Annotated in this window: 56 protein-coding genes, 2 tRNA genes and 1 pseudogene (1 of these 59 only partly in view); 41 read left to right on the top strand and 18 right to left on the bottom strand. The window is 65.4% G+C overall.

Translation table 11 applies throughout. The features are described 5' to 3' along the window. On the top strand, positions 1-1,178 hold the 3' portion of the coding sequence (locus ACZI8W_RS21750) for an aspartate kinase (protein WP_463370586.1). It extends 88 nt beyond the left edge of the window; 1,178 of the gene's 1,266 nt are visible here — the last part of the coding sequence; its start codon lies beyond the left edge, outside the window; its stop codon occupies positions 1,176-1,178. Between the two features lie 2 nt (positions 1,179-1,180). Next, a complete protein-coding gene (locus tag ACZI8W_RS21745; RefSeq protein WP_463370585.1) occupies positions 1,181-2,212 on the top strand; it encodes an aspartate-semialdehyde dehydrogenase in 1,032 nt (343 codons plus the stop codon). A gap of 86 nt (positions 2,213-2,298) precedes the next feature. Here the strand turns inward: ACZI8W_RS21745 and ACZI8W_RS21740 are convergent, their stop codons facing one another. Continuing rightward, positions 2,299-2,778, bottom strand: coding sequence for a MaoC family dehydratase (locus tag ACZI8W_RS21740; RefSeq protein ID WP_463370584.1), 480 nt, complete (start codon positions 2,776-2,778; stop codon positions 2,299-2,301). A 171-nt stretch (positions 2,779-2,949) separates the two neighbouring features. On the opposite strand from ACZI8W_RS21740, the gene ACZI8W_RS21735 reads away from it, so the two are divergent. From ACZI8W_RS21735 to ACZI8W_RS21720, 4 genes and pseudogenes are all read left to right on the top strand, one after another. Further along, positions 2,950-3,528: a TetR/AcrR family transcriptional regulator gene (locus ACZI8W_RS21735; RefSeq protein ID WP_463370583.1), complete on the top strand. Its 579-nt coding sequence runs from the start codon at positions 2,950-2,952 to the stop codon at positions 3,526-3,528. Positions 3,529-3,542: 14 nt separating this feature from the next. After that, positions 3,543-5,042 (top strand): flavin-containing monooxygenase, encoded by a 1,500-nt coding sequence (locus ACZI8W_RS21730; protein WP_463370582.1) that lies wholly within the window; start codon positions 3,543-3,545, stop codon positions 5,040-5,042. Positions 5,043-5,129: 87 nt separating this feature from the next. Beyond that, complete coding sequence (locus tag ACZI8W_RS21725) at positions 5,130-5,765, top strand: hypothetical protein (RefSeq protein ID WP_463370663.1); 636 nt, start codon at positions 5,130-5,132, stop codon at positions 5,763-5,765. A gap of 446 nt (positions 5,766-6,211) precedes the next feature. Then, a pseudogene (locus ACZI8W_RS21720) lies at positions 6,212-6,463 on the top strand (pentapeptide repeat-containing protein); the annotation flags it as partial. Here ACZI8W_RS21720 and ACZI8W_RS21715 read toward each other — a convergent pair. Then, positions 6,441-7,229 (bottom strand): DUF5602 domain-containing protein, encoded by a 789-nt coding sequence (locus ACZI8W_RS21715; RefSeq protein ID WP_463370581.1) that lies wholly within the window; start codon positions 7,227-7,229, stop codon positions 6,441-6,443. The pseudogene ACZI8W_RS21720 and the gene ACZI8W_RS21715 sit on opposite strands and share 23 nt — an antisense overlap. A gap of 300 nt (positions 7,230-7,529) precedes the next feature. On the opposite strand from ACZI8W_RS21715, the gene ACZI8W_RS21710 reads away from it, so the two are divergent. Then, positions 7,530-8,987, top strand: a complete 1,458-nt coding sequence (locus tag ACZI8W_RS21710) for a catalase (protein ID WP_463370580.1) — start codon at positions 7,530-7,532, stop codon at positions 8,985-8,987. Positions 8,988-9,107: 120 nt separating this feature from the next. Here ACZI8W_RS21710 and ACZI8W_RS21705 read toward each other — a convergent pair whose 3' ends face one another. Then, entirely contained in the window at positions 9,108-9,683 is a 576-nt protein-coding gene (locus ACZI8W_RS21705; protein ID WP_463370579.1) for a TetR/AcrR family transcriptional regulator, read from the bottom strand. Between the two features lie 96 nt (positions 9,684-9,779). Here ACZI8W_RS21705 and ACZI8W_RS21700 point away from each other — a divergent pair, with 96 nt between their 5' ends. The 6 genes from ACZI8W_RS21700 (at position 9,780) to ACZI8W_RS21675 (ending at position 15,835) form a co-directional block, all read left to right on the top strand. Continuing rightward, entirely contained in the window at positions 9,780-10,235 is a 456-nt protein-coding gene (locus ACZI8W_RS21700; protein ID WP_463370578.1) for a hypothetical protein, read from the top strand. Between the two features lie 171 nt (positions 10,236-10,406). Next, positions 10,407-10,835: a Fur family transcriptional regulator gene (locus ACZI8W_RS21695; protein ID WP_463370577.1), complete on the top strand. Its 429-nt coding sequence runs from the start codon at positions 10,407-10,409 to the stop codon at positions 10,833-10,835. Between the two features lie 101 nt (positions 10,836-10,936). Further along, positions 10,937-12,397, top strand: a complete 1,461-nt coding sequence (locus tag ACZI8W_RS21690) for a catalase (RefSeq protein WP_463370576.1) — start codon at positions 10,937-10,939, stop codon at positions 12,395-12,397. 309 nt (positions 12,398-12,706) lie between these two features. Then, positions 12,707-13,180 (top strand): Dps family protein, encoded by a 474-nt coding sequence (locus tag ACZI8W_RS21685; RefSeq protein ID WP_463370575.1) that lies wholly within the window; start codon positions 12,707-12,709, stop codon positions 13,178-13,180. Between the two features lie 184 nt (positions 13,181-13,364). After that, positions 13,365-14,174: a metal-dependent hydrolase gene (locus tag ACZI8W_RS21680; protein ID WP_463370662.1), complete on the top strand. Its 810-nt coding sequence runs from the start codon at positions 13,365-13,367 to the stop codon at positions 14,172-14,174. Positions 14,175-14,404: 230 nt separating this feature from the next. Then, a complete protein-coding gene (locus ACZI8W_RS21675; RefSeq protein ID WP_463370574.1) occupies positions 14,405-15,835 on the top strand; it encodes an alkaline phosphatase PhoX in 1,431 nt (476 codons plus the stop codon). Positions 15,836-15,898: 63 nt separating this feature from the next. Here ACZI8W_RS21675 and ACZI8W_RS21670 read toward each other — a convergent pair whose 3' ends face one another. The 3 genes from ACZI8W_RS21670 to ACZI8W_RS21660 form a co-directional block, all read right to left on the bottom strand. Beyond that, positions 15,899-16,354 carry a tellurite resistance TerB family protein gene (locus ACZI8W_RS21670; RefSeq protein WP_463370573.1) on the bottom strand — a complete coding sequence of 152 codons (456 nt, stop codon included), beginning with the start codon at positions 16,352-16,354 and terminating at the stop codon, positions 15,899-15,901. Positions 16,355-16,438: 84 nt separating this feature from the next. Beyond that, a complete protein-coding gene (locus tag ACZI8W_RS21665) occupies positions 16,439-17,560 on the bottom strand; it encodes a CaiB/BaiF CoA transferase family protein (protein ID WP_463370572.1) in 1,122 nt (373 codons plus the stop codon). Continuing rightward, positions 17,557-18,744, bottom strand: coding sequence for an acyl-CoA dehydrogenase family protein (locus tag ACZI8W_RS21660; protein ID WP_463370571.1), 1,188 nt, complete (start codon positions 18,742-18,744; stop codon positions 17,557-17,559). The genes ACZI8W_RS21665 and ACZI8W_RS21660 overlap by 4 nt, the downstream gene beginning before the upstream one ends. Positions 18,745-18,907: 163 nt before the next feature. Between ACZI8W_RS21660 and ACZI8W_RS21655 the strand changes: the two genes are divergently transcribed. The 5 genes from ACZI8W_RS21655 to ACZI8W_RS21635 all read left to right on the top strand — a co-directional run bounded on the left by ACZI8W_RS21655 (position 18,908) and on the right by ACZI8W_RS21635 (position 23,839). Beyond that, on the top strand, positions 18,908-19,915 hold the full coding sequence (locus tag ACZI8W_RS21655; RefSeq protein ID WP_463370570.1) for a LacI family DNA-binding transcriptional regulator: 1,008 nt from the start codon (positions 18,908-18,910) through the stop codon (positions 19,913-19,915). A 150-nt stretch (positions 19,916-20,065) separates the two neighbouring features. Beyond that, the gene (locus ACZI8W_RS21650; protein WP_463370661.1) at positions 20,066-20,440 is read left to right on the top strand and encodes a helix-turn-helix transcriptional regulator; all 375 of its coding nucleotides are present in this window, start codon (positions 20,066-20,068) and stop codon (positions 20,438-20,440) included. Between the two features lie 10 nt (positions 20,441-20,450). After that, complete coding sequence (locus ACZI8W_RS21645) at positions 20,451-20,861, top strand: VOC family protein (RefSeq protein ID WP_463370569.1); 411 nt, start codon at positions 20,451-20,453, stop codon at positions 20,859-20,861. 35 nt (positions 20,862-20,896) lie between these two features. Then, positions 20,897-21,370 carry a nitroreductase family deazaflavin-dependent oxidoreductase gene (locus ACZI8W_RS21640; protein ID WP_463370568.1) on the top strand — a complete coding sequence of 158 codons (474 nt, stop codon included), beginning with the start codon at positions 20,897-20,899 and terminating at the stop codon, positions 21,368-21,370. A 78-nt stretch (positions 21,371-21,448) separates the two neighbouring features. Next, positions 21,449-23,839 (top strand): ATP-binding cassette domain-containing protein, encoded by a 2,391-nt coding sequence (locus tag ACZI8W_RS21635; RefSeq protein ID WP_463370567.1) that lies wholly within the window; start codon positions 21,449-21,451, stop codon positions 23,837-23,839. 79 nt (positions 23,840-23,918) lie between these two features. Here the strand turns inward: ACZI8W_RS21635 and ACZI8W_RS21630 are convergent. After that, positions 23,919-23,992, bottom strand: a tRNA-Pro gene (locus ACZI8W_RS21630). Positions 23,993-24,089: 97 nt separating this feature from the next. Continuing rightward, the gene (locus ACZI8W_RS21625; RefSeq protein WP_463370566.1) at positions 24,090-25,043 is read right to left on the bottom strand and encodes a metallophosphoesterase; all 954 of its coding nucleotides are present in this window, start codon (positions 25,041-25,043) and stop codon (positions 24,090-24,092) included. A gap of 67 nt (positions 25,044-25,110) precedes the next feature. Here ACZI8W_RS21625 and ACZI8W_RS21620 point away from each other — a divergent pair, with 67 nt between their 5' ends. Next, on the top strand, positions 25,111-25,587 hold the full coding sequence (locus ACZI8W_RS21620; RefSeq protein WP_463370565.1) for a GatB/YqeY domain-containing protein: 477 nt from the start codon (positions 25,111-25,113) through the stop codon (positions 25,585-25,587). A 3-nt stretch (positions 25,588-25,590) separates the two neighbouring features. Here ACZI8W_RS21620 and ACZI8W_RS21615 read toward each other — a convergent pair whose 3' ends face one another. Next, on the bottom strand, positions 25,591-28,029 hold the full coding sequence (locus tag ACZI8W_RS21615; protein WP_463370660.1) for a penicillin-binding protein: 2,439 nt from the start codon (positions 28,027-28,029) through the stop codon (positions 25,591-25,593). 277 nt (positions 28,030-28,306) lie between these two features. Here ACZI8W_RS21615 and ACZI8W_RS21610 point away from each other — a divergent pair, with 277 nt between their 5' ends. Then, positions 28,307-28,630, top strand: a complete 324-nt coding sequence (locus ACZI8W_RS21610) for a WhiB family transcriptional regulator (RefSeq protein WP_054713697.1) — start codon at positions 28,307-28,309, stop codon at positions 28,628-28,630. Positions 28,631-28,728: 98 nt separating this feature from the next. On the opposite strand, the gene ACZI8W_RS21605 is transcribed toward ACZI8W_RS21610, so the two are convergent. Both ACZI8W_RS21605 and ACZI8W_RS21600 read right to left on the bottom strand, forming a co-directional pair. After that, positions 28,729-29,868 (bottom strand): ATPase BagB, encoded by a 1,140-nt coding sequence (locus tag ACZI8W_RS21605; RefSeq protein ID WP_463370564.1) that lies wholly within the window; start codon positions 29,866-29,868, stop codon positions 28,729-28,731. Continuing rightward, positions 29,865-30,878, bottom strand: a complete 1,014-nt coding sequence (locus ACZI8W_RS21600) for an ATPase BagA (protein WP_463370563.1) — start codon at positions 30,876-30,878, stop codon at positions 29,865-29,867. The genes ACZI8W_RS21605 and ACZI8W_RS21600 overlap by 4 nt, the downstream gene beginning before the upstream one ends. 53 nt (positions 30,879-30,931) lie before the next feature. On the opposite strand from ACZI8W_RS21600, the gene ACZI8W_RS21595 reads away from it, so the two are divergent. Genes ACZI8W_RS21595 through ACZI8W_RS21585 form a run of 3 tightly spaced genes read left to right on the top strand, consistent with a single transcriptional unit; the run spans position 30,932 to position 32,347 of the window. Next, positions 30,932-31,096, top strand: coding sequence for a Sp36 family protein (locus ACZI8W_RS21595; protein WP_463370562.1), 165 nt, complete (start codon positions 30,932-30,934; stop codon positions 31,094-31,096). A 4-nt stretch (positions 31,097-31,100) separates the two neighbouring features. Next, complete coding sequence (locus ACZI8W_RS21590; RefSeq protein ID WP_463370561.1) at positions 31,101-31,562, top strand: RidA family protein; 462 nt, start codon at positions 31,101-31,103, stop codon at positions 31,560-31,562. A gap of 2 nt (positions 31,563-31,564) precedes the next feature. Beyond that, on the top strand, positions 31,565-32,347 hold the full coding sequence (locus ACZI8W_RS21585) for an MBL fold metallo-hydrolase (RefSeq protein ID WP_463370560.1): 783 nt from the start codon (positions 31,565-31,567) through the stop codon (positions 32,345-32,347). Between the two features lie 82 nt (positions 32,348-32,429). Here the strand turns inward: ACZI8W_RS21585 and ACZI8W_RS21580 are convergent, their stop codons facing one another. After that, positions 32,430-33,104, bottom strand: a complete 675-nt coding sequence (locus tag ACZI8W_RS21580; RefSeq protein WP_132474876.1) for a Crp/Fnr family transcriptional regulator — start codon at positions 33,102-33,104, stop codon at positions 32,430-32,432. 196 nt (positions 33,105-33,300) lie between these two features. Continuing rightward, on the bottom strand, positions 33,301-33,570 hold the full coding sequence (locus tag ACZI8W_RS21575) for a hypothetical protein (protein ID WP_463370559.1): 270 nt from the start codon (positions 33,568-33,570) through the stop codon (positions 33,301-33,303). Between the two features lie 207 nt (positions 33,571-33,777). On the opposite strand from ACZI8W_RS21575, the gene nth reads away from it, so the two are divergent. From nth to ACZI8W_RS21555, 4 genes are read left to right on the top strand one after another with little or no spacing between them, the layout of a single operon-like run. Continuing rightward, positions 33,778-34,458: an endonuclease III gene (gene nth, locus ACZI8W_RS21570; protein WP_463370659.1), complete on the top strand. Its 681-nt coding sequence runs from the start codon at positions 33,778-33,780 to the stop codon at positions 34,456-34,458. A 5-nt stretch (positions 34,459-34,463) separates the two neighbouring features. Beyond that, on the top strand, positions 34,464-35,141 hold the full coding sequence (locus tag ACZI8W_RS21565) for a TlpA family protein disulfide reductase (RefSeq protein ID WP_463370558.1): 678 nt from the start codon (positions 34,464-34,466) through the stop codon (positions 35,139-35,141). Then, positions 35,138-35,836 carry an NUDIX hydrolase gene (locus ACZI8W_RS21560; protein WP_463370557.1) on the top strand — a complete coding sequence of 233 codons (699 nt, stop codon included), beginning with the start codon at positions 35,138-35,140 and terminating at the stop codon, positions 35,834-35,836. Before ACZI8W_RS21565 ends, ACZI8W_RS21560 begins: the two co-directional genes overlap by 4 nt. After that, on the top strand, positions 35,833-37,023 hold the full coding sequence (locus tag ACZI8W_RS21555) for a MarP family serine protease (protein ID WP_463370556.1): 1,191 nt from the start codon (positions 35,833-35,835) through the stop codon (positions 37,021-37,023). Before ACZI8W_RS21560 ends, ACZI8W_RS21555 begins: the two co-directional genes overlap by 4 nt. Positions 37,024-37,028: 5 nt before the next feature. On the opposite strand, the gene ACZI8W_RS21550 is transcribed toward ACZI8W_RS21555, so the two are convergent. The 3 genes from ACZI8W_RS21550 to acs form a co-directional block, all read right to left on the bottom strand. Then, the gene (locus ACZI8W_RS21550; protein ID WP_463370658.1) at positions 37,029-37,961 is read right to left on the bottom strand and encodes an alpha/beta fold hydrolase; all 933 of its coding nucleotides are present in this window, start codon (positions 37,959-37,961) and stop codon (positions 37,029-37,031) included. Between the two features lie 22 nt (positions 37,962-37,983). After that, a complete protein-coding gene (locus tag ACZI8W_RS21545; protein WP_463370555.1) occupies positions 37,984-38,487 on the bottom strand; it encodes a phage holin family protein in 504 nt (167 codons plus the stop codon). 198 nt (positions 38,488-38,685) lie between these two features. Beyond that, positions 38,686-40,617 carry an acetate--CoA ligase gene (gene acs, locus ACZI8W_RS21540; protein WP_463370554.1) on the bottom strand — a complete coding sequence of 644 codons (1,932 nt, stop codon included), beginning with the start codon at positions 40,615-40,617 and terminating at the stop codon, positions 38,686-38,688. A gap of 217 nt (positions 40,618-40,834) precedes the next feature. Here acs and ACZI8W_RS21535 point away from each other — a divergent pair, with 217 nt between their 5' ends. Next, positions 40,835-41,584 (top strand): Fic family protein, encoded by a 750-nt coding sequence (locus ACZI8W_RS21535; protein ID WP_463370553.1) that lies wholly within the window; start codon positions 40,835-40,837, stop codon positions 41,582-41,584. Positions 41,585-42,040: 456 nt separating this feature from the next. Here the strand turns inward: ACZI8W_RS21535 and ACZI8W_RS21530 are convergent, their stop codons facing one another. Beyond that, positions 42,041-42,898, bottom strand: a complete 858-nt coding sequence (locus ACZI8W_RS21530) for an HAD family hydrolase (RefSeq protein ID WP_463370657.1) — start codon at positions 42,896-42,898, stop codon at positions 42,041-42,043. A gap of 295 nt (positions 42,899-43,193) precedes the next feature. On the opposite strand from ACZI8W_RS21530, the gene ssd reads away from it, so the two are divergent. The 7 genes from ssd to ACZI8W_RS21495 all read left to right on the top strand — a co-directional run bounded on the left by ssd (position 43,194) and on the right by ACZI8W_RS21495 (position 47,828). Continuing rightward, on the top strand, positions 43,194-44,258 hold the full coding sequence (gene ssd / locus ACZI8W_RS21525) for a septum site-determining protein Ssd (protein WP_463370552.1): 1,065 nt from the start codon (positions 43,194-43,196) through the stop codon (positions 44,256-44,258). Further along, positions 44,255-45,427 carry a TadA family conjugal transfer-associated ATPase gene (locus ACZI8W_RS21520; protein WP_463370551.1) on the top strand — a complete coding sequence of 391 codons (1,173 nt, stop codon included), beginning with the start codon at positions 44,255-44,257 and terminating at the stop codon, positions 45,425-45,427. Before ssd ends, ACZI8W_RS21520 begins: the two co-directional genes overlap by 4 nt. Continuing rightward, positions 45,424-46,224, top strand: coding sequence for a type II secretion system F family protein (locus ACZI8W_RS21515; RefSeq protein WP_463370550.1), 801 nt, complete (start codon positions 45,424-45,426; stop codon positions 46,222-46,224). Before ACZI8W_RS21520 ends, ACZI8W_RS21515 begins: the two co-directional genes overlap by 4 nt. Beyond that, the gene (locus ACZI8W_RS21510) at positions 46,221-46,802 is read left to right on the top strand and encodes a type II secretion system F family protein (protein WP_463370549.1); all 582 of its coding nucleotides are present in this window, start codon (positions 46,221-46,223) and stop codon (positions 46,800-46,802) included. Before ACZI8W_RS21515 ends, ACZI8W_RS21510 begins: the two co-directional genes overlap by 4 nt. A gap of 95 nt (positions 46,803-46,897) precedes the next feature. Beyond that, positions 46,898-47,056: a DUF4244 domain-containing protein gene (locus ACZI8W_RS21505; protein ID WP_463370656.1), complete on the top strand. Its 159-nt coding sequence runs from the start codon at positions 46,898-46,900 to the stop codon at positions 47,054-47,056. 68 nt (positions 47,057-47,124) lie between these two features. Beyond that, on the top strand, positions 47,125-47,439 hold the full coding sequence (locus ACZI8W_RS21500; protein ID WP_463370655.1) for a TadE family type IV pilus minor pilin: 315 nt from the start codon (positions 47,125-47,127) through the stop codon (positions 47,437-47,439). After that, on the top strand, positions 47,436-47,828 hold the full coding sequence (locus ACZI8W_RS21495; protein ID WP_463370548.1) for an Rv3654c family TadE-like protein: 393 nt from the start codon (positions 47,436-47,438) through the stop codon (positions 47,826-47,828). The genes ACZI8W_RS21500 and ACZI8W_RS21495 overlap by 4 nt, the downstream gene beginning before the upstream one ends. On the opposite strand, the gene ACZI8W_RS21490 is transcribed toward ACZI8W_RS21495, so the two are convergent. After that, positions 47,807-50,173 (bottom strand): DEAD/DEAH box helicase, encoded by a 2,367-nt coding sequence (locus ACZI8W_RS21490; RefSeq protein ID WP_463370547.1) that lies wholly within the window; start codon positions 50,171-50,173, stop codon positions 47,807-47,809. The genes ACZI8W_RS21495 and ACZI8W_RS21490 overlap by 22 nt on opposite strands. A gap of 353 nt (positions 50,174-50,526) precedes the next feature. On the opposite strand from ACZI8W_RS21490, the gene ACZI8W_RS21485 reads away from it, so the two are divergent. From ACZI8W_RS21485 to ACZI8W_RS21460, 6 genes are all read left to right on the top strand, one after another. Next, on the top strand, positions 50,527-50,730 hold the full coding sequence (locus ACZI8W_RS21485) for a cold-shock protein (protein ID WP_005248460.1): 204 nt from the start codon (positions 50,527-50,529) through the stop codon (positions 50,728-50,730). A 132-nt stretch (positions 50,731-50,862) separates the two neighbouring features. Then, positions 50,863-51,471 (top strand): hypothetical protein, encoded by a 609-nt coding sequence (locus ACZI8W_RS21480; protein WP_463370546.1) that lies wholly within the window; start codon positions 50,863-50,865, stop codon positions 51,469-51,471. 115 nt (positions 51,472-51,586) lie between these two features. Continuing rightward, entirely contained in the window at positions 51,587-54,550 is a 2,964-nt protein-coding gene (gene topA / locus ACZI8W_RS21475; protein ID WP_463370545.1) for a type I DNA topoisomerase, read from the top strand. A 46-nt stretch (positions 54,551-54,596) separates the two neighbouring features. Beyond that, entirely contained in the window at positions 54,597-55,784 is a 1,188-nt protein-coding gene (locus ACZI8W_RS21470; RefSeq protein ID WP_463370544.1) for a DNA polymerase III subunit delta', read from the top strand. 62 nt (positions 55,785-55,846) lie between these two features. Beyond that, positions 55,847-55,919 (top strand) — tRNA-Thr (locus tag ACZI8W_RS21465). 272 nt (positions 55,920-56,191) lie between these two features. Further along, positions 56,192-56,389 carry a hypothetical protein gene (locus tag ACZI8W_RS21460; RefSeq protein ID WP_463370543.1) on the top strand — a complete coding sequence of 66 codons (198 nt, stop codon included), beginning with the start codon at positions 56,192-56,194 and terminating at the stop codon, positions 56,387-56,389. Positions 56,390-56,526: the final 137 nt, after the last annotated feature.

Raw genomic sequence — 56,526 nt, 5'->3', positions numbered from 1 at the left:
AGAAGGCGGGCAACGATGTCGTCGTGGTCGTCTCGGCGATGGGCGACACGACCGATGAACTCCTCGACCTGGCTCAACAGGTCTGCCCGGCTCCGCCGGCGCGCGAAATGGACATGCTCCTCACCTCGGGTGAGCGCATCTCCAACTCCCTCGTCGCCATGGCGATCCATTCGCTCGGTGCCGAAGCCCGGTCGTTCACCGGCTCTCAGGCGGGCGTCATCACCACCGCCAGTCACGGTAAGGCGAAGATCATCGACGTGACGCCCGGTCGAGTGCGTACCGCGCTCGACGAAGGCAGCATTGTGCTCGTCGCCGGCTTCCAGGGCGTCAGCCAGGACAGCAAGGACATCACGACGCTCGGTCGTGGTGGGTCCGACACCACCGCTGTCGCGCTTGCCGCAGCACTGAACGCGGACGTCTGTGAGATCTACACCGACGTCGACGGCGTGTTCAGCGCCGACCCGCGCATCGTCAAGGATGCGCAGCGACTCGACAAGGTCTCCTTCGAGGAGATGCTCGAACTTGCAGCATGTGGGGCCAAGGTCCTGATGCTGCGCTGCGTCGAGTACGCCCGCCGCTACAACGTGCCCGTGCACGTTCGTTCGTCGTACACCACCAAGCCCGGTACCCTCGTGACCGGATCGATGGAGGACATCCCCGTGGAAGAAGCCCTGATCACCGGCGTTGCACACGATCGCAGCGAATCGAAGATCACTGTTGTCGGACTTCCCGACACGCCCGGCTACGCCGCGAAGGTGTTCCGCGCTGTCGCCGACGCCGAAATCAACATCGACATGGTGCTGCAGAACATCTCGAAGGTGGAGACCGGCAAGACCGACATCACCTTCACGCTGCCGACCTCCGACGGCCCGCGCGCCGTCGAACTGCTCAGCAAGCGGCAGGAAGAGATCGGCTTCACCCAGGTGCTGTTCGACGACCACATCGGCAAGGTGTCGCTCGTCGGTGCGGGCATGAAGAGTCACCCCGGCGTCACCGCCAAGTTCTGCGAGGCGTTGGCGGACGCCGGTATCAACATCGACCTCATCTCGACCTCCGAGATCCGCATCTCGGTGCTGGTCGACGACAACGAACTCGACGACGCGGTGCGTGTGCTCCACGCCGCGTTCGAGCTCGGCGGCGCGGAAGAAGCCGTCGTGCATGCAGGGACGGGACGGTAATCATGACCACAATCGCTGTAGTCGGCGCGACCGGACAGGTCGGCATCGTCATGCGCACCCTGCTCGAGGAGCGCAACTTCCCGGCCGACAAGGTGCGGTTCTTCGCATCCGCCCGCTCGGCCGGCAAGAAGCTGCCGTTCCGCGGTGAGGAGATCGTGGTCGAGGACGCGGCTGCGACCTCCGACGAGGATTTGAAGGGCATCGACATCGCCCTGTTCTCGGCAGGCGGCACCCTGTCGCGTGAGCAGGCACCGCGGTTCGCCGCGGCCGGAGCCACCGTCGTCGACAACTCGTCTGCCTGGCGCAAGGACCCCGAGGTTCCGCTCGTGGTGAGTGAGGTCAACCCTGAGGAGGCGAAGAACCCGCCGAAGGGCATCATCGCCAACCCGAACTGCACGACCATGGCGGCGATGCCCGTCCTCAAGGCCCTACACGACGAAGCGGGCCTGCAGCGTCTGGTGATCTCGAGCTACCAGGCCGTGTCGGGAAGCGGCATTGCCGGCGTCGAGGAACTCCTCGGTCAGGCACGCGCCGTCATCGGCGACGCCGAGAAGCTCGTGCACGACGGCAGTGCCGTCGATTTTCCGGCGCCCGACAAGTATGTCGCGCCGATCGCATTCAACGTTCTCCCGATGGCCGGAGCGATCGTCGACGACGGTACCGGTGAGACCGACGAGGATCAGAAGTTGCGCAACGAGTCGCGCAAGATTCTCGGGCTCCCCGACCTGCTCGTGTCGGGTACGTGCGTTCGCGTCCCGGTCATCACGGGGCATTCGCTGTCGATCAACGCTGAATTCGAGCGTCCGCTCTCACCCGCACGCGCGCAGGAAGTTCTTGCGTCGGCTCCGGGCGTCAAGCTGGTCGACGTACCGACGCCGCTCGCGGCTGCCGGCGACGATGTGTCGCTGGTGGGTCGCATCCGCCAGGATCCCGGTGCTCCCGAAGGTCGTGGCCTCGCACTGTTCGTCTCGGGCGACAACCTCCGTAAGGGTGCTGCGCTCAACACTATTCAGATCGCAGAGCTCCTGGTGTAGCACTTCCCTGTCTTCTCGAGCGAATGGCTCCTTCGATCGATCTACTCGATCGAAGGAGCCATTCGCTCATTCGGGGTGGGGGCCTGCTACTCGAACATGCGATAGATCGCCTCGACGACCACTGCGGGCCGTTCGCTGTTCTCGAGTTCGATCACGCCCTCGATGACGATCTGGACGCCGCCCTCGGGTAGTTCGTCGAGCGATTTGAGGGTTGCGTCGAGTCGTACTCGGCTACCGGCGGGCACCGGGTTGGTCAATCGAACTTTGCCGAGTCCGTAGTTGAGGGCCAGCGTCACGCTGTCGACTTTCAGTACCTCGTACCACATCGGGATGATCAGCGAGAGCGTCAGATATCCGTGTGCGATCGGCCCGCCGAACGGGCTTTCCCTCGCCGCGCGTTCGGGGTCGATGTGAATCCACTGATGGTCGTCGGTGGCGTCGGCGAAAGTATCGATCCGATCCTGCCCGATGGTGATCCAGGAGCTGAGGCCGAGAGGCTTGCCGACGTGACCGGCAAGTTCGGCGAGGGTGGACACGTGGGTGCCGGTGATTTCGGTCGACGTCATACGGACTTCCTTACTGCTCGGTATTGCACTGTGCACGTATGTGATTCTTCTCTGCAGGCGTTGCTTTGGTTTCGGGTTGGGTATCGAATCGGTCTCGACACCCTGCGGTACCGTAGGTTTAAGATCAAAGCAGTCTGGACTGTTTGTTGTTTTACCGTTACGCTCGGTCGCGTGATCCACGACACTGCTACGACGGGTTCACGAACCCAAGCGCAACGCACCGCGGAGACTCGCGCGAAGTTGCTCGACGCGACGATCGACTCCCTCGTCGAATCGGGCTATTCGAGCACCAGCACCCAGCGCATCGCCAAGCGGGCAGGGGTGTCGCGCGGGGCGCAGCTCCACCACTTCCCGACCAAGGATGCCCTGGTGGTCGCGGCTGTGGAGCATCTCGTCGACAAGCGACTCGTCGAAATCCTCGAAGCGGAACCGGATCCCGAACTCGGGATCGAGACGCTGATGGACGCGTTCTCCGGGCCGCTGTTCGACGCCGCGCTCGAATTGTGGGTCGCGGCGCGTACCGATCCGGCGTTGCACGCCGCGATGATCCCACTCGAGCGCAAGGTGTCCGATGCGCTGCGCGTGGGGATGCTGGAGATCATGGGCGATCGGCTGAGTCCCGAGGCGATCGATCTCAGCATCGAACTGGCTCGAGGACTTGCGGTGTCGGCACTGATGCGCACTCCTGAATCCGATCGTGCGTTTCGGGAGTGGCTGCTCCCCACGTGGAAGGCTCTGGTGATGCCGTGAGACCTGAGGGCGCAGTGAGTCGGACGGCTCTCCCCGAACATGTACGTACCCTCATCGTCGGCGCGGGGTTCGGCGGAATCGGCATGGCTGCCACCCTCCTGCGCGACGATCCCGGAGCCGACGTGCTCGTCGTCGAACGCGGCGATGACGTCGGTGGAACCTGGCGGGAGAACACGTACCCCGGTGCTGCGTGCGATGTTCCGAGTGCGCTGTACTCCTTCTCCTTCGCTCCGGAATCCGAGTGGGCGAGGGCACACGGTACCCGGGCGGAGATCTACGCATACCTGCAAACGGTTGCCCGCCAGCAGGGGGTCACCGAACGGACGGTGTTCGGGTGCGAACTGCGCGACGCGCAGTGGGACGGAGAGCGCGCGCGATGGGTGGTGTCGACCTCGCGCGGCAACCTCACTGCCGACGTGCTCGTTGCCGCGACAGGTGCGCTGTCTACACCCACTCTGCCTAAGGTTGCTGGTCTGGAAGTGTTCAGCGGCACCATGTTTCACTCCGCAGAGTGGGACCACAACCATGATCTGACGGGCGCGCGGGTCGCGGTGATCGGTACTGGCGCATCGGCAATCCAGTTCGTTCCCGAGATCGTCGGCAAGGTCGAACGCCTCGCGCTGTTCCAGCGCACCGCTTCGTGGGTGATGCCCAAGCGCGATCATGGAATCGCTTCACCTGTGCGATCGCTGTACCGCCGATTCCCCGCGATCCAGAGAGCCGTTCGCGGTGCTGTGTACGGCCAGAAGGAAATGTACGTCGTCGGCATGACGAAACCGTTCGCGCGGAAGTACGCGTTGCCGCTGTTCGAGAAGCGTGCCCGTTCGTTCCTGCGCAAGCAGGTGTCCGACCCGGAGCTGCGGAACCGCCTCACGCCGGACTTCGCCATCACCTGCAAGCGAATTCTGTTGTCCAACGATTGGTTCCCGGCAATCACCCGAAGCAATGTCGAGCTCGTGTCGTCGGCGCTGACGTCGGTGACCGAGAACGGAGTCGTCGACGCCGACGGCAATGAATATCCCGTCGACACGATCATCTTCGGAACCGGATTCGCGCCGTCCGAGCCTCCCGTCGCACAACATGTCCGAGGGGAGCACGGACGGACTCTCACGGAAGTATGGAACGGAAGCCCTTCGGCGCACCTGGGAATCAGCGTCAATGGGTTCCCGAACCTGTTCCTCATGTACGGCCCGAACACCAATCTCGGACACAGCTCCATCGTGTACATGCTCGAGTCCCAGGCGGCGTACATCGCCGCCGTCCTGCGGGTCATGCGTGCCCGTCGTCTGGATGCGGTGGAGGTCAGAGCCGACGCACAGCGTCGCTTCGCCGAGGAACTCGACCCTATGCTGGCCGGTACGGTCTGGAACACCGGTGGCTGCAGCAGTTGGTACCTCGACAGGACCGGCCGGAACTCGGTGATGTGGCCGACCTTCACCTGGCATTACCGCAATCGGACCAAGCAGTTCGATGCAGAGAACTACGACCTGCGGGCCGCGAACACGGGAGCATGAGGATGGCCTACTTCGGCGTGCTGGTAATGGCCGGAGCCGGTGTCGGAGGCAACAGTTCACGATCCGACGTGAGGAGGCCCGACGATGCTGTGGAGCGTGCCTGAAAGCGACGACGACCGTATCGACCGGCCGGTGTCGCCACCACCACCGTGGCCGGCGAACGTGCGCGCCACCCTGTGGTGGCACCGTAGCACTCCCGGTGCTCGTGAATACGGGCCCGACGGACCGATCGTGCCCATGACGCTCGCGATGATGGTCGACTACCTGGATTCTCCGGTGGGCCCGTATCGCGAGATCCTGGCGAGCCCGGTGTTGCGCCGGGGGCTGATCCCCGCGATGGCGGTGCCGTTCATCGCCGTCGATTCCGAACCGTCGGTACACGGTGGCCGTGAGCACTGGAGATTGCCGAAGGTGCTCGCCGACTTCGGCGGAGACGTCCTGGGCGAGTTCACCGCAACCGGCGAGGGGTGGAAGGTCCGGACCTTGGCATTCCCGCGGGGGCCGCAACTGCCCATCGTCGGGGGTCTGACGTTCGCGCAGCCGGGCGTGAGCGGAGAACTTCATAGGGCTTCTGCGCGTCTTCGTGGTCGCTTCCGGTATGCACGGGTGACGGTGGATGCCGACGGCCCGACGCTGAGCCGCTGGCTGCGGTCGGGAACCCATCACGGAATCGTCATCACGTCCGGTTCGATGGCGACCGGGCCGGCCCGCATCGCGCGGTAGCGCCGGAGGTGCCGATGCCGAAGATCGGCGTGAGGCCTGATGGTGAACACTGCGATGGTGAACACTGGGAGCATGAACGACCCAGCCTTCGACACAACATCCGACACGATCGTGGGGTTGTGAACTGCTCGACATTCTGTGAATAGATGTGAACAAACATGATCGAATCTATTCCACAAGACGCGTGACACCAGCCGAGTGGGCCGTACCCGGGACATGCACCCGCAGACCCCCTACCGAGGGTTCCCTCAGGACCCGGATGCCGGTGCCTGCTCACCGAGGTCGGGTCCGGCGTGGACGGGACACCTCGCGCAGGGCACGCCCGAGACTGTGTCGAACCCCTCTGCGAGCATGATCACCGTGACATACCGCGACCGCCGGGCCCGGCTCGGAGCCGGGTGGGCAGTGGCGCCGTCAAGAATGCGTGGGCTGCACATTCCACGATATTGCGGGAGGCGAACCTGGTCGAGGCCGATCTGCGTGAAGCGCTGCTCGTCGGCGCCGACCTCAGCGGTGTGCGTGCCGGCGGGTTGCAGCTCGACGGGGCGGACCTGACCGGCGCCCGAATCGACGCGATGCTGTGGGTCTCCGCGAGCCTACGGGGCGCGAAGATCGAGTTCGGGCAGGCGTTGGCGTACGCGGGCGCAGGGACTCGAGGTCGCGCGGGGCTGAGGCCTACGACTGTTCCCTCGGTGTGAGCCCGCCGAGTTCGACGACGTATTCCTGCGCGGCCTCGTCCCAGGTGACAGAGTAGGTCGTGGGGTAGGCACCCGACTGCTGGTAGGCGGCGGGTTGGGGTAGGCCTTCGTGCAGATCCGGCTTCGACGTGAGCCACTCGCGGGTCATCATCGGCTCGATGAACACGACCTGCCCGTCCCACGTCCCGTGCAGCACGGTTTCGGTGAAGTGGTGATCGTGTTCGCCGGTGTCGAGCCAGTGCAGCCCCATGCCCGGAACCGTTCCCAGAAGTGGATCGTCGCCGGCTGCGTAACCGTCCGGTAGATACCGGGGGTCGGGGAGTCGGGTGGACGCTTCGATGTAGCCCGGCTTCAGCGGATCGATCGAGGCTCTGGCTGCCGCGTCGATCAGATAGAAGTGCACGTCGATATGGGGGATGTCGAAACCGTGCTCCGGGTTGTGACCGTGCGAATTCCAGTTCAGGGACACGTGATCGAAAATCGTCGTCGCGGCCTGCTCAGGTAGCGACAGGACGTACTCCTGCGTGGTCGGCAACATCCCGATCGGAAGCTCGTCGAGAGCGGCGGCGTCGAGGCGGACACCGACCGCGGTCGGTGTCCGGTCGTCGTCGAACGCGACATAGGTATGTGCGCTGCCGGCCCCGATCGACACCTCGTCGGCGCTGACGACCCCCGACATTCCGCCTGCGTGCGCGGCGTGGGAGGTGGCCACGAGTAGCGCGCATGCCGCAGTGACGAGCAAGGGCGAGCGTGTTCGAATGGCCATGGTTCCCCTGCGATGCATGCGGCTGGTGATTCGGATGGTATTCCCCTGACGGCCGGTCCCGTGCCGGGTACGTTGAATCGTGATGTTCCGGTTCTGCCCGCCGGTACATCGGGACTTTGTGCCTCGTTTTCTTGACCTATTCAAGAAAAGGTGATGAAGTGTGACTGGCAACACAGCGCGAGCCCACGTTGTGGAACGCTAGCGACCCGCCGCTCCGCAGCCCGGAGTGGTAGAGCGACAACTGGATACGAACTTCGACTCAACGCACGCACACCCGCGCATGCCTACGGAGGGACGATAATGACCCAGGACAAGTTGACGACCGGCGCAGGCGCCCCCGTCCCCGACAATCAGAACGTCATCACGGCCGGACCACGGGGCCCCCAGCTCCTCCAGGACGTCTGGTTCCTCGAGAAGCTTGCACACTTCGACCGCGAGGTCATCCCGGAACGCCGAATGCACGCGAAGGGGTCTGGTGCGTACGGGACGTTCACCGTCACCAACGACATCTCGCAGTACACGACCGCCAAGATCTTCTCCGAGGTCGGCAAGAAGACCGAACTGTTCGCCCGGTTCTCCACCGTCGCCGGCGAGCGTGGCGCAGCCGACGCCGAACGCGACATCCGCGGCTTCGCGGTCAAGTTCTACACCGAGGACGGCAACTGGGATCTCGTCGGCAACAACACGCCGGTCTTCTTCTTCCGCGACCCATTGAAGTTTCCCGACCTCAACCACGCCGTCAAGCGCGACCCACGCACGAATCTCCGTAGCCCCAACAACAACTGGGACTTCTGGACGAATCTTCCGGAGTCGCTGCATCAGGTCACCATCGTGATGAGCGACCGCGGTATTCCCGCTTCGTACCGGCACATGCACGGTTTCGGATCGCACACCTTCAGCTTCATCAACGCCGAAGGTGAGCGCTTCTGGGTGAAGTTCCACCACCGTGTCCAGCAGGGCATCGAGAACCTCACGGACGCCGAGGCTGCCGAACTCGTCGGTACCGACCGGGAGAGTCACCAGCGAGATCTCTTCGACGCGATCGAGGCCGGCGACTTCCCGAAGTGGAAGTTGTGCGTGCAGATCATGCCGGAGGCCGACGCCGCGAAGGTGCCCTACCATCCATTCGACCTGACGAAAGTGTGGCCGAAGGGCGACTACCCGCTCATCGAGGTCGGCGAGTGGGAGCTCAACCGCAACCCGGACAACTACTTCGCCGAGGTCGAGCAGGCCGCGTTCAACCCCGCACACGTGGTCCCGGGTATCAGTTTCTCTCCCGACAAAATGCTCCAAGGACGTCTGTTCTCCTACGGTGACGCACAACGGTATCGTTTGGGGGTCAACCACTTCCAGATTCCCGTCAATGCTCCGAGGAACGGTGTCAACAGCTTCCATCGCGATGGCGGGATGCGGGTCGACGGCAACCACGGTGGCAAGCTGCACTACGAACCGAACAGTTACGGTCAGTGGCAGGAACAGGCGGAGTACCGCAATCCACCGCAGTCGGTCGGCGATGTCGCCGATGCGTGGAACTTCCGTGAAGACGACGACAACTATTTTGCGCAGCCACGTGCGTTGTTCAACAACATGAGCGATGAGCAGAAGCAGGCCCTGTTCGACAACACGGCGCGCGCGATCGACGGTGCCGAGGAGATCGTGGTACAGCGGCATATCGACAACTGCACCCAGTGCGACCCCGCTTACGGCGAGGGGGTCGCGAAAGCAATCGCGGCACTCAAGGGGGAACGACCTAGCTAGATCCGGCTCACTTGTCGGGGTCGTCCGCTCAGGCGGGCGGCCCCGCTGTCGTCTGTGCGCCACCCGTGCTCAGGGTGGCGAGGATGCTGTCTCCCCTGGTCCAATGGTGGTTCCTTCCGGTCAGAGGCGGCGCAGAGCCCCGAGTGCGTCGTCTAGGAGATCGGCAATGGCGGGGCCGTTGGGATTGCGGTACCACTGCTCGACGGCTGAGAAGTAGCCGAAGATCAATGCTGACGACATGATGTGGGCCTCGGCGGGTGTGAATCCGCCGGATGCGGTGAGGATCGGAGCGAGCCGTTCAGCAGCATCGGCCAAAGTTTCGTAGGACGCCTTGCGGACGGATGGTTCGTCGAAGAAATAGCGGATGCGACGCAGAGCCAGGCCCCCGTCGGGGTCCCGTCGGTCTGAAGACGGCTCGAATCGCGCGACCACAGTTCGCACGGTGCCGACGAGGTCGTGCGGGTCGATAAGGGTGTTGAGTTCGGCTTCGCTCAAGGCGTCGAAGTCATCGGCCAGGACGATGCCCTCCTTGGTGCCGAAGTACCGGTAGACCGAGGACGGCGAGACTTCGGCCGCGTCGGCGATCTGTTCGACACTGACCTGGTGAAAGCCGTACTCGTCGAAGAGGTCGAGGGCGGTTCGTTGGATCTGGCGCATTGCTGCTCGTCGTTTGCGCTCTCTCAGTCCTGCTGCCACCTGCCCACCATACTGCAAGTCACTAGCAGTTGACTCATGGTCTCACTTTTTCTAGAGTTGCTATCAATTGGAAGTAACTCTCAGATTGGAGTGTGCATGCGCAAGGAACGCACGGCGTCGAGGCGGCTTGCGCTGTCGATCTGTTTGGGGCTGGGGCTGGCTGCCACGGTGATGACCCTGATCTGGATGGCCGTGGATCAGGTGACGAGTGACGGTGTTGCATCGCGTGTCCGCGAGGTTTACACGCCGTATGGTGAGGTTCCCGATCCGATCGTTCCCTGGGTCTTCCTGTACGGCGTCTTCGGGCTCGGGGTGGTGGGCTGGGGAAGTGCTCTCGCCGCGACGTGGCGCGGCGTGAGGTGGGCACGATCGTGGTCCACGGCCTGCTTCCTCGTGGGGAGTGCGCTGTTGATCTTCGCGGCCGTGGTCTCCGAGTATGACACGCCCATTCTGCCGCTGTCGTGGCGCATTGTGAGCATCGCTCTGGCTGCATTCGGCGCCATCACTCTGGCGATCGCCTGGCTTCCCGTCATCGATCGGATCGAGGAATGAACATTCCCTGATCGTCACCGGGTCCAGTGTCGGTAATGCTCGTGCCATCGCGAAGGTGGTCGCAGGAGGGGCGCCGAAGCCCGCCGACCTCCCGTCGCGTCGAATCGGTGGGTGACGGTCGCCACTACCTCTTTTCTTGACTAATTCCAGAAAAGCAGCATACTTGGGGTCATGCAGCACACGAATGAGCCACACTTCGACCCCAAGGAACAGCTTCGTTCCGTGGGGCTCCGGGTGACGGCCCCGCGTGTTGCGGTACTCGATATGGTTGCCCGGAACCCGCATTCGGATGCCGACGAGGTCGCTGCCGTTGTGCGAGCCGAACTCGGCAAGGTATCGACCCAGGCCGTGTACGACGTACTCAGGGCCTGCGTCGGTGCCGGGCTCCTCCGTCGAATCGAACCGGCAGGATCCCCCGCGCGGTTCGAGACCCGCACCGGAGACAACCACCACCACCTGGTCTGCCGTAAGTGCGGCACTGTCGTCGACGTCGACTGCGCCGTCGGTGCTGCACCCTGCCTTACCCCGTCGGATGCCGGAGGTTTCGTCGTCGACGAAGCCGAGGTGACCTTCTGGGGCCTGTGCCAGTCCTGCCGCTGAACCCAGTCGCAATCCGATCGATACACGGGTAGTCGCTCCGGCGACCCCGTGTCGACGTGTCGTACCCGGTCTCACGGGAACCGCCCATACGGAGGTCATGCATGACGAACACCCGATTCACCACCAACAATGCCGGCAACCCCATCGCCAGTGACGACACCTCGCTGACCGCGGGTGCGCAGGGGCCGCTCCTGCTGCACGACCATTACCTCATCGAAAAACTTGCACACTTCAATCGGGAGCGTGTCCCGGAGCGGGTGGTCCACGCCAAGGGCGGTGGAGCCTTCGGCGAACTTCACGTGACCGAAGACGTGAGTGCCTACACGAAGGCAAAGCTGTTTCAGCCGGGTGTGAGAAGTGAATCGCTGGTTCGCTTTTCGACTGTCGCGGGCGAGCAGGGGAGTCCTGACACATGGCGTGACCCGCGCGGGTTCGCTGTCCGGTTCTACACCGAAGACGGCAATTACGACCTCGTCGGCAACAACACGCCCGTCTTCTTCATCAAGGATCCGATCAAGTTTCCCGACTTCATCCACTCGCAGAAGCGTCTGCCGGGATCCGGCCTACGCGACCACACGATGCAGTGGGATTTCTGGACGCTGCGTCCCGAAACCGCACATCAGGTGACCTGGTTGATGGGCGACCGCGGCATTCCTCGTACCTGGCGGCACATGGACGGCTTCGGCTCGCACACCTATCAATGGATCAACGCCGAGGGTGAACGATTCTGGGTCAAGTACCACTTCAAGACCGATCAGGGCATCGAAACCCTTACTGCTGCGGAGGCCGACGTACTCGCCGGTACCGATCCCGACCACCACCGGGCCGACCTGTACCGGGCGATCGAGCGAGGCGAATTCCCCAGCTGGACGCTGTACGTGCAGGTGATGCCCGTCGCGGAGGCCGAGGGCTATCGCGTCAACCCGTTCGACCTCACCAAGGTCTGGTCGCAGAAGGACTACCCGCTGATCAAGGTGGGTACCTGGACCTTGAATCGCAACCCGCGGAACTTCTTCGCCGAGATCGAACAGGCTGCGTTCGCGCCGTCCAACATCGTGCCGGGCATCGGATTCTCACCCGACAAGATGTTGCTCGGTCGGGTGTTCTCCTACGCGGACGCACACCGCTACCGCGTCGGCGCCAACCACGCGCAGCTGCCGGTCAATGCCCCGAAGGGCACGGTCGAGTCGTACTCGCAGGACGGCAGCATGGTGTACTCGTTCAACGACCCGTCGATGCCGGTCTACGCACCGAACAGCTTCGGTGGACCACATGCGGACCCCGAGCGCGCGGGCGACGACGGACTGTGGACATTCGGTACCGAGGCGGTGCGTGCCGCATACGTCCGGCATGAGGAGGACGACGACTTCGGTCAGGCAGGCACCCTGGTCCGTGAAGTGATGGACGACGCCACGCGGGAGATTCTGGTCGGCAACATCGTCGGTCACGTCCTCGGCGGTACGTCAGAGGCGTTGTACGAGCGCATCTTCGAATACTGGCGCAACGTCGACACCGATCTGGGAAAGAGGGTCGAAGAAGGCGTGCGGTCCGCGGCCGAGTGACGTCGCGGGTACACGCCCCGAGGTCAGATCAGGCCCCACAGATAGATCGCAGCGGCCAATGCCCAGACGATCAGTGACTGTGCGTCCATGGTGTGAACCTCCCTTGTCGGTCGATGATGAACCGTACAACCATCATCCCTCGCGGCAGGCCCCGGGTCACGACCGTGTGCGCCGTCGACGCGATCCTGTGACGTGACCCAACTTCGCTCTGGTGTGGATTCGACCACACGATGGTTCGATCCGGAAGCATTCGGGCATGAATACTGTTGAACTCGAAAGATATCCAAGATTGAGAGAGGAGTGCGAAAGATGAACAGCCCCATCAGCAGCACGTTGTCGGAGAAGAATCAGAAGGTTGCCGCAGACGCCTTGCAGAACGTGCTCGTCGATGTGATCGATCTCAGCCTGATCGGCAAGCAGGCGCACTGGAATGTCGTCGGGTCCCAGTTCCGTAGTATCCATCTCGACCTCGACGAACTCGTCGCCACTGCGCGGGAGTTCACCGACCAGGTCGCCGAGCGGCTGACCGCTGTCGGCGTCAGCCCGGACGGCCGGGTGGCGACGGTGGCCCGCGACAGCGGAACCAAGGGCTTCGGTGAGGGCTGGAACAAGGACACCGAGGTGGTTGCCTCGATCGTCGGCAATCTCGCCGCGGTCATCACGCGGCTGCGCGAGGGTATCGAGATCACCGGCGATGCTGATCCGGTGACGCAGGATCTGCTGATCGGTCAGGCAGCTCGCCTCGAGCAGCTTCACTGGATGTGGCAGGCTCAGCTCGCCTGATCCTCGCCTGATCAAGGCCGACACCCGGAAGGCCGCTCACCGTAACGGTGAGCGGCCTTCCGTCGGTTCGGGCAGCCCGGAGTGATCCGTGTGACTGATGTGTCGGCTGTGGTTGCTAAGTTGGGTGTCTGACCTTCTCCGAATCCGGGTGGGTGGCGACCTCAATCGAAAGGTGTTGTCCGACATGGTGATGGGCCCTACCCATGCGGTATCCGGAGCGCTCGTGGGCCTCTTGGTCGCCGACGTGCTGCCGCGGGAGTGGGGAGGGCCGACGTCGACACCGGAGATTCTCGCCTTCGCGGGGGTGTGTGCGGGATCGGCCCTGCTGCCTGATCTCGATACCGCCCAATCGACCGTCGCGCGGTCGTTCGGCCCGGTGAGTCAGACCTTCGCGCGCGGTGTCGGTGCGGTTTCGGCGGCGTACTACAACGCCACACGCGGACGTAAGGACCGGAAGCGCACCGGTGGCCACCGCACCATGACACACACTGCCTTGTTCGCGGCGCTGTTGGGAACGGGGGTGTCGTTGCTGGTAGCGCAGTTCGGACGCAACGCGATCATCGGTGTCCTGTTCATTACCCTCGGTCTCGCGTTACGCGGATTGTTCGGCACCTGGGCCAAGAAGTACGGGTGGTTCATCGTCACCGTTGTCACTGGGATCCTCTCGGTACTGATGTGGACCGCGTTCCCCGGGGACGTGGGCTCGACCGGCCTGGGGGTCGCTGTCGCTCTCGGGTGCGTGACCCACTGCATCGGCGACGCCATCACCAAGGAGGGGATCCCGTTCCTTGCGCCCTTTGTGCCGTGGCAAGGAAAGCGGTGGTGGGAATTCAAATTGCCCCGAGCAATCGCGATACGTGCGGGTGGTCCGTTCGAGGTCGTGTTTCTCGGGCCGGCGATGACTCTGGCGGCGTTCGGGTTCGCCCTCTGGTCCATCGACGGGGTCCCGGACTACGTCTTCGGGGTACTCGAGGCCTCCGGCCTGTCATTCTGAGTGCCGAATCCCTGACACGGATTCCTCGCCAGACCGACCGGACGCCGGACGGCGGACGGCAGACTCACCCGAGGCCCGCACCGCTCCTCCCGGTCGGCGAATGCCACGTGCTCTGCACCGTGAATTCGGCCGCAGTTCATCGGAATGACGCAGAACCTCCATCGACGCGGGTAACGCGATCCCTACCGTCCCGTGGGTAACATATTCGACCCTTGTGGAGGTATCGGAAAATGAGTTCCGCAGTCAATGGTTCCGCGCTGAATCGCCGAGGTTTCCTCGGTCGCACCGCACTCGCGGGTGTCGGCATCGCGTTTGCTGGAAGTCTCGACGCTCTCGTGCGACCGGGCATCGCGGCAGCGGCCCCCGGAGCGATCGGATACGGACCGCTCATTCCCGATCCCAACGGGCTGCTGGCGCTTCCGATCGGCTTCTCGTACACCGTGCTCGCGAAGTCGGGGGAAACACTGCTCGACGACGGCAACCCGATCCCGAGCAGTCCCGACGCGCTCGGTGTGTTCGCCCGGGGCAATGGTGCCACGGTCGTGTCGAACCACGAGGTCGGCGACGACGCGGACAAGGAGCCCTTCGCCGTCCCCGTTGTCGACGGCCTGACCTACGACCCGGGCGCACGCGGCGGTACCACCACGATCCTCATAGGATCGAACGGTCGGAGCGAAAGCCAGTACGTCAGCCTCGCCGGCACGGTCGACAATTGCGCGGGCGGCATCACCCCGTGGGGTACGTGGCTGACCTGCGAAGAGACCGACGACCGCGCCGGCGACAACGGGCTCACCCTCGACCACGGCTACGTGTTCGAGGTCGACCCCGCGAGCCAGGAGGCGAATTTCGCCACCAGCCCGGTGCCGTTGAAATTCCTCGGCCGATTCGAACACGAAGCTGTCGCTGTAGATCCCGGCACGAGCGCGATCTACCTCACCGAGGATGCCGACGAGCCCAACGGACTGTTCTTCCGGTGGGTACCGCCACAGGGCTTCGTCGGCAGGCACGGCGCCTTGCGTGAACTGGCGCAGTCCGACGGAGGGGACACCGCCGGCGGTCTCCAGGCACTGCGCTGTTTCCAGGACGGTGCCTTCGTGGCCGACCTGTCGCAGGCCACTGAGCCGGGAACGCGATACGCCGTGCAGTGGGTCGATGTCCCCGACCGGAACGCGAACGACGAACCCATTCGTGATCAGTTCGGGGACGGCGAGGTCACGCGGAGCCGCAAGCTCGAAGGTGCGTGGTGGGGTCACGGCGGCGCGTACTTCGTAGCGAGCTACGCCCGTTTCGATGACGGAAGTGTGGCAGAGCACGACGGGCAGGTGTGGTTCTACGACCCCGCATCCGAGACCGTCGAGCTGAAGGTCTTGTTCGGCGTCAATCCGGATCCATCGGTCGACAACGGCAACTACGACGGACCCGACAACATCACCGTGTCACCGCACGGCGGGCTCGTGCTTGCCGAGGACGGTGACGGAATCAGTCACCTCATCGGCGTCACGCCCAGCGGTGCACCGTACTCGCTGGCGCGAAACGAGCTGAACGACAGTGAGTTCTGCGGCCCCGCCTTCAGTGCTGATGGTCGGACGCTGTTCGTCAACATCCAGACGCCGGGACTGACTCTCGCCATCACCGGTCCCTGGATCCGTCCGATCGGGTAGGAGGCGACGGAGGGGAGCTGTGCACTCGACACGAGTGCGCAGCTCCCCTCGGTTGTGTCGAACTCAGAGGTCGAACTCTGCCGGGTTGATCCCGACCGCATGTGCGGCGCCACGCACCGCGGCCTTTTCATCGTCGTCGAAGTGGCCGTCGGCGCCACCGATGATGATGCCGATCTGAATGACCGCGCGGGCCTGATCCTGCTTCGACTTCAACTTCGCGATCGTGGCGGTGGCTTCGACCTTGCCGAAGTCGTAATCGGACTCGAGCTTGCTGCAATACCAATCGAACTTCTCGCGGAGCTCGTCCTTCGGGAACACCGACAGAAGGTCGTTGCTCATGATCAGCGCCGCGGTCTTCTGCCGTTCGGCCGGGTCGATGCTGCCATCGGCGGCGGCGATCAGCGCGCACATCGCCATACTGGCGTTCGCAAACTCCTTGTTCTTGAATTGATCCGTCTTGGTCTTGAGCTGCGCGCTCAGCTCGGTGGTCTTGGCCTTGAGTTGATCCCAGAACGCCATGGTGGCCCTTCGTGTCGGTGCGTGTTGCACCGTCCACTTTGCCATCGGATGTGAACAGTGTGTTTTGTGAGGTCTACCGCATTCCTACCGTTCGCCCAGCCGGGGCGGCGCAGACCGGTAGGTCGCGGGTGTGGCGCTGAGACGAATCGGGTTGGCGATCTGGCGCAGCGGCCTCTCCCGTCGTTCGTCCTCGATCTCGACAACAGGTGTGAGACCGAGCCGTTCGGCCAGACCGACCGCATCGGCGAGGTTGTTGAGCGGGCCGCAAGGAACTTTTTCCGCAGTCAGCGCATCGAACCACGCATCGGCAGTCTCGGAGGCCAGGGCCTCATTGATCGCCTTCACGAGCACCCCACGATTGGTGACACGCGCCGCATTTGTGGCGAATCGCTCGTCGGAGGGGAGTTCGTCGAGTCCGAGCACGGTGCACAACGACGCGAACTGACGGTCGTTGCCGACGGCGAGCACCAATGGACGGTCGGCGGTGGTGAACAGTTCGTAGGGCGCGATGCTGGGGTGCTTGTTCCCCATCGCTGTAGGGACGACACCCGCAGCCACGTAACCCGAGGACTGGTTTGCCAGCGCGGACAGTAGCGATGACAGGAGATTGACCTCGACGCGCTGCCCCTCACCGGTGCGGTCTCGGTGCCGTAACGCCGCAAGTATGCCCACTGCCGCGTGCATTCCGGTGATGACGTCGACGACTGCCACACCGACCTTGGTGGGAGTGTCGGCATCGGGGCCCGTGATGCTCATCAGTCCGCCGACCGCCTGAACCAGCAGGTCATAGCCCGGCAGATTGTTGTGTCCACCGAATCCGGTGATGGAGCAGTACACGATGTCGGGATTGATCTCACGCACGCGTTCGTACCCGAGGCCGAGACGATCCATTGTGCCCGGCAGGAAATTCTCGACCATGACATCGGCGCGCGCCACGAGCTCCCGAGCCTGCCCCAGACCCTCGAGGTCGGACAGGTCGATCGCCTCCGACCGCTTGTTCCGGTTGACGCCGAGGAAGTACGACGATTCGTCGCCAACCCACGGCGGTCCCCAGCTGCGGGTGTCGTCACCGACACCCGGGCGTTCGACCTTGATCACCTCGGCTCCGAGATCGGCGAGCATCATCGTGGCGTATGGGCCGGCGAGGACGCGGCCGAAATCGGCGATCACCAGACCGCCCAGGGCGCCACCCGTCGTGGCGGTCACCGGAACGCCGCCTCACCCGTCAGCGCCTTGCCGATCGTCAGCTGATGCATTTCGGAGGTGCCCTCGTAGGTCAGCACCGATTCGAGGTTGTTGGCATGCCTGATGACCGGGTACTCGAGGGTGATGCCATTGGCGCCGAGGATCGTCCGGCACTCACGCGCGATCGCGATCGCCTCGCGGACATTGTTGAGCTTGCCTGTACTGACCTGCTCGGGAGTGATTTCTCCGCGGTCCTTGATGCGGCCGAGGTTGTAGGCGAGCAGGTGCCCCTTGCCCACCTCGAGCGCCATATCGGCAATCTTGGCCTGAGTCAGCTGGAACGACGCGAGCGGCTTGTCGAACACGATCCGCGACCGCGCGTAGTCGATGGCGGTCTCGAGGCAATCGCGCGCGGCACCGATCGCACCGAAAGCGATGCCGTAGCGGGCTTCGCCGAGAGCCGTCAGCGGGCCACGCAAGCCCTTCGCGATCGGCATCATCGCGGAGGACGGCAGCCGCACATCGTCGAGAACGAGTTCGGAGGTCACCGAGGCGCGCAGCGACATCTTGGCGTGGATCTCGGGAGCGGAGAAGCCGGGGGTGTCCGTGGGAACCACGAAGCCGCGGATGCCCTTGGGGCCTTCGTCGAGATCGGTCTGCGCCCACACCACGGCGACATCGGCGATCGAGCCGTTGGTGATCCACATCTTGGTGCCGTTGAGGATCCAGTCGTCGCCGTCGCGCTTCGCGTTGGTGCGCATCCCGGCGGGGTTGGATCCGAAATCGGGTTCGGTGAGGCCGAAGCAGCCGATCGCCTCGCCGGAGGCCATCCGAGGTAGCCATTCCTGCTTCTGCTCCTCGCTGCCCCAATGATGAATGGAGAACATTGCCAGGGAGCCCTGGACGGAAACCAGGCTGCGGATTCCCGAGTCGACTGCCTCGAGTTCGAGGCATGCCAGACCGTATGCGGTCGCGCTCATGCCGGCGCAACCGTACCCGTCGAGGTGCATGCCGAGGACGCCGAGCGTGCCCAGTTCCTTCGCGAGGTCGCGGGCAGGGAGTTTCGCATCTTCGAACCACTGGGCGACGTGCGGGCGGATGCGGTCGTTCGAGAACTTGCGGACGGTGTCGCGAATTGCGATCTCTTCCGGTTCCAGCAGTGCGTCGAGAGCGAAGATCTGTGTCAGGGGCTGGGGGTTCGACATGCGGTTCTCCAAGGTCGTGGGTGGCGGTCCGTGGTGGAGGGAATCGTTCGTGCAATCGTATGTAAGAACGATTGCGAGAACGTTTGCATCATCTATGCTAGAGCGAGCGTTGGGAGTCGTCAACCCTACGTCGACATCGATGCGACAGAGCAGGAGAACCTGAATGGCCCGATCCGATCGCGCGCCGACTCTCAAGGAGATCGCCGAGCGCGCCGGCGTGCACGTGTCGACGGCATCGCGGGTGCTCCGCCAGCCCGAGCCGGTCGACGGATGGTCGAACTCCGCGCTCCGCGTACGTGAAGTGGCGGAGGAGTTGGGGTACCGCCCGAACTTGTGGGCAGCCAGCCTGCGCACTCGTAAGACCACCACGCTCGGCGTCGTGATGCCCAGACTCACCGACGGTGTCGTCGCCACGACTTACCAGGGTATAGAGGAAGCGGCCGAGCGTGCCGGATATTCGGTGCTACTGTCCAGTCCTCCCGACGATCTCGACGCGCAGCGTCGCGCCATCTCCTTGCTCGTCGGGCGGCAGGTCGACGGCCTGCTACTCAGCAGCCTGCATATCCCCGGCGGCCCCTTCGTCGAGTCGCTCGCGCTCGGGCCGCTTCCATTGCTGTGTGTCACCAGGCATGCGGATGCGGGACTGCCCTTCGTGGTCGGTGACGACTATCGAGGCGGGCACCTTGCTGCGCAGCATCTCCTCGACCGCGGGTACTCGGACATTGCGGTCATCGCGGGACTCGAGCATGCGAGCACGGCGCGCGACCGTCTCGACGGCTTCGTCGACACGCTCGAGCGTGCCTCGCTCCCGCCGCGTCCCGACCGGATCGTGCGATCGAACTTCGACGTGGCAGGGGGTGTGGAGGCCGCGCGCGTGCTGTTGACCCGCTCGGATCGCCCCCGCGCGATCTTCGCAGTCAGCGACATGATCGCGATCGGTGTCCTCGGGGTCGCGCGTGACCTCGGGTTGACCATCCCCGACGATCTCGCGCTTGTGGGGTACAACGACATTCCCATTGCCGAACAGCTGCCCGTCCCGCTGACGACGGTCCGCTCGCCCGCGCACGAGATCGGGGCTGCTGCGGTGCGCAGTGTGCTCGAACTCGCGCGGGGGCACGAGGTGGAGTCCTTGCGACTCCCGGTGGAGCTCATCGAGCGGAGGTCGAGCTGAACCTGCCCCGAATGTAGCCGTCACAGGGAGTCGGGGATATTCGGTCACCGCTGGACAACGTCACGGCGACCGAGGACGATCGCGCACGTGGCGAACGACGATGTTCAGCGTCTCCGAGACCTCACGCTCTTACGTCGTGTCCGCGACCGCATGGATCGGGAGTACGCCCGGCCTCTCGATGTGGACGCACTCGCGCGCGGGGTGGGTGTGTCGGCGGGGCACCTGAGTCGCCAGTTCAAGAAGGCGTACGGCGAATCGCCCTACTCGTACCTGATGACCCGCCGGATCGAACGTGCGATGACGCTCCTTCGCCGTGGTGATCTCAGCGTCACCGATGTGTGCTTCGAAGTGGGCTGCTCGTCGCTGGGGACCTTCAGCACGCGGTTCACCGAACTGGTCGGCATGCCGCCGAGCGTCTACAAGGACAAGGCCGAATACGGGACGGAAGGCATCCCGGCGTGCGTCGCGAAGCAGATCACGAGACCGGTCAGGAATCGAGAAGCGCAGGTGTCCGGCCGTCGCTAGCGTTACGGCCATGGACATCACCATTCATTACACCTTCCTCCCGCACACCGATCCGGAAGCGTCCCTGGCGTTCTACCGCGACACGCTCGGGTTCGAGGTCCGCAAGGACGTCGGCTACGAGAACATGCGGTGGATCACGGTCGGACCTCCCAACCACCCCGAAACCTCGATCGTTCTGAACCCGCCCGCAGCAGACCCCACCATCAGCGACGATGAGCGGAACACGATCCTCGAACTGATGGCGAAGGGTAACTACGGTGCGGTCACCCTCGCCACCGACGACCTCGACGGGCTGTTCGCGCGTCTCGAGGCCAGTGGGGCCGAGGTGCTCCAGGAACCGATGGATCAGGATTACGGCGTACGCGACTGCGCCTTCCGTGACCCCGCGGGCAACCTGATTCGGATCAATCAAACTAGCTGAGCAGCAAAAGTATTCAACTTCGAGTGGAGGTCGAGATGGGACAGGATGACGAATCGGGTACCAACCGCACGCGACCACCCGGCACACCGGGGACGCTCTCACGCTGGTTCCAGCGGACAGCCAACGCACGAATGATGCGGAAGATCCGCCGCGGCAAAGGCAGGGCGATGGGTATGGACATGCTGATCCTGCACACGATCGGCCGCCGGAGCGGACAAAGGCGTGAAACACCGCTGATGCGGTTGGATGACGGCGACGATGCCGTTCTCGTCATCGCATCGGGCGGTGGCAGCGTGAATCCCGACTGGCACGCCAACCTGATGACGCATCCGGAAGGTGTGTCGGTGGAGCTTCCGGGCCGCGAACCCGTCTCCGCGACAGCACGCGAACTCCGCGGCGCCGAGCGTGGACAGGCCTGGCAGCGCCTGTCGGCCGAACAGCCGCGAATCGCCAAGTATCAGAGCAAGTCCGATCGTGAATACCCGCTGATCCGACTGACGCTGCAGTAACCGCATGGCACAGTCGAACAGGTCGATTACCGCCGGCCTCCGGAACGAGGTCCGGACAGAGAGAAACGGAGACACCCGATGACGCCGTCCGCCAGGGCGAACACCCGGTCGCGTGAACCGAACGCGGCTGATAGTCACGACAGGATCCTCGTCCACGGTGCGCGAGTGAACAACCTCCGCGATGTCAGCATCGAGATCCCGAAGCGGCGGCTGACGGTGTTCACCGGTGTCTCCGGATCCGGCAAGAGCTCCCTGGTGTTCGGCACGATCGCCGCGGAGTCGCAGCGGCTGATCAACGAGACCTACAGTGCGTTCGTGCAGGGGTTCATGCCGAGCATGGCCCGGCCTGATGTGGATGTGCTCGACGGACTGACGACGGCGATCCTCGTCGACCAGGAGCGCATGGGCGCCAACCCGCGCTCCACCGTGGGCACCGCAACCGACGCGAACGCCATGCTCCGTATCCTCTTCAGCCGGATGGGTGAGCCGCACATCGGTTCTCCCCAAGCCTTCTCATTCAACGTCGCCTCGATCAGCGGTGCCGGCGCGGTGTCGATGGAGCGTGGTGGACGGACGGTGAAGGAACGCCGCTCGTTCACGATCACCGGTGGGATGTGCCTGCGCTGCGAAGGCCGAGGATCAGTATCCGACTTCGATCTGACCGCACTGTACGACGAGACCAAGTCGCTCAACGAAGGTGCGCTGACCATCCCGGGCTACAGCATGGACGGCTGGTACGGACGGATCTATCGAGGCTGTGGCTTCTTCGATCCGGACAAGCCGATCGCCAAGTTCACGAAGAAGCAGCTGAACGACCTGCTCTACAAGGAACCGACCAGGATCAAGGTCGAGGGGGTCAACGTGACCTTCGAAGGATTGATCCCGAAGATCCAGAAGTCCTTCCTGTCCAAGGATCGTGAAGCGATGCAGCCGCACATCCGGGCGTTCGTGGACCGCGCGATCACCTTCTCGACCTGCCCCGAGTGCGCCGGCACGCGCCTCACCGAGGCAGCGCGGTCGTCGAAGATCAAGGGACTGAGCATCGCCGACGTGTGCTCGATGCAGATCAGCGACCTTGCCGAGTGGGTTCGAGATCTCGACGAACCCTCGTTGGGGCCTCTGCTCGACAACCTGCGGCAGAATCTCGAGTCGTTCGTCGACATCGGTCTGGGATACCTGTCGCTCGAACGCCCGGCGGGGACGCTCTCCGGTGGTGAGGCACAGCGGACCAAGCTGATCCGTCATCTCGGGTCGTCGCTCACCGACGTCACCTACGTCTTCGACGAACCGACGATCGGGCTCCATCCGCACGACATAGCGCGGATGAACGACCTCCTGCTGCAACTACGAGACAAAGGCAACACCGTGCTCGTCGTCGAACACAAACCCGAGGTCATGGAAATAGCCGACCATGTTGTCGATCTCGGTCCACGTGCCGGCACCGACGGCGGCGAGGTGATGTTCGAGGGCACCTTCGCCGGCCTGCGGACGAGCGACACCCTCACCGGCAAACACCTCGACGATCGTGCCTCGCTGAAATCGTCGGTGCGCCACGGTGCCGGCGCACTGGAAGTACGCGGCGCCGACACCAACAATCTCCGCAACGTCGACGTCGACATCCCCCTCGGAGTGCTGGTGGTGCTGACCGGTGTCGCGGGGTCGGGGAAAAGCTCGCTCATCGGTGGATCGGTGTCCGGCCGCGATGGGGTGATCACCATCGATCAGGGGGCGATCAAAGGATCGCGGCGCAGCAATCCCGCGACGTACACGGGTATGCTCGACCCGATCCGCAAGGCCTTCGCGAAAGCCAACGGCGTCAAGCCGGCGTTGTTCAGCGCGAATTCGGAAGGCGCGTGTCCCAACTGCAACGGCGCAGGCGTCGTCTACTCCGATCTGGCGATGATGGCCGGAGTCGCGACACCCTGCGAGGTGTGTGACGGCAAGCGTTTCCTGGCCGAGGTGCTCGACTACACGTTCGGTGGCAAAGACATCAGCGAGGTCCTGCGGATGTCTGTGGCCGAAGCCGAGGAGTTCTTCGGATCTGCAGACGCGAAGATCCCGGCGGCCCACAAGATCCTGGATCGGCTGGTGGACGTCGGACTCGGCTACATCAAGGTCGGGCAGCCGCTCACCACGCTCTCCGGCGGCGAACGGCAGCGCTTGAAGCTGGCCACTCACATGGGGGAGAAGGGCGAGATCTACATCCTCGACGAGCCCACCACCGGCCTCCATCTCGCCGACGTCGAAAACCTGCTCGGTCTACTCGATCGACTCGTCGACTCCGGCAAATCCGTCATCGTCATCGAACATCATCAAGCGGTCATGGCGCACGCCGACTGGATCATCGATCTCGGTCCCGGTGCGGGCCACGACGGCGGCAGCATCGTCTTCGAGGGGACGCCGTCGGATCTCGTCGCCGCGCGGTCGACGCTCACCGGTGAGCATCTTGCGGAGTACGTCGGGGCGTGAGGTCGACCGACCGGCCGGTGCATACGATCAGGGCGCATTCTCCCGCGGGAGAATGCGCCCTGATCGGCTGTTTCACGAGTCGGGGTGGCGGGATTCGAACCCACGACCTCTTCGTCCCGAACGAAGCGCGCTACCAAGCTGCGCCACACCCCGTGATGAACCTCGGCTAGCCTACCGCACGACCCGTGTGAAGATTAAATCGCCTGGTCGGTGACAAGTTCCCGAGGGTTAGAGACAAGTGCCAGACTCGTCAGTGACGAGACTCGGCGCTTTCCGCAGCGCTGCCGGTAGCGCTCCGGGATTCGTCGCGCGGCGCCGGAACCAAGGTCAGGAGGGTGGCTTCCGGGCGGCAGCAGAAGCGTGCAGGGGCGAACGGGGAGGTGCCCATTCCTGCCGACACGTGCAGCTGCATATGTGCTCCCCACCGGGACGGGCCCTTCACCCGCGACCGGTCGATGCCGCAGTTGGTCACCAGAGCACCGAAGAACGGCAGGCACAGCTGCCCGCCATGGGTGTGGCCGGCGAGTACGAGGTCGTACCCGTCGTCGGCGAAACGGTCGAGCACTCGCGGCTCGGGGGAGTGGGTCAGCCCCAGGCGGAGGTCTGCGGACTTGTCGGCCGTCCCGGCGATGGTCTCGTAGCGGTCGCGTTCGAGATGCGGATCGTCGACACCGGCCACCGAGATGCGCACGCCACCGACCTCGACGTCGCGTCGGACGTGGGTCATGTCCTGCCAGCCACGTTCGTTGAACGCTGCACGGAGATCTCCCCAGGGCAGGGGCGGACCATATACGCGGTCGTGGTCCTTGTCGAAGTAGGCGAGTGGGTTCTTCAGGACCGGCGCGAAGTAGTCGTTGCTGCCGAACACGAAGAGACCGGGCCGGGCCAGAAGGCCGCTGAGTGACTGGACGACCGCGGGAACCGATTTCGGATGGGACAGGTTGTCTCCTGTGTTGATCACCAGATCGGGTTCGAGTCGATCGAGTTCCCTGAGCCAGTTCTGCTTGCGTTTCTGCCCCGGCATCATGTGGAGGTCGCTGATGTGCAGCACGCGGAGGGTCGATGCGCCCGGCGCGAGGACCGGGACGGTGACCTCCCGGAGTGTGAAGGCGTTGCGCTCGATCAGCGTCGCGTAACCGAGGCCGAGGGCGGCAACTCCGGCGGTTCCCACGGCGGCACGTGTGAGGGAAGAAAGGTCAGGCACTTCTCCAGCGTACCGCCGCTGCCCGTCTGCGCACGTGCTTCGATGGCCCCGGCGTAGGTTCTGGGGTATGACGGATACAGCTTCCTCACTCAAATCCACCCTGCGTACAGACATGACTGCCGCGATGAAGGCCAAGGACCAACTGCGCTTGGCGACACTGCGGATGTTGCTCGCTGCGATCCAGACCGAGGAGGTCTCGGGGAAGGAAGCACGCGAGCTCACCGACGACGAGGTCATCAAGGTTCTGTCGCGGGAGTCCAAGAAGCGGGGGGAGGCCGCCGAGGTCTACACCGAGAACGGTCGTGGCGAACTTGCAGCCAAGGAGCATGCCGAGGCCCGCATCATCGACGAGTATCTGCCGACTCCGCTGACCGATGCGGAGCTCGTCGACGTGGTCGACACCGCCATCGGCAGGGTCGCCGACGAACTCGGTGCCCGCCCCGGTCCGAAGAACATGGGCCAGGTCATGAAGGTCGCGACCGCGATCGCCGAGGGCAAGGCGGATGGCAAGCGCCTGTCCGCGGCGGTGCGGTCGCGTCTCTAGCCGTCAGTTGTCCGGTTGCGACGGGGTCGTCGTGGCGGCCGGGCTGTCCGACTCGCTTTCGTCCGGCGGTGCAGACTCGGTCTGGGCCGGTTCCTGCCGACCGGGGACCGGGGCGGGGGCCGCCGGGACGGTGGTGTCCGGCACCTCGCTGCCGCTCGGCCGCGCGGGCGTCGCGCTCGTGGTGGGTGCGACGCGTACAGAACCGTCACTGATGAAGATCGTCACCGCCGAGCCGGGAACCGCGGAGCCTGCGGGGGAGCTACCGGTGACGGTGCCCGCTCGCTCTTCGCTGCTGATCGTGGACTCGGACACCGAGAATCCCGCGTCCTGCAGGCGCTGAGTGGCCCGCTCGCGTGACAGGCCGGTGACATCGGGTACCTGGGCGTTGCCGGCGCCGCGAACGTAGCGCTGGTCGATCGGCGGAAGCTCGACCGAGCCGAACTTGGTGGCGACCGGCGTCATGGCTGTGAACCAGGTGTGTGCGGGAGCGGTGCCACCGAACAGGTTGCCGTCATAGCAGGGGCGCACAGGGTTGGCGCAGATCTGGCCGGGCGTGGGGGAATCACCGTAGGTGTAGACAGACCCGGCGTACTGGTTGGTGAAGCCCATGAACGCGGACGACATGTGCGACTCGGTGGTTCCGGTCTTCGCGGCTACGGGAAGACTCCAGCCGGTGTTGCTCGCTGCTCCGGACGCGGTACCTCCACCCGCGGTGTCCTTGCTCATCGCGTTGGCGAGGGTGTCGGCAAGACCCGGTTCGACGACCTGCTCGCACGCCTGCTGCGTGATCGGCACCGGCTTGCCGTCGCGATCGAAGACACCGTCGATCGGAGTCGGGGGGCACCACTTACCGTGCGACGCGAGGGTGGCTGCCACATTCGACAATTCGAGATTGTTGATCCATGTGGGGCCGAGTGTGTACGAGCCCAGGTGCTGATCTTTCTGCATGTCGGCCATCGATTGCTCACCGAAGCCCGAGGTGTTGGGCTGTGAGTAGGAACGCATGCCGAGTCGAACGGACATGTCGACGACGGCGTCGACGCCGGTCGCCTCGATCAACTTCACGAAGGCGGTGTTCGGGGACTGTGCGAGTGCATCGGTCACCGACAGTGCGGGCGGGTAGGGCGCGGCGTTCTCGACGCAGTAGTAACCGGCCGGGCAGCCGCGCGCGCCGCCGTCGCCGAGGCCTTGTGCGTTGTAGCGGGAGGGGACGTCGAGGACTGCGCTTGTGCCGAGGCCCTGCTCCATCGCCGCTGCGACCGTGAAGACCTTGAAGATGGAGCCTGCGCCGTGGCCGGCGAGCGAGTACGGCTGCGGCTGAACTGTTTCGTAGGCGTCGCCGTCGAGGCCGTAGGTGCGGCTCGACCCCATGGCGAGGACGCGATGGGAATCCTGGCCCGGTTCGACGACGTTCATCACCGTTGCGACGTCGTCGATGGTGGGGCTCGTGTACTGATCGAGCGCGGCTTTGGTCGAACTCTGCACTTCGGGGTCGAGCGTGGTGCGGATGAGATAGCCACCCTTGTCGATCTGCTCTCGTGACAGACCTGAGTTCGCGAGGTACTGGAGTGCGTAATCGCAGAAGAATCCGCGATCGCCCGCTTCGATGCAGCCGCGCGGCAGGGTGTTCGGTTCAGGGAGGACACCGAGGGGTTCGGCCTTTGCGGCCCGGATCTCCTCGGCCCGCTCGGGGATGTTGTCGATCATCGTGTCGAGCACAACGTTGCGGCGGTTGGTCACGCCCTCTTCGTTCGTGTACGGGTTGAGGGCGGAGCTGGACTGCACCATGCCCGCGAGCATCGCGGATTGTGTGACGTTCAGGTCTTTCGCGTCGATCCCGAAGTAGGTCTGGGCGGCATCCTGGATACCGAACGAACCGTTGCCGAACGGCACCAGGTTCAGGTAGCGGGTGAGGATCTCGTCCTTCGACAATTCCTCGTCGAGGGTCAGTGCCATCCGGATCTCACGGATCTTACGGGCCGGTGTGGTCTCGATCGCTGCGCGGCGTTCCGCGTCGGTTTTCGCCACGACGTGCAGCAGATAGTTCTTCACGTACTGCTGGTCGATCGTCGACGCGCCCTGCTCGACCTGGCCGCTGCTGGTGTTGGTGAGGAAGGCACGGATGGTGCCTTGCCAGTCCACACCCTGGTGTTCGGGGAAGCGCTTGTCCTCGATGGAGACGATTGCGAGTTTCATCTCGTTGGAGATCTGGTCGCTGGGTACCTCGAAGCGTCGCTGATCGTACAGCCATGCGATCGGGTTGCCGGCGGAGTCGACCATCGTCGTGACGGCGGGAACGATCCCTTCGACGAGTTCTGCGGAACTGTTGTCGACTGTGTCTGCGGCGCGATTCGACACGTATCCGAATCCGCCCGCAGCCGGGAAGAGCATTCCGGCCACGAGGACACCGCCGAGGGCCGTGCAACCGGCAAGTTTCGCCACAGTACTTCGGATCGACACGGGTACACCCTACGTGCCGAACGGAGCTGCCGACGATTCCAGGGCGGCGAAACGCCGTCCTACGTGCAGCTATGCACAGGCGTACCAGAAAAGGTTTCGTTCGCCTTGCGCGTGGGCATCAGTTTACCTAGATTGAGACAGCAGTGTGATGCAGATAACACCTCGACAGTGAAGACGTACAAGTTTTTTCATGCTAAGTGCAAAATTGTGCGTCTTCAGGAACCCCGCACACCGGAGTTCGGACCGAAAGGGGAACTGAATGCACCTGACTACTCCCATGACCAGGCTCGACGTCGACGAAGAAGAAGCACGCATCGCCTGGGTATCGAAGGCTCGATGCCGAGAGGTGGACCCCGATCAGTTGTTCGTCCGTGGCGCAGCGCAGCGGAAGGCGGCGGTGATCTGCCGACACTGCCCAGTGATGCTGCAATGCGGCGCGGATGCGCTCGACAACCGCGTCGAGTTCGGCGTGTGGGGCGGGATGACCGAACGGCAGCGCCGTGCTCTCCTCAAGCAGCATCCGGAGGTGGAATCCTGGTCGGACTTCTTCGAGGCGCAGCGTCAGCACCAGAACGCGGTATGACCGCGACTCCGTGAGACAGCTGCCTGCGTGACGACGTGCTGGTATGACGACGCCGGAGCACGCACGACGGGGAAGGTCGTGTGTGCCACCCGGAACATTCAGCCCTGACGGGTCAACTGGTCGCCTACGGCCCGCAGTGCCTCGAGATCCGACACCTCGAAGGGCAACGACGGCACACCGACGACCGGCACACGTGGATTCGCGGAGGTGAATCCACGGAGCAGTCGGACTTCTCGCTTCGCCGTCACCGCGCGATGCGCGTGGATGCGGAGCACTGCCTCTGCAGCAGGGGCATCCGTGCCTCCCTGCTCTACGAGTAGAGCGGCCGAGGTCAACGCGTGGTCGGCCGGCAGCGACGACAACGTGGGGTGCGTTCGATTGAGCACGAGACCGGCGAGCGGCATCTTGTCGCCGCTCAGTCGCTCGACGAAGAACGACGCCTCCCGCAGCGCGTCCGGTTCCGGGGCTGCCACGACCATGAAGTGCGTTCCCGGCTGCTGCAGAAGCTGGTAGGTGCGGTTGGCGCGTTCGCGGAACCCACCGAACATCGAATCCAGCGACTGCACGAACGCCGACGCATCCGAGAGCATCTGGCTGCCCACGATCGTCGACACCGCCTTCAATGCCAAGCCCATCGCACCCGTGACGATTCGGCCGAGTCCGCGACCAGGGGCGGTGAAGATGCGGATCATCCGGCCGTCGAGGAAGGCGCCGAGGCGCTGCGGTGCGTCGAGGAAGTCGAGAGCGTTCCGAGACGGCGGGGTGTCGACGACGATGAGATCCCACTCGTCGTTCGCGGCGAGCTGACCGAGCTTCTCCATCGCCATGTACTCCTGAGTGCCGGAGAACGACGACGCAACCGTCTGATAGAAGGGGTTGTCGAGGATCTGCTGGGCCTTCTCCGGTGCGGAATGCTCGAGCACCATGTCGTCGAACGTGCGGCGCATGTTCAGCATCATCGCGTGCAGTTCGCCTGTCGCACCGGCCTCGAGCGGCACCCGCTGCGGCGAATTGTCGAGGGTCTGCACACCGAGTGCCTGGGCCAGTCGCCTCGCCGGATCGATCGTGAGCACCACGACCTTGCGCCCCTGTTCCGCCGCACGCAACGCGAGCGATGCCGCCGTCGTCGTCTTACCGACACCCCCGGACCCGCAGCACACGATCACTCGTGACGTCGGATCGTGGAGGATCTTTGCGACATCGAGCACCGGCGCCGTGCGCACCGTCCGCTCGGTCATCGAACGCCCTGCTCGATGAGAATCTCGGCGAGCTCGTAGAGCCCGCCGAGATCGACCCCGTCCGGAAGCAGTGGTAGAGACATCCGTGCCACTTTCACGTCGTCGAGTTGGGCTGCGCTGACCTGCTGCGCCTGCAAGATCGAAGCATGCTCGATGGTCTCCGTGAGCAATCCGGCGAAATCGTCGTCCGACAGCGTCAGCCCGACCCGTTCGAATGCGGACCGGATGGATTCGCCGGGGATCCGGCCGTCGGCGACATCGTCGACGAGTGCGTCCGGCAGGTGCTCGGGTTCGGTCCTGTTGACGATCACCGTGCCCATCCTCGTATCGGCTGCCTCGAGTTCGTCGACGGCGTCGGCCGTCTCCTGCACGGGCAGTGCTTCGAGCAGCGTGACGAGATGCACGACAGTCTCGTCGGAATGCAGCAACCGGACGACACCCTCGCTCTGTGAGCGGATCGGTCCCGACTTCGCGAGGTCGGCCATTGCCTTCGTCACGTCGAGGAAGCTGCCGATCCGACCGGTGGGTGGAGCGTCGACCACGATGGAGTCGTAGAGGCGCTCGCCGGACTTGTCGGTGCGTACCACCGTCTCCTTGATCTTTCCGGTGAGAATCACATCGCGGAGCCCCGGGGCGAGCGTCGTCGCGAACTCGATCGCGCCGATCTTGCGCATCGCGCGGCCCGCGAATCCGAGGTTGTAGAACATGTCGAGGTATTCCAGGAACGCCGCCTCGATATCGATCGCGAGGGCTGTGACTACGCCGCCACCCTCAGCGGTTGCGATTTTCGTCTCCACCGGAGGCAGCGGTGCCACGTCGAACAGTTGCGCGATTCCCTGCCTACCCTCGGTCTCGACGAGCAGAACCTTCCGGCCACCCGACGCGAGGGCAAGCGCCAGTGCCGCCGCAACCGTGGACTTTCCGGTTCCCCCCTTGCCGGACACGAAGTGCAGTCGTGCCCGCGCGGCCTTGGTCGGCCATGTGCCGGAATGAGATGTCTGTGTCGCCACGGTGACGAGCCTATAAGTCGTCAAGCGGGAAAGGCGCCGGATAGGGTCATGTCATGAGTGAATCGACTACGTGGGAGTACGCAACCGTGCCCCTGCTCACACACGCGACCAAGCAGATCCTCGACACCTGGGGTTCCGACGGGTGGGAGTTGGTGACGGTTCTGCAGGGCCCCACCGGCGAACAGCACGTCGCGTATCTCAAGCGCCCGAAGAGCTGATCCCATGGCCGAAACCTGGACCGCACGTCTCACCGCGCTCGGGATCACCCTGCCGCCGGTCGCCAAGCCGGTTGCCGCGTATGTGCCAGCGATACGCAGCGGGAACACCGTCTACACCTCGGGACAGCTTCCCATGGTCGACGGCACCCTGGCGTACGTCGGCAAGGTTGGCTCCGATGTGTCCGCCGACGATGCCAAGAACGCTGCCCGCGTCTCGGCGCTCAACGCGCTGGCCGCAGTCGATGCCCTCGTGGGTATCGACAACGTGGTGCGCATCGTCAAGGTCGTCGGATTCGTGGCCTCGGCCGATGGATTCACGGGACAGCCCGGCGTCGTCAACGGCGCTTCGGAACTGCTGGGTGAAATCTTCGGTGACGCCGGTGCTCATGCCAGATCCGCCGTCGGTGTCGCCGAACTTCCGCTCGCTGCGGCCGTCGAAGTAGAGCTGATGGTCGAGGTGCACTGATCATGGCACTCGTTCATCCGGCCTATGGGCAGCTGCGACAGGTCACCGAGAACGTGGCGGTGCTACTCGCCGAGAATCCGTCGGTGATGTCGCTCGAGGGCACCAACACGTGGATTCTGCGCGCACCGGAGCACGACGAGTGCATCGTGATCGACCCTGGTCCGCTCGACGAGGAGCACCTCGCGCGTATCGCCCAGGTTCCGGTCGCGATGACCCTCATCAGCCATCGCCACGTCGACCACACCGAAGGCGGTGAGCGGTTCGCGGAGCTCACCGGGCGCCCGGTTCATGCCGTGACGCCGGAACACCGGCACGGTGGCGGTACAGCGCTGTCGGACGGTGATGTCGTCGAAGCTGCGGGATTGCGCGTTCGGGTTCTCGCCACACCGGGGCACACGGCCGATTCGCTGTCGTTCGTTCTCGACGACGATCGCAGCGTCCTCACGGCCGACACGATCCTGGGGCGGGGAACTACCGTGCTCGACGACACCGACGGCGACCTCGGCGACTATCTGGGTTCGTTGCGGTCGTACATCGAACTCGGCCCGGGGTACACGGTGCTGCCCGGGCACGGTGCGGAACTACCCGACCTCGAGACGATCGCTCGCGGGTACCTGGCGCACCGGGAGGACCGGCTCGACCAGGTCCGCAGCGCGTTGCGCACCCTCGGACACGACACCTCGGCACGGCAGATCGTCGAACACGTGTATGCCGACGTCGACGAGTCCCTGTGGGGCGCGGCCGAGAAGTCGGTGAATGTGCAGCTGGCGTATCTGCGCAGGTAGACCGGTAGGTAGGAGTGAACGAGTGAGGCCGGGGCACCATCGGGTGCCCCGGCCTCACTCGTTCGCGGTGTGCGCGATCGTCCTAGCGGGCGCGACGTGCCAGACGCTCGGAGTCCGAGATCAGTACGCTCTTGCCTTCGAGGCGCAGCCAGCCGCGGTGCGCGAAGTCGGCGAGCGCCTTGTTGACCGTCTCGCGAGAGGCTCCGACGAGCTGAGCGATCTCCTCCTGGGTCAGATCGTGAGTCACCCGGAGTGCGCCCGCTTCCTGGGTGCCGAAACGTTGCGCGAGCTGCAGCAGCGCTTTGGCAACCCGACCGGGAACGTCGGTGAAGATCAGGTCGGCGAGGCTGTTGTTGGTGCGACGCAGACGACGGGCGAGCACGCGAAGGAGCTGCTCCGCGATCTCGGGACGCTGATCGATCCACGCCTTGAGCGCTTCACGGTCCATGCTCACCGCACGCACCTCGGTGACCGTGGTGGCGGTGGACGTGCGCGGCCCCGGATCGAAGATGGACAATTCGCCGAACATGTCGGAGGGGCCCATGATCGTCAGCAGGTTCTCGCGGCCGTCCGGTGAGCGCCGTCCGAGCTTGATCTTCCCGGAAACGATGATGTAGAGGCGGTCGCCCGGTTCGCCCTCGTTGAAAATGACGTGGCCGCGCGGGAAATCGACCGGTTGCAGCTCCTTGATCAGCGCCGCAACCGCAGAGGGCTCGACTCCTTGGAAGATGCCTGCTCTGGCCAGGACCTCGTCCACGTGCGCTCCTTTTGGGATGTTTCTTGTTGTTCTTCAGCTGGTGGGTGTGCACGTCCAGGCATCCCGGCGAGGGCCACCATTGCGGCGTACGGACGCCAAGTCTACTGTGCCTGTTGCATGTGTGAGTGACCGACACCACGGAATCGGTCCGTGTCTGTCGGATCCCGCCCGCGAACGCTACCGGCCGGTACCTACGTCAGCTCGCTCGGCTCGTGTCCAGGAGCTCCGGAGTATCGACGGGATCGGGGGTGTCGCTGCGTCGCCGACGGCGGTTGAATCGCGCCAGCGCGTCGGGGAACCCTTCGCGGGCGAGTGCGTCGACGTCATTGTGATCCGCCTGGTCGAGGAACTCCTCGACCTCCTGCTGACGAACGGACAATCGACTCAATCGCGATTCGACCCTTTCCATGGCGAGTGCAAACAGCATGAGCAGCACCGGGAGAAGTACGACAGCAAGAGCTTGCATGACGGGAAGTAAACACGGGCAAGATCTCAGAACAGACACGGCCCCCGGATCGAGTCCGACACCTTACGTACAGTGGTTCAGGTGCAACCGACCCCGTCCGAGAGCCTCGATTCGAGTCCCGTTCGCGCTGCCGAACGGAACCCGCGCAGGTCACGCCGTGCTCGGGGCCCCGAGTCTCGACTCGGTCTGGTCCGGCGCGCGCGACGGATGAACCGACGCCTCGCCGACGCTTTCCCGCATGTCTATTGTGAGCTCGATTTCACCACACCCCTCGAACTCGCGGTCGCGACGATTCTGTCTGCACAGTGCACTGACGTACGTGTCAACCAGGTCACCCCGGCGCTCTTCGCTCGCTATCCGGACGCTCGCTCGTACGCCGAAGCCGACCGCACCGAGCTCGAGGAGTACATCCGCACTACCGGGTTCTACCGCAACAAGACGAATTCGCTCATCGGCCTCGGGCAGGCGTTGCTCGAGCGCTTCGACGGCGAGGTTCCAGGCCGGATGAAAGACCTCGTCGCGCTCCCCGGCATCGGCCGGAAGACGGCGAATGTCATCCTCGGCAACGCGTTCGATGTGCCGGGAATCACGGTGGACACCCACTTCGGCCGACTTGTGAACCGCTGGAAATGGACCGACGAAACCGACCCGGTGAAGGTCGAACATGTGGTCGGTGAGCTCATCGAGCGCAAAGAATGGACTCTCCTGTCCCATCGGGTGATCTTCCACGGACGGAGGGTCTGCCACGCGCGTAAGCCGGCGTGCGGAGTGTGCGTGCTCGCCAAGGACTGCCCCTCCTACGGGATCGGGCCCACCGACCCGCAGATCGCCGCGGGGCTCGTGAAGGGACCGGAGACCGAGTATCTGCTCGAGCTCGCCGGGCGGTGACGGCGGTGCGTCCTTCGAGTGCAGGCCGTTGGAGCCTGGCAACACTGGTTGTCGTGATCGCGCTGATCGTCGCTATCTGGCCCCGCGGCGGCGACACCCCAGGCCCGAGTTCCCCAGGCCCGAGTTCCACCGCTGGCCCAGGCGCTTCCGCGGCACCCGTCGACCGTCGACCCCAGGACGACGCGCAGGCGCTCGCCCCATTGCGTGCCGCAGCGGAGCTGGCGCCGTGCCCGGCGCCGACGGGCGCATCTGCGGACGGACCATTCGCCGGACTGGTGTTCGAGTGCGTCGGTGACGGCACCCCCGTCGACCTCGCCGCCGGACTTGCCGGGCGCCCCGCTGTCGTCAATCTCTGGGCATGGTGGTGCGCTCCGTGTGCAGAAGAGCTTCCCGTGCTCGAGGAGTACGCCCTGCGCGCGGGGGACGCGGTCTCGGTGGTGACGGTGCACACCGATCCGAACGAGGCGAATGCGCTGGACCGCCTCGCTCGGTACGACGTCCGTCTGCCCGGTGTGCAGGACGGTTCAGGACGGGTGCAGGCGGCGGTGGCAGCACCGGCCGTCCTGCCCGTCACGGTGCTCGTGCGCGGCGACGGTTCGATCGCCAAGGTGTTGCCCCAACCTTTCCGCAATGCCGACGAAGTGGCCGAGGTAGTAGAGACACATCTGGGGGTTGTCGCATGATGCCGTATTGGTTGCGAGGCGTGGCCACAGGTGAGCCCACCGATCCGCACGAACTCAATCCCGTCCTGACCCGCAGGGCTCCACACGGGACTACCCCACGCCAGGCGTCGGTGCTCGTGTTGTTCGGCGGTTCGCTCGAGCCCGACCCTCTCGCCCGCGGCGGTCTGCCGGCCGACGCCGAGGTATTGCTCACTCAGCGCGCCGCGACCATGCGCCAGCACAGTGGACAGGTCGCGTTTCCCGGGGGCGCTGCCGACCCCGGGGACGACGGACCCATCGCGACCGCATTGCGTGAGGCGCAGGAAGAGACCGGACTCGACCCGGGCGGGGTACGCCCCCTGGCGGTGCTGCCCGAACTGTTCATACCGCCGTCGGGGTTCGACGTGACCCCGGTAATTGCGTACTGGGAGAAGCCCAGCCCGGTCGGGGTGGTCGACCCCGCGGAGGCAGCTCGGGTCGCGCGGGTACCGCTTCGAGATCTGCTCGATCCCGACAACAGATTCCAGGTTTCCCACCGGCTGGGGTATCGCGGCCCGGCATTCCAGGTCGATGGCATGCTCGTGTGGGGATTCACCGCAGGTGTACTCGCCGGGCTCTTCGCGGTGTCGGGGTGGGAGATCGAATGGGATCATCGGGACATCCGTGATCTGGCAGTGGTGCAAGCAGAACTCGAATCGGGGGTGATCGACGCATGACCGGATCGAATTGGATCGACCTGGTCATCGTCCTCGTCGTGATCATCGCAGCGTCGTCCGGCCTGCGGCAGGGTGCGGTGGCGTCTGCGCTTGCCTTCCTCGGGGTGTTGCTGGGGGCCGTGGCAGGCATCCTCATCGCGCCGCACGTACTCGTCCACGTCGACGAAGGACGGCTACGGATCCTGGTGGGGATCGTGTTGATCATCGTGCTGGTGGTGGTCGGGGAGGTTGCGGGCATGGTGCTCGGCAGAGCCGCGCGCAGCAGCATGCACAGCCCCAACGCCCGCGCGGTCGACAGCGTGATCGGCGCGGGGCTCCAATCCGTCGCGGTGCTCATCGCTGCGTGGCTGCTGGCCATCCCGTTGACGTCCGCAGCTCAACCGCAGATATCCGCGGCGGTACGAGGTTCACAGATCCTCGGCACCGTCGACACTCTCGCAACCGACTGGATGCGGGCGATCCCCAACGAATTCTCGGCGCTTCTCGACACCTCCGGTCTGCCCGAGGTGATCGGACCGTTCGGTCGCACGCCGATCGCAGAGGTCCCCGTTCCCAACGGCGCACTCCTCGACGGACCGATCCCGGCACAGTTGGTGTCGAGCGTCCTACGTATCAACGGTGTGGCCCCGAGCTGCCAGAAGGCCCTCGAGGGGTCGGGGTTCGTGGTGTCCCCCGAACGCGTCATGACGAATGCGCACGTGGTCGCGGGAACCGCAGCAGTGACTGTCGAAAGTGACGGGCGTGCACTCGACGCGGAGGTCGTCTTGTTCGACCCGGCTGTCGACGTGGCGATCCTCGCGGTCCCCGGCCTGACCGCGACGCCGCTCGCGTTCTCCGAGACCCCGGCGGAGTCGGGCGAAGATGCCATCGTCCTCGGGTATCCGGGCGGAGGCCCGTACACCGCCAGCGCAGCCAGGATCCGCGAGACCTTGGATCTGCAGGGCCCGGACATCTACCGCAGTGGCACCGTCGAACGTGAGGTCTACACACTTCGTGGGCTGATCCAGCAGGGCAACTCCGGTGGACCGCTCGTGGATCCACAGGGCCGGATTCTGGGAATGGTGTTCGGTGCAGCCGTCGACGACACCGACACCGGTTTCGCCCTCACCGCATCCGAGGTGAGCCGTCAGCTCGCGATGGCCGATTCGATGGTTGCCGCCGTCGAAACCGGCGCGTGCATCGTCTGAGCGATCTAGAGCGTGCGGGCGAAGTCCAGGAGTGCGGCCGTCACGTCATCCGGCTTCTCTTGGTGGGGATAGTGGCCTGCGCCGTCGATGAACTTCATGATCCGGCCGGGTGCGTGTCGCACACAGCGCCGCAGGGTCGCTGCCATCACGTACGGATCGAGCGCGCCGTGCACCTGAAGGACGGGAACGGTCAGGGTGACGTCCATTGCCTTCATGAACCGGCGGCCGTCGGGCCGCCACTGGCTGCGGAACGCCCATCGCTGATATTCGAGGCTGCAGTGCGCGACTCCCGGGATCCGGACCGCCGAACGCAGGCGGTCGATCACATCGGGGAACTCCGCGCTGCGCTGCCAGTCGCTCCCTGAACGGAGGCGGACGAGACGTTCGATCTCGGCGCCGCCGTCGCGCACGAGGAGTCGCTCCGGTCGCCACGGCAGCTGATATGCGAGGAAAGTGGGCAGCAGGGCCTTGCGCTGCGCTCGGTCCCGGACGGCAGCATCGCGGAGTGAAATCGGGTGCGGGGAATCCACGACCGCGATCCCGCGGACGAGCCGGGGGTGCAGGACCGCGGTGGCCCAGCACACGAGACCGCCGTCGGCATGACCGACAAGAATCGCCTCGGTGTGTCCTAGTGCCCGGATCAGTCCGGCGACGTCGTCGGCAAGGGTCCAGCCGTCGTAGCCACGAGGTGGCTTGTCGGTATCGCCGTAGCCGCGCAGATCTATCGCGATCGCGCGAAATCCTGCGTCGGTGACAGCGGTGAGCTGATGGCGCCACGACCACCACAGATCACCGAAACCGTGAATGAACACCACCAACGGCGCGCCGGGCGTGGTGGCGTGGGCTTCGACGGCGTGCAGCCGGATGCCGTTGGCGTGGATGTCGCGATGGGTCCACGGTCCGTCGTAACGGACCGTGGACGGATCGGGTGGGGTCAATGTGGCGATCGTCCGGGCTGCGTCAACGGGCCGCATGCTGCGGGCGATGATGTGCATCGACGTCGTCGCTGGACAGCGGCAGCACCGTCTTCGCCTGCTTGAGCGAGTCGATGGTCTTGTTCGGCGCTCGTAGCTTGCGGACCCGTAGGTAACCGATGAGCGCGAAGATTGCCGTCACGACCACCATCAGCAGGAAGACGATCAGGAACGCCAGCCAGCGGGCAACCCACACGTCGAGCAGTTCAGCGAGGAAGAAAAAGAAGAAGAACGAGCTGAAAATGAGAACAGCGAGAGCGAGGATGAAGAACAGGCTGCCCTGCAGACCCTTCTTGACCTCGCCTGTGACCTCTGCCTTCGCGAGTTCGACCTCGGCGCGGAACAGCGTGGACACCTGCGCGGTCGCGTCACGGACGAGGTCGCCGATACTGGCGTCCCGCGAGGTCGGCGTGGGTACTTCCGTCAGCGGGATTCCCGAGATGCTGCTCGGCGCCCCGTCTCCCGGCCGGTTCCCGTTCGTGACGCTCACTAGTTGACCCCTTCAGGTTGGTTCGTTCTGCTTGCGGTGGGCTCACCCACGCCGTAACAGTAGCGCCGATCCCAACCTGGGGGCGACGAGTGACGAAGCAAGGCGGTGGGCGTGTGGGTGTTTTCTTCCGGTAGGTCGCTCCCCGACGCCGCAGCGCCCTCCCGGAGCGATTTCCGGGAGGGCGCTGTGGCGAGCGGGTTACTTCTTCCGAATCGCGTCGAAGACCGCCGGGTCGACCAGGGTGGACGTGTCGCCGAGTTCGCGACCTTCCGCGACGTCACGGAGTAGACGTCGCATGATCTTGCCGGAACGGGTCTTGGGCAGCTCGGGAACGACGGTGATCTGCCGCGGCTTCGCGATCGGGGAGATCTCGACGGCGACGTGATCACGCAGATCCTTGATGAGCGCATCGCCGGTGTTCTCGACATGCTCGAGCAGGATCACGTACGCGACGATGCCCTGACCGGTAGTGTCGTCGGCCGCGCCGACCACCGCGGCTTCCGCGATGGCGGAATGACTGACCAGAGCGGATTCGACTTCGGACGTGGAGATGCGGTGCCCGGAGACGTTCATGACATCGTCGACGCGTCCGAGAACCCACAGGGCGCCGTCCTCGTCGTACTTGGCGCCGTCGCCCGCGAAGTACCAGCCCTGCTCTTCATAACGGGACCAGTAGGTCTCGCGGTAGCGCAGGGGATCGCCCCAGATTCCGCGGAGCATCGCCGGCCACGGCTGATCGAGCACCAGATAGCCGTTGCCGCCCGCGCCGAGCGGGTTGGCATCGTCGTCGACGATCTTCGCGGAGATACCGGGCAGCGGTGCCATCGCGGAGCCCGGTTTCGTCGCGGTGATGCCGGGCAGCGGGGAAATCATGATCGCACCGGTCTCGGTCTGCCACCAGGTATCGACGATCGGAGTCTTGCCTGCGCCGATGACCTCGCGGTACCAGCGCCACGCTTCGGGGTTGATCGGCTCGCCGACGGAGCCGAGCAGCCGGATCGACGACAGGTCGTGGGCGTCGGGGATCTCGCGGCCCCATTTCATGAAGGTGCGGATCAGGGTGGGGGCGGTGTAGTAGATCGACACCCCGTACTTCTCGATGATCTCGAAGTGGCGGTGCTCGTTCGGGGAGTTGGGGGTGCCTTCGTAGACGACCTGGGTGGCACCGTTCGAGAGCGGCCCGTACACGATGTAGGAGTGTCCGGTGACCCAGCCGATGTCGGCGGTGCACCAGTAGACGTCCTTGCCGGGTTTGTGGTCGAACACGTAGTGGTGGGTGTACGACGTCTGCGTGAGGTAACCACCGGAGGTGTGGATGATGCCCTTGGGTTTCCCGGTGGTGCCGGAGGTGTAGAGGATGAACAATGGATGTTCGGCGTCGAACGCCTCGGGCGTGTGTTCAGGGGAGGCCTTCTCGACAGTCTCATGCCACCAGAGGTCGCGGCCTTCGGTCCAGTCGACGTCGATGCCGGTGCGTTTGACCACGAGTACGTTGTCGATCGAGGCGGCTCCGGAGACCGCCTCGTCGGCGGCGGTCTTGAGCGGCGCGGCTTGACCGCGGCGCCACTGCCCGTCGACTGTGACGAGGAGCTTGGCTTCGGCGTCGTCGATGCGTGAGCGCAGTGCGGTGGCGGAGAACCCGGCGAAGACCACCGAGTGCGTCAGTCCGAGGCGGGCGCACGCGAGCATCGTGATGATCGCTTCGGGGATCATCGGCATGTAGATCGCGACGCGGTCGCCGGTGGCGAGTCCGAGGTCGGTGAAGGTGTTCGCGGCCTTCGAGACTTCGGCGAGCAGGTCGTTGTAGGTCAGGGAGCGGGTATCGCCGGGTTCGCCTTCGAAGGCGATGGCGACACGGTCGCCGTTGCCGGCTTCGACGTGGCGGTCGACACAGTTGTAGGCCACGTTGAGGGTGCCTCCGGCGAACCATTTCGCGACGGGCGCATCGGACCAGTCGAGCACTTGCGTCCAGGGCGTGGCCCAATCGAGTCGGCGGGCCTGGGTGTCCCAGAACGCCAGTCGGTCGGCGTCTGCGGCGGCCTGCAACTCGGGACCGGCGTTGGCGGTGGCGGCGAACTCGGCACTCGGCGGGAACGCCTGCTGGTCGTGGTCCTGGGCTGCGCTCGTCATGGTGCGGTGGCCTCTTTCCGGGTCGTGGCAAAACAGTTCGGACTCTAGTGAGCGTAGTCACCTGTGATGCGGATCGCATCGTTGCACGGTGCTGCAACCTGCTCACATGCGCTGATCGGTCGTTGCTGCGCGACGGGCGGTCGGCACCAGCGACGAGTGACCCCTCGGTGTGCCCGGTGGAGGGTGTTCGCGGCGCTCGCAGGTACCGTTCGGGATCGTGACCGATCCGCTTCAGCCCCTCCTCGATCTCCCCGGCGTGCGCGACGCCGCCGATCGCGCGCGTGACGCCCTCGCTGAGGTCCATCGTCATCGTACGAACCGTCGGGGCTGGCCCAGCACCGCGGCGGAGGCCTCGGTACGGGCCGCGCGAGCATCGGCAGCGATCGACGGGGGTTCCACGGAGCTTCCGCCTCCGGGAGAAAAAGGCGACCCGGTGCTCTCGGGTGCCTTGCGGGTTGCGCAGTCCCTCGACGGTGACGCGCTCGCACATCAGGTGTCCACCTGGCGCCGTGCGCCGCTGCAGGCTCTGGCCCGCCTGCATCTGCTGGCCGCGGCCGATCAGGTGGATGATCCCGAGAAGTTGGGCCGGCCCCGTGCGGAGCCTGGGGTGGCGCAGCGTCTCGACGGTCTCGCTCAACTGGTCACAGGAGGAACTTCGATTCCGGCCCCGATCCTTGCGGCCGTGGTGCACGGCGAGCTTCGCTCCCTGAACCCGTTCGGTGTGGCCGATGGTTTGGTGGCGCGGGCGGCGTCGCGACTGGTGTGCGTGGCTTCGGGGCTCGACACCCACAACCTCGGGGTGCCCGAAGTGACGTGGATGCGGCGAGGGCAGGCGTATCGCGACGGGATCGCAGGCTTCGGTCGCGGCACCGATGTGGGCGTCGGAGGCTGGGTGATCTTCTGCTGTGGTGCGCTCGAGGCCGGGGCTCGCGAAGCGACATCGATCGCCGAGGCATTCGGCAGCTGAGCTGTCGCCACGTCCTTCGAGCAATTCGCAGCGGGGCGATCTTGCGGCACAGCATCATTCGGCGGTGCAGCATCGGTCGTCCGAGAAATCAAAAGCGGGGGGCACTCCGATCGTGATCGGTGCGCCTCCCGCTAGCACGGACTTTCCGGGTTACCATGCGTGCTGGTGTGGGTTGTGTGTCAACGGCCTCGGCGATGATCCGGGTGTCGGCGGTTCGCTCCTCGCAACGGGTGCGAGGTCTTGCCTTCGATAACTCGGAACTCGCAGGCCCACAACGCTTCTGCCCTTATAGTGGCATCGGCTCCGCGTGGGTACTCGGTGTCCGTGCTGGGAACCGCGGGCGGGAGATCGAATCTTCTCTTCCGATTCGCTCTTGGCCTCCCGTGCTTCCGTAACTCATTTGTACCCCGTACTTTCGGCGTCGGCAAGCCCCCGGTGCGGAAAGATTCAGCACGATCACTGGATGAGGCGGGGTCGATGCCGGGGATCGTGCCGGCGCCCGGCGAGGTAGACTGCGGCGCCGGTGATCAACACCGCCGCGGCGCCCGCGGCGGCCAGTCTCAGGAGTCCTTTCTTTGACGGCCGGACGCGCCGCGACAACGGTACCGGCCGGGTGAAAGTCAATATGGGCCAGTTGTTTTCGTTCGCGATACGCCGCAGTGCGCGGTCGGGGTTGACTGCGCGCGGCTTGCCGACCACCCGCAGCATCGGCACGTCCGTCGACGAATCCGAGTAGGCGTAGCAGCGTGTCAGGTCGTACCCGTGGCGCACGGCGAGCTCGCGGATGGCGGTGCTCTTCGCCTCACCGAAGCAGTAGAACTCGAGCTCCCCGGCGTACCGCCCGTCGACGATCCGCATCCGGCTCGCGGCGCTGTGCGAGGCACCGAGTGTCTGCGCTATGGGTGTGACGACCTCTTCGCCCGACGCCGAAACGATCACCACGTCGTGGCCTCGTGCGTGGTGGTCCGCGATCAGGTCCTCGGCTTCCGCATACACCAGCGGTGTGACGATCTCGTCGAGGGTCTCGTTGACGATCGAGCGGATCTGTTCCACATCCCAGCCCTTACACATCTGTGCGATGTGCTCGCGCATTCGGTCGACTCGCGCCTGGTCGACGGCGGACAACACGAAGAGCATCTGCGCATAGCTGCTCGCAATCACCGCGCGGTGATCGAGCAGGCCGTGCTCGAAGAAAGGACGGGTGAATGCGAGAACGCTCGACTTGGCGATCACGGTCTTGTCGAGGTCGAAGAAGGCGGCGATCCGACCGGACTCGGCGGGATCCGCGGTCGCGTCTGTCACGTTCTCCACCATAAGGCCCGCGGTGCCACCGTCGGGGTCCGGATGAGCGTCACGCGCCGCTGATGCTTGAACTTGCAAACATCGAGTTTGGTAGGTGTACTATCGCGTAAGCCTGGATATCCAGGCAGGGTTCAGCCCGACCCCCCGGGGCTGAACGCTGACGACCCTCGCCTCCTCCCCCCCTGGCGAGGGTCGTCCTGTCTCCGCCGCACCGAAGTTGTCCACAGGCGCCTGATTCGTCCACAGATTCGGCGATACCGGCGAATCGGCCTTCCACGACGGTCGCCGGACGCGCACGCTGTGCGGCATGAACGACGTTCTCGCACTGATCGGCGATGCGACCCTGCTCGCAAGCCTGCGCCGTGTCGCAGCGGCAGCAGACCGGCACCTCGCCGAACCGGCCACTCTCCCGCAGCGCCGCGCATGGCTGGATGCGGTCCTGGTCGTGGTCGACCGCGACGAAGCGCTCGCCTGCGCAACTGCGCTCCCCCGCAGATCCGGAATCGTGGTGGTCTGTCCGGGCACACCCGGCCTGGACGAGTGGCAGGCCGCGGCCACGGTCGGCGCCGAACACGTTCTGGGTCTTCCCGACGACGAAGTGGAACTGCTGGCCGTCCTCGGCGCAGCGGCCGAACCCGAAGCGGGCGGAGGTGCGGTGCTCGCCGTGCTCGGTGGTTCTGGCGGAGCAGGCGCCTCGGTGTTCGCTGCTGCGCTCGCGTGGGCGGCCGCCGTTCGAGGTGCCCCGGGCGGCGTCCTCCTCGTCGATGCCGACCCCTTCGGTGCGGGACTGGACACCCTCACGGGCCTCGAAGAGCGCACCGGAATCCGATGGTCGGGCCTCACCGTCGACTCGGGCAGTGTTTCTGCCCGGGCCTTGCGCGACGCCGTACCCGAATGGCTGTCCGGAGTGGGGGTCCTCGCCGGTGACCGGGGTGCCGAGCGACTCGGCGCTGCCCCGCTCACCGCTGTTCTCGAAGCGGCGCGGCGTGCGGGCACGGTCGTGGTCTGCGACGTGGCCCGCACCTTCGACGAGGTCGCCGAGGCGGCGATCGCTGCCGCCGACACCACCGTGCTCGTCACCCAGGCGCGGGTGAGTGGCGCGTTGTCTGCAGCGCGGACGGCGGACTGGCTCACCGGTCGTGCCGCGACCGCCGGAGTCGTGGTGCGTGGGCCGGCGCCCGGAGGGCTGCGCGCCACCGACGTGGCTGCAGTGGTGGGACTGCCGTTGCTGGCGGCGATGCGTCCTCAGCCGGGGCTTGCGGAGACCCTCGAACGTGGGGGTCTGCGACTGCGGCAGCGGTCGCCGCTCGTCGTTGCTGCACTCGAAGTCTTCGATTCGTCCGTTCATGCCGGAGTGGGCGGTGCCGCGTGAACGAGGTCCTGGACGCCGAACTGCTCGACCGGGTCCGTGATCGACTCGCGGCCGAGCCGGGTGATCTGTCACCCGCGCGCGTCGCTACCGCGCTGCGAGCCGAAGCGGGCGGCGTACTCGGCGACACCGATCTTCTCGTCGCGCTGCGCCGTCTCCAGACCGAACTCACGGGGGCGGGCCCACTCGAGGCGTTGCTCGCCGACCCCACCGTGACCGACGTGCTGGTCACAGCTCCCGACCGAGTATGGGTCGACTGCGGCGGCGGCCTGACGCTCACACCGGTGACCTTTCCGGACGAGGCTGCCGTCCGGCGTCTTGCGCAGCGTCTCGCACTGTTCGCCGGGCGTCGACTCGACGACGCGCAGATGTGGGTTGACGGCCGCCTCCCCGGGCACGGCGAGTTCGGTGTCCGCCTGCACGCAGTGCTCGCCCCCGTCGCACAGGGCGGCACATGCCTGTCGTTGCGCGTGCTGAGACCGGCGACGCAAGGGCTCGACGCGCTGGTCGAGCGCGGCGCGGTCCATCCCGAAGCCCACCGGTTGCTCGACCGGATCGTGTCGGGGCGCCTCGCCTTCCTCGTCGTCGGCGGAACCGGCGCGGGTAAGACGACCCTCCTGGCGGCACTCCTCGGCGCGGTCGACCCTTCGGAACGGATCGTGTGCGTCGAGGACGCGGCCGAACTCGTGCCGGATCACCCCCACGTGGTGCGCCTCGTCGCGCGAGCCCCGAACGTCGAGGGCGTCGGGGAGGTCACCGTTCGCGATCTCGTGCGTCAGGCGTTGCGGATGCGGCCGGATCGGATCGTCATCGGTGAAGTGCGAGGCGCCGAGGTCGTCGACCTCCTGACAGCGCTGAACACAGGTCATGACGGGGGTGCCGGCACCGTGCACGCGAATTCACCCGACGAGGTACCCGCCCGGCTCGAAGCGCTTGCAGCCCTCGGTGGACTCGATCGCGCGGCCCTGCACAGTCAGCTCGCCGCGGCGGTCCAGGTGGTCCTGCACGTCCACCGTGCTCCCGACGGCACCAGAAGGCTCGTCGAGATCGGTGTCGTCGACCGCGACCCGGTCGCGGGGGTTCTTGTGGTTCCCGCGTGGACATACCCGGGCGGTGCCGCGTCCGGCTCGGCACGACTCGAACGGATCCTGCGGTCGAGGGAGGGCTTGTGACCGTATCTGTCCTGTGCGTGGCCGCTGCCGTCCTTGCTGCTCCTGGCGCCGACGCGCGTCGGCGGCTCGAACGGCACACACCCGCATCACCGGCGACGCTGCCGCGACCGAATCGAGTGCTCTGCGCGGTGGTCGTCGCCTCGGCTGGGGCGTTGCTGGTGGGAATGGGTGCTGCCATCGCTGTGGCGGTCGCGTCGGCCACGATCGCGTTCCGGTTTCGTCGTCGACAACGAGCTGCGCGTCTCGACAACGACCGGCGGACGCTGCTCTCCGGTCTCGACATGGTGATCGCGGAACTGCACGTCGGTGCACATCCCGCCGATGCATGCGACACGGCTGCGCGTGAAACCACCGGACCGACCTCGGACTCACTGCGGATCGCGGCGGCACGGGCCCAGCTGGGCGGATCTGCTTCCGACGGATTACGCGGTGCAGCAATAGAATTCGATTCAGAAGGAATCGGTGAGAGTCTCGGTCGGGTTGCCGACGCCTGGTCGGTGTCCGACCGCCACGGATTGGCGCTCGCGGAACTGTTGTCGGCGGCCCGCTCCGATCTTGCCGCCCGAATGCGGATCCGGACGCGTACCGAGGCCGGTCTCGCCGGCGCCCGTGCGACCGCAACGGTCCTCGCCGCGCTCCCCGTGCTCGGAGTGGCACTGGGGCAACTCATGGGGGCGTCGCCGCTGACAACGCTCCTCGGTGGTGGCCTCGGTGCGGTGCTGTTGGTGCTCGGCACGGTGCTCGTGTGTGCAGGGTTGCTGTGGACCGATCGCATCGCCGACAGGGTCGGCCGATGACCACGTCGATGTTGCTGCCGGCGTTGTGTCTTGCCGCAGCGCTGGTCGCCGTGCCCGACCCGGGAACACTTCGGTTGCACGCCCTGCACGGATCGCCCGGCCCCGTGCCGAATGCCGCGGCCGACACGGCGTGGGATCCGTATGCGATCGCCGCCGCGTTCGACCTCTTCGCGGCGTGTCTGCGGGCCGGGATGCCGGCAGCATCTGCGGCGGGTGTGGTGGCGGAGTCTGCACCACTCACACTTGCCTCGGCGCTCCGGCGAGGAGCAGACCGCTTGAAACTTGGTGCCGACCCGGCCGACGCGTGGTCGGCCGATGGCGACCCACTCCTCGAAGACTTCGCTCGTGCAGCCCGGAGATCAGCCAGATCCGGTGCGCCACTGTCCGACATCGTGTCCGAGCTCGCCGTGCGGCATCGTGCGGAGGCCGAAGACGAAGCCGCCGGCGACATCGAACGCGCCGGTGTACTCGTGAGCGGTCCGCTCGGCCTGTGTTTTCTCCCGGCGTTCGTGTGCTTGGGCATCGTGCCGGTGGTGATCGGCCTGGCCAAGGGTGTCCTGGGGTCAGGGCTGTTGTGACGTCGACGCGGACCGTCCGCATCGACAGAAAGGGGAAAACCGTGTTCACCGAACCCGTAGAAGAAGATCGCTCGCTCGCCCGCCGTGTCCTGGCGATGGCAGGAGACGACGAGGGTATGTCGACAGCAGAGTATGCCATCGGCACCATTGCCGCGGCGGCCTTCGGCGCCGTGCTGTACACAGTCGTGACCGGAGACGGAATCGTGTCGGCGCTGACCGGTATCGTCGAACGCGCTCTCAATACCTCGGTGTGACGGGGTGGGGTGTGACGGGGTGGGCTCGTGCTCGTGCTCGTCGCGTTGCTGCGGGCGACGAGGGCGGCGTGACAGTCGAGGCGGCGCTCGCGATTGCCTCGCTCATCACCGTTCTGATGCTGTGTCTCGGTGCTGTGCTGTGTGTTTCACAGCAGGTTCGGTGTCAGGACGCGGCGCGTGAGGCGGTGCGGCTCGTGGCGCGCGGCGACGAGGCCCGGGCGGTCGAGGTGGCTGCCCGGGTCGCCCCCTCCGGGGCGCACATCGAGGTGGGCATGGAGGGTGATCTCGTTGTCGCGACCGTGAGCGTCGATGCACCGTTGCTCCCGATGATCACCCTGAGGGCGGACGCCGTTGCTGTCCCCGAGCCGGGGGACGTGTCGTGATTCGTGTCGATCTGCGCGACGAGCGCGGCAGTGCCAGCGTCCTCGGGTGTTGCATCATGGCCGCGATCATCGTGATCACCGCGACCGTGCTGCACGCCGGAGCGGTGGTGGTGGTCCGTCACCGACTGCAGGCTGCGGCGGACCTGGCGGCGTTGGCTGTCGCGTCGTCGCTCGACCGGGGCATCGCCGACGCATGTGCTGTCGCGCAGACCATGGCCGTCCGTATGGACGTGAATGTGCGCAGTTGCCGGATACACGGGTGGGACGCGGTGGTGGAGACGTACGCTGCGGTATCGCCGTTGTTCGGCGACAGGGAAGCATCGGCTATCGCCCGGGCAGGGCCTGCCCTCGAAGACGACGCGACCGGTCACGCAGAGGGCGGCGGTTGAGTAGTGAGTGCGTCCAGTACGGATGTCAGCAGTGTTGTGGCACCGGCCTTGTCGAGCGGATCGTTACCGTTACCGCACTTGGGGGAGTGCACGCACGACGGGCAGCCGTCGAGGCATTCGCATGCCTCCACTGCATTGCGGGTGGCCTCGAGCCACTGGGTGATCCGTGAGAATCCGCGTTCGGCGAAACCCGCCCCGCCAGGATGTCCGTCGTAGACGAACACGGTGGGCAGCCCCGTGTCGGCGTGCAGGTCGGTGGACACGCCACCGATATCGCCGCGATCGCACGTCGCGACGAGGGGGAGTAATCCGATGGCGGCGTGCTCGGCGGCGTGGAGGGCACCCGGAACCCGCTCGGGTGTCAACCCGATCCGGTCGAGCAGTTCCGGTGTGACGGTGTACAGCACGGCGCGGGTGGGCAGGGTATGAGCCGGCATGTCCAACTCGATCCGGTCGAGCACCTCGCCGGTGGGGAGACGCCGGAGATAGGCGACCACCTGCCCGGTCACCTCGACTGCAGCCATCTGCACGGTCACGGGCCCGTATGTGTGGGTGTCCTCCACCGCGACGATCCGGATGTCGGTGACCTCACGCACCGACGTCGACCACTCCGGGTCCTCGGCGTGGACGAGTGCGACACCGTCGTCGAGATGCAGTTCGTCGACGACGAAGGCCTCGCCCTGGTGGAGGTGTACCGCGCCGGGGTGGACGGTCGCGGGTGCACGCCCTGCTTCGACGGTGCCGAGCATCCGGCCTGTGTCGGCCTCGACGATCGCGACCTGATTGCCGACGCCGCCGCGGATGTCGACTTCGGAGTGCGGGTGGATGTCCGGTGTGACGAACCAACCGCGCGCGCGCCGACGGATCAGCCCCTGTGTCGCCAGGTCCGTGAGCAGGTCTTGCGCGTCGAATCCGTCGACCTCCCGGTGCGAGAGTGGCAACTCCAGCGCAGCACACAACAGTTGCGGTCCGAGTACGTACGGATTGGTGGGGTCGGTCACGGTCGCCTCGACCGACCTGCCGAGCAGTGCCTCCGGGTGGTGTACGAGGTAGGTGTCGAGTGGGTCGTCGCGTGCGACGAGCACGACCAGCGAACCTTGACCCCGCCGCCCGGCCCGGCCACCCTGCTGCCAGAACGACGCGACCGTCCCGGGGAATCCGGCGACGACGACGGCGTCGAGGCCTGCGATGTCGACCCCGAGTTCGAGCGCGTTCGTGCTTGCGACACCGAGGAGCCGGCCGTCGGACAGGGCCGCTTCGAGGTCGCGACGGTCCTCGGCGAGGTACCCGGCGCGATAGGTCGCGACACGGTCCGCCAGGTCGGGCGCCGATTCGGTGAGCAGCCGCCGTGCCCCCATCGCGGTGAGTTCGGCGCCGTGACGTGAACGGACGAATGCCAGGGTGCGCGCGCCTTCGACGACGAGGTCGGCCAACAGTCGAGCGGCCTCGGTACCGGCGGCGCGTCGTACGGGCGCACCGTGCTCGCCGGTGACTTCCCGGAGCAGAGGTGGTTCCCACAAAGCGACCGTGCACGGACCGTGTGGCGAACCGTCCTCGGTCACCTCCTCGCACGGCGCCCCGATCAACCGGGACGCGGCGGTTCCAGGATCGGCGGTGGTGGCGGACGCCAGGATGAACACCGGGTCGGCGCCGTAATGGTTCGCGAGCCGGCGCAACCGCCTGATGACCAACGCGACATGCGATCCGAAGACGCCTCGGTACGAGTGGCACTCGTCGATCACGACGTACCGCAGTCGACGCAACAAGCGCGCCCAGCGTGCGTGGCGGGGCAGGATCCCCAGGTGCAGCATGTCGGGATTGGTGAAGATCCACCGAGAATGGCTACGTGCCCATCGGCGCAGCTCGGTGGAAGTGTCGCCGTCATACGCGCACGGATGTGCCGTCGAGAGGTCGGGCATCGACCGGGTCAGTTCCGTCACCGCGCGCAGTTGGTCTGCGCCGAGGGCCTTCGTGGGGGAGAGGTACAGCGCGGTGGCCTGTGGATCGGACACCAGCGCGGTGAGTACCGGAAGCTGGTAGGCGACGGATTTGCCCGACGCCGTGCCGGTGGACACCACGACGTTGGTGCCTGCTGCCGCGAGGTCGGCGGCGTGGATCTGATGAGACCAGGGCTCCGACACCCCGTGCTCACCGAGCGCGTCGACCACGGACCCGGCGGCCCACCCCGGCCAGCGGGCGTGTCGTGCCTTCCGGGCGGGAAGCTCGGCGGTGTGGGTGAGCGGGTGCTCGTTCGATGGTGTGCCGGCGAGCAGTCGATCGAGCAGGGCCTGCCCGTAGCCCGGGGCAGTGCTTCCGCCGGTGTCGATACCTGATGAACTGGTCACATGTCGGCTCCGCTGGATCGAATTCGGCACGGGGTGGAGTCTGCACCGCGTACCATGGGTTCACACCTCCACCCGCCGGTCATGGTACCGAGCGGGCTACAAGATCAGAATTTTGGCGCGATTGTGCCAAACCTACTGTTGCGACCGCCCGGAACATGATTGACTGGCACGCGGTCGCAGCTTCTGTGTTCGTAGACTTGAGAGAGTGCACGCTCGCAGGATCGATGGTTGCGGGCGGTGTGCTTGAGCTCTTCCAACGGGGGATTCGAAAGGTACAGCGGTCGGAATCGGGACCTGGCGGCCGCTGTACCCAGCGGCTCGTCGAATCCGGTGTTAGAAAGAGAAGGAAAAGCATGGCACAGGGCACTGTGAAGTGGTTCAACGCGGAGAAGGGCTTCGGCTTCATCGCTCCGGAGGACGGCTCTGCCGACGTGTTCGTTCACTACTCCGAGATCCAGGGTTCCGGTTTCCGCACCCTCGAGGAGAACCAGCGCGTCGAGTTCGAGGTCGGACAGGGCACCAAGGGCCCGCAGGCCACCGGTGTGCGCGCCGTCTGATTCGACGCGCTCCATCGAGCACCTGTGAGGGTGATCGCCCTCATCCCATCGTCCCCTGTCGCCACCGGCGATGGGGGACGATGGTTTTTCGGGGTGAGACAACTGGAGATAGTCCTGGACGGGGAGGTAGCAGTGAGTCAACTGTCCTTCTTCGGCGCCGATACCGCGCCGCCTGAGCTGTCCGACCTGAGCGGACTGCTCGCCGCACAGGGGAAAATCGTGTCGCGCACGGCCGGGTCTGCGCAGATTTCGGTGACGGTCGATGCGCGGTGGCGCGCGTTCGCGATCGCTGATCGGATCGCCGCCACCGGCCTGACCGCAGAAATCGATGCGGCGCCGGACGGATCTCCCCGGGTGCGCACCGCCGACGTTCCGGATCTCGGCCCCCTCGCGACCGCGTGGTCGCAGGGCGGAACCAAGAGTGTCCCGGCCGGATGGGTCCCGAACGCCGGAGCGCTGAGGACATGGTTCCTGGCAGCGGGCAGGATGGAGGCCGAGGGGGTGCGATATGTCCTCGGGCTCGACCCGGATGCGCCCGGTACCTACGTGGCACTCTCCGAGGCTTTGATGCTGGCCGGAATCGCCCCCACCTTGATCAGTACTCATTGCACCCCACCTGGGCTGAGAGTGTCGGGCCCGCGCCGCATCGCGAGGCTCGACGAAGGCCTCGGAGCGCCTCCCGACTACTCCGAAGCCCGCGCGATCTGGCCACGTCACGAGCACGGAGGGCACCACATGTGACGAGCGATCTACCGGGTATGTGCGACCCTGTGTGTGACCGAGTCGGGGAGACAGGTCGGTATACATGTCTTCGAAAGACAGACATGTCGGCAAAAGGGAAGGTTCAGGCGTCACGGTGGCAGCACGGGACAAAGGCACGTCGGACAACGCGTCGGGAACGCGCCGACTCGTCATCGTCGAATCTCCGACCAAGGCGAAGAAGATCGCGCCCTACCTGGGGCGCAACTATGTGGTCGAAGCCTCCGTCGGACACATCCGCGATCTTCCACGCGGTGCAGCGGACGTCCCCGCCAAGCACAAGGGTGAGTCGTGGGCTCGGTTGGGTGTCGATGTCGATCACGACTTCGAGCCGCTGTATGTCGTCAGCCCCGAAAAGAAGTCGAAGGTCACCGAGCTCAAGTCACTCCTGAAGGACGCCGACGAGCTCTACCTCGCCACCGACCCCGACCGCGAGGGCGAAGCCATCGCGTGGCATCTCCTCGAAACACTCAAGCCGAAGGTTCCGGTCCGCCGGATGGTCTTCCACGAGATCACCGAACCGGCGATCCGCGCTGCGGCCGAGAACACCCGTGAGCTCGACAACGACCTCGTCGACGCGCAGGAAACTCGCCGTATCCTCGATCGCCTGTACGGCTACGAAGTCAGCCCGGTGTTGTGGAAGAAGGTCATGCCGCGACTATCGGCGGGCCGAGTCCAGTCGGTCGCGACTCGTGTCATCGTGCGCCGTGAACGTGAGCGCATGGCATTCAAATCCGCCGAGTACTGGGACATCGCCGCGACCATGGACGCCGGTGCCGCTGCGAGCCCCCGCTCGTTCGGTGCGCGCCTCGTCAATGTCGACGGTTCCCGCGTCGCTGCAGGTCGCGACTTCGGTCCTGATGGCGCTCTGAAGACCGACGGTGTCGTCGTGCTCGACGAGGCGTACGCCCGTAGCCTCGCCGAGGCGCTGTCCGGTGCCGCGCTGACGGTGTCGTCGGCCGAGAGCAAGCCGTACACACGCAAGCCCTACGCACCGTTCATGACCTCCACGCTGCAGCAGGAGGCCGGCCGCAAGCTCCGGTTCGGGTCCGAGCGCACGATGCGCATCGCCCAGCGGTTGTACGAGAACGGCTACATCACGTACATGCGTACCGACTCGACGACACTGTCGGAGTCGGCGATCGCGGCGGCAAGGTCGCAGGCGACGCAGCTGTACGGTGCCGAGTACGTGCATGCGTCTCCCCGCCAGTACACCCGCAAGGTCAAGAACGCGCAGGAAGCACACGAGGCCATCCGACCGGCCGGTGATGTCTTCGCGACGCCGGGCGAATTGCACGCGCGGCTCGATGCGGACGAGTACAAGCTGTACGAGTTGATCTGGCAGCGGACCGTCGCGTCGCAGATGGCCGACGCCCGCGGAACCACCCTTACGCTCCGCATCGCCGGCACCGCTGGGACCGGCGAGGTGTGCACCTTCTCGTCGTCGGGCCGCACGATCACGTTCGCGGGCTTCCTCAAGGCATATGTCGAAAGCGTCGATGAAGAGGCCGGCGGGCAGTCCGACGATGCGGAGTCGCGGCTGCCCAACCTCAGTGAAGGCGCGGCGGTCACCGCAACGAAGCTCGATCCGGACGGCCACTCGACCAATCCGCCCGCTCGGTTCACCGAAGCGAGCCTGATCAAGACTCTCGAGGAGTTGGGTATCGGGCGTCCGTCCACGTACGCCTCGATCATCAAGACGATTCTCGACCGCGGCTATGTCTACAAGCGTGGCAGTGCGCTGGTGCCGTCGTGGGTCGCGTTCTCGGTGATTGGCCTGCTCGAGGCTCATTTCGCTCAGCTGGTCGACTACGACTTCACCGCGGGTATGGAGGACGATCTCGACGAGATCGCCGCAGGTCAAGAGCAGCGCAGCGCGTGGCTGTCCCGGTTCTACTTCGGTGGCGAGCATGGCGACGAGGACTCGGTCGCACGCAAGGGCGGTCTGAAGAAGCTGGTCGGGCAGAACCTCGAGGACATCGATGCCCGCGAGATCAACTCGATCCGGTTGTTCGACGATGCGGAGGGTCGCGAGATCCACGTGCGGGTGGGCCGGTTCGGCCCATACCTCGAACGAATGGTCGTCGACCCGGACAACCCGGACGGCGACCTCGTCTCGCAGCGCGCGAATCTGCCCGAGGATCTGCCGCCGGACGAGCTGACTCTCGAATACGCGGAGAAGCTCTTCTCGACCCCGCAGGAGGGGCGGGTTCTCGGCGTCGACCCGGCGACCGGACACGAGATCGTGGCCCGCGAGGGGCGCTTCGGTCCGTACGTCACCGAGTTGCTGCCCGAGCCGAAACCCGAACCCGAACCGGAACCCGATGTCACTCCTGTCCCGGTCGAAGAGCTGAGCGGCGGCGCAACGAAGACCGCGACGAAGACGGCCGCGAAGAAGGCAGCCAAGAAGGCGCCGGCGAAGAAGGCGACGAAGAAGGCGACGGGCCCGAAGCCGCGCACGGCATCCCTTCTCAAGACGATGGAGTTGTCGTCCGTCACCCTCGACGACGCCCTGCGGTTGCTGTCACTGCCGCGTGTCGTGGGTGTAGATCCGGAGTCCGGCGACGAAATCACCGCTCAGAACGGTCGCTATGGCCCGTATCTGAAAAAGGGTACGGATTCGCGGTCGCTGGCGACCGAGGAACAGCTGTTCACGGTCACCCTCGATGAAGCCCTGAAGATCTACGCGGAGCCGAAGCGTCGTGGACGTCAGGCGGCAGCTGTTCCGCCGTTGCGGGAACTCGGCGTAGACCCAGTCAGCGAGAAGCCGATGGTGATCAAAGACGGCCGATTCGGTCCGTACGTCACCGACGGAGAGACGAACGCGAGCCTGCGTAAGGGCGACGAGGTCGGCACGATCACCGACGAACGTGCATCCGAGCTGTTGGCTGATCGTCGTGCCCGGGGGCCGGCGAAGAAGACCACCAAGAAGGCGGCGAAGAAGGCTCCGGCAAAGAAGACTGCCGCGAAGAAGACCACTGCCAAGAAGACCACTGCCAAGAAGACCGCCGTGAAGAAGGCTCCCGCAAAGAAGTCCGCAGCCGAGGAGACGACCGACTGAGCTGTCCGAGCCGACGTGGTCGGTGCCGGTCGCTACGCTGAGTCCCATGCCCGGAGTCTTCGATCGTCTCGTCGGTCAGCGCGATGTCGAGACCGACCTGGTCGGTGCAGCCGTAGCCGCACGCACGGGTGTCTCAGGCTCCGCGATGACGCACTCCTGGCTGTTCACGGGCCCGCCCGGATCGGGTCGGTCCGTGGCGGCCCTGTGCTTCGCGGCGGCACTGCAGTGCACCGACGACGCAAGCCCCGGGTGCGGTCGCTGCCACGCATGCACCACGACGATGGCAGGAACTCACGGCGATGTCCGACGTGTCGTTCCCGAGGGACTGACGATCAGCGTCAAGGCGATGCGCGAGATCGTGCAGGTCGCGGCACGGCGGCCGAGTACCGGGCGCTGGCAGGTTGTGGTCATCGAAGATGCCGACCGCCTTACCGAAGGCGCAGCGAACGCGCTGCTCAAAGTTGTCGAGGAGCCGCCACAGCGCACGGTGTTTCTCCTGTGTGCGCCGTCGGTCGACCCGGAGGACATCTCGGTGACCCTGCGGTCGCGATGCCGACACGTCGGGCTCATCACTCCGAGCGTCGACTCGATCGCCCAGGTCCTTCGCGACGTCGACGGTATCGCGGCAGATGCCGCGCAGTGGGCGGCATCGGTCAGTGGTGGCCATGTGGGCCGTGCTCGACGTCTCGCCACGGATCCGGCTGCTCGCGACAACCGCACCCGCGCCCTCGAGGTCGCCGGCGCTGTACTGAGACCGGCCACCACCTATTCCGCCGCGGAAGAACTCGGAAAGAGCGCGGAGACCGAGGCGAAGGAGATCAGCACAGACCGGGACGAGCGGGAAACCGAGGAACTCAAAACCGCGCTCGGTGCAGGCGGAACGGGTAAGGGCGCGGCCGGTGCGCTGCGAGGTTCGGCGGGAGTACTCAAGGAACTCGAACGCAGCCAGAAGTCGCGCAAGACCCGCACAGAGCGCGACATCATGGACCGCGCCCTCATCGACCTCGCCGGGTTGTACCGGGACGCGCTCGCTCACTCGATGGGTGCGGCTGCGACACCCAACCACCCCGACATGTCAGACCGTTCCCGCGACCTCGCATCCCGAGCAAGGCCCGAAGGGCTACTCGACTGCATCGAAGCGATCCTCGACTGTCGCGAAGCGCTCGCGCAGAATGTCAAGCCACGCTTCGCGCTGGCCGCAATGGCCGCCCGTCTGAGCACAGCATTCCGGTGACTGCTCTGCCGGTTTGCGCCGGGCGGGGGGGTTTCGGCTAGACTTCGGTCGCCGCAAGGCGCGCTGCCTTAGCTCAGTCGGTAGAGCATTTCACTCGTAATGAAAAGGTCGAGAGTTCGATTCTCTCAGGCAGCTCAGAGACGAAGGGCCCGTCCCGTAAGGGGCGGGCCCTTCGTTGTCCTCGGGACTTCTCCGGATATACGTGGATCATGGGAACCATGCTGATAGAACTGTTCTCTCTCATTCTGATTCTCGGTGCACTGGCAGTCGTGCTCCCGATGGCGATCCGCGTCTTCCGCAACCGCGATGATCGCTGAGCAAGGATCCGCATTCTGAGGCGTCGGCATCTCTACGACGAGCTCCGGCATCTCTCGACAAGTTGCAGTGCAACGGCTCATGCTCGATGTATGAGCGAGTCGTTGAAGGAGCGCGTGCGGGACAAGATCCTCCGGCAGCGCATCGAAGATGGTGGCCGGCCCATCGGGGACGCCGAAGGCGACGACCCCAGGACCATGGACCTGAACCACGATCTGATGGCGCTCGACGCCGCAGGGGACGATGACGCCGTCGTGCAGGCCCTTGCGGAGAAATACTGGGTGCCCTGATGGCAGGAACGCCTCGTTGACCTGGCGATTTGGTGTTCCGGTTCCTCCTCGCGTAACTTATTCCAGGTCAGAGCGACACGGACACCGACCCCGACCACACGGTCAGGGACAACGAGGTTGGACGCAGGCGCCTGAAT

Source organism: Rhodococcus ruitaii, from assembly GCF_055230935.1.
The sequence above is the reverse complement of the archived record's forward strand: the minus strand, read 5'-3'. Positions and strand labels throughout refer to the sequence as shown.

Excerpts from the sequence above, each read along its gene's own strand:
- ACZI8W_RS21710 (WP_463370580.1), top strand. The coding sequence starts at position 7,530 with ATGACCCAGGACAAGTTGACGACCGGCGCAGGCGCCCCCGTCCCCGAC.
- ACZI8W_RS21470 (WP_463370544.1), top strand. The coding sequence starts at position 54,597 with ATGCCCGGAGTCTTCGATCGTCTCGTCGGTCAGCGCGATGTCGAGACC.
- ACZI8W_RS21700 (WP_463370578.1), top strand. The coding sequence starts at position 9,780 with ATGCGCAAGGAACGCACGGCGTCGAGGCGGCTTGCGCTGTCGATCTGT.
- ACZI8W_RS21745 (WP_463370585.1), top strand. The coding sequence starts at position 1,181 with ATGACCACAATCGCTGTAGTCGGCGCGACCGGACAGGTCGGCATCGTC.
- ACZI8W_RS21555 (WP_463370556.1), top strand. The coding sequence starts at position 35,833 with ATGACCGGATCGAATTGGATCGACCTGGTCATCGTCCTCGTCGTGATC.
- nth (WP_463370659.1), top strand. The coding sequence starts at position 33,778 with ATGAACCGACGCCTCGCCGACGCTTTCCCGCATGTCTATTGTGAGCTC.
- ACZI8W_RS21715 (WP_463370581.1), bottom strand. The coding sequence starts at position 7,229 with ATGGCCATTCGAACACGCTCGCCCTTGCTCGTCACTGCGGCATGCGCG.
- ACZI8W_RS21635 (WP_463370567.1), top strand. The coding sequence starts at position 21,449 with ATGACGCCGTCCGCCAGGGCGAACACCCGGTCGCGTGAACCGAACGCG.
- ACZI8W_RS21660 (WP_463370571.1), bottom strand. The coding sequence starts at position 18,744 with ATGTCGAACCCCCAGCCCCTGACACAGATCTTCGCTCTCGACGCACTG.
- ACZI8W_RS21690 (WP_463370576.1), top strand. The coding sequence starts at position 10,937 with ATGACGAACACCCGATTCACCACCAACAATGCCGGCAACCCCATCGCC.
- ACZI8W_RS21670 (WP_463370573.1), bottom strand. The coding sequence starts at position 16,354 with ATGGCGTTCTGGGATCAACTCAAGGCCAAGACCACCGAGCTGAGCGCG.
- ACZI8W_RS21530 (WP_463370657.1), bottom strand. The coding sequence starts at position 42,898 with ATGGTGGAGAACGTGACAGACGCGACCGCGGATCCCGCCGAGTCCGGT.
- ACZI8W_RS21640 (WP_463370568.1), top strand. The coding sequence starts at position 20,897 with ATGGGACAGGATGACGAATCGGGTACCAACCGCACGCGACCACCCGGC.
- ACZI8W_RS21505 (WP_463370656.1), top strand. The coding sequence starts at position 46,898 with ATGGCAGGAGACGACGAGGGTATGTCGACAGCAGAGTATGCCATCGGC.
- ACZI8W_RS21590 (WP_463370561.1), top strand. The coding sequence starts at position 31,101 with ATGGCCGAAACCTGGACCGCACGTCTCACCGCGCTCGGGATCACCCTG.
- ACZI8W_RS21460 (WP_463370543.1), top strand. The coding sequence starts at position 56,192 with ATGAGCGAGTCGTTGAAGGAGCGCGTGCGGGACAAGATCCTCCGGCAG.
- ACZI8W_RS21485 (WP_005248460.1), top strand. The coding sequence starts at position 50,527 with ATGGCACAGGGCACTGTGAAGTGGTTCAACGCGGAGAAGGGCTTCGGC.
- ssd (WP_463370552.1), top strand. The coding sequence starts at position 43,194 with ATGAACGACGTTCTCGCACTGATCGGCGATGCGACCCTGCTCGCAAGC.
- ACZI8W_RS21740 (WP_463370584.1), bottom strand. The coding sequence starts at position 2,778 with ATGACGTCGACCGAAATCACCGGCACCCACGTGTCCACCCTCGCCGAA.
- ACZI8W_RS21605 (WP_463370564.1), bottom strand. The coding sequence starts at position 29,868 with ATGACCGAGCGGACGGTGCGCACGGCGCCGGTGCTCGATGTCGCAAAG.
- ACZI8W_RS21650 (WP_463370661.1), top strand. The coding sequence starts at position 20,066 with ATGGATCGGGAGTACGCCCGGCCTCTCGATGTGGACGCACTCGCGCGC.
- ACZI8W_RS21560 (WP_463370557.1), top strand. The coding sequence starts at position 35,138 with ATGATGCCGTATTGGTTGCGAGGCGTGGCCACAGGTGAGCCCACCGAT.
- acs (WP_463370554.1), bottom strand. The coding sequence starts at position 40,617 with ATGACGAGCGCAGCCCAGGACCACGACCAGCAGGCGTTCCCGCCGAGT.
- ACZI8W_RS21610 (WP_054713697.1), top strand. The coding sequence starts at position 28,307 with ATGCACCTGACTACTCCCATGACCAGGCTCGACGTCGACGAAGAAGAA.
- ACZI8W_RS21695 (WP_463370577.1), top strand. The coding sequence starts at position 10,407 with ATGCAGCACACGAATGAGCCACACTTCGACCCCAAGGAACAGCTTCGT.
- ACZI8W_RS21680 (WP_463370662.1), top strand. The coding sequence starts at position 13,365 with ATGGTGATGGGCCCTACCCATGCGGTATCCGGAGCGCTCGTGGGCCTC.
- ACZI8W_RS21595 (WP_463370562.1), top strand. The coding sequence starts at position 30,932 with ATGAGTGAATCGACTACGTGGGAGTACGCAACCGTGCCCCTGCTCACA.
- ACZI8W_RS21655 (WP_463370570.1), top strand. The coding sequence starts at position 18,908 with ATGGCCCGATCCGATCGCGCGCCGACTCTCAAGGAGATCGCCGAGCGC.
- ACZI8W_RS21620 (WP_463370565.1), top strand. The coding sequence starts at position 25,111 with ATGACGGATACAGCTTCCTCACTCAAATCCACCCTGCGTACAGACATG.
- ACZI8W_RS21675 (WP_463370574.1), top strand. The coding sequence starts at position 14,405 with ATGAGTTCCGCAGTCAATGGTTCCGCGCTGAATCGCCGAGGTTTCCTC.
- ACZI8W_RS21575 (WP_463370559.1), bottom strand. The coding sequence starts at position 33,570 with ATGCAAGCTCTTGCTGTCGTACTTCTCCCGGTGCTGCTCATGCTGTTT.
- ACZI8W_RS21645 (WP_463370569.1), top strand. The coding sequence starts at position 20,451 with ATGGACATCACCATTCATTACACCTTCCTCCCGCACACCGATCCGGAA.
- ACZI8W_RS21510 (WP_463370549.1), top strand. The coding sequence starts at position 46,221 with ATGACCACGTCGATGTTGCTGCCGGCGTTGTGTCTTGCCGCAGCGCTG.
- ACZI8W_RS21685 (WP_463370575.1), top strand. The coding sequence starts at position 12,707 with ATGAACAGCCCCATCAGCAGCACGTTGTCGGAGAAGAATCAGAAGGTT.
- ACZI8W_RS21585 (WP_463370560.1), top strand. The coding sequence starts at position 31,565 with ATGGCACTCGTTCATCCGGCCTATGGGCAGCTGCGACAGGTCACCGAG.